This is a genomic window from Streptomyces sp. NPDC090088 (assembly GCF_044747345.1).
Classification (GTDB): Bacteria; Actinomycetota; Actinomycetes; order Streptomycetales; family Streptomycetaceae; genus Streptomyces.
The window spans coordinates 1,400,004-1,456,610 of sequence record NZ_JBIVDZ010000001.1 but is presented as its reverse complement, the minus strand read 5'-3'; the positions used below and the strand labels follow the sequence as shown (position 1 = coordinate 1,456,610).

Here is a 56,607-nt window from a genome sequence, read left to right as displayed (position 1 = left end):
CACTGGTGTCGATCCGGTCGACGCCCAGCAGGTACGACCCGTCGCTCGCCCGCGTGACGGACTTGACCCGCTCCAGGGTGTGGATGGTGACGTTGCCGGTGCCGAGGGCGGCGGCCAGGTAGGTCTTGTCGAGGCTCTTCTTTCCGTAGTTGTTGCCGTAGATGACCTCCTGGGCGAGCGCGGACTTGGTGGCGGTGCCGGCGGCCTCCTGCTGCATGTACCCGAAGTCGTAGACGTTGGGCACGAAGGTGGTCTTGAGCCCGGTGTTGGTGGCGGCCTTCCGGGACGTCCGGGTGAACTGGTACCACTCGGTCGACTCGAACCAGGTGGCGTCCACGGTGTTGACGCCGAGCATGGTGCGGGCGCGCGGGAAGTACGTGCTGTACATCGCGCTCGCGTCCACGGTCGGGAACTGCTCGGTGAAGTACGACTGGAGCGGGGTCACCGCCATCCCCCCGTTGACCAGGGACCCGCCCCCGACACCCCGTCCGACGTAGACGGACATGTTGTCGTAGTGCACGCGGTCGAGCACGCCCGCGTAGGAGGGGATGTCCTTGTTGACGACGTCCAGCCAGAGGAAGGTGGCGAGCGGGGCCTCCGTGCGGGTCTTGAACCACATGGATCGCTTGTCCGGGGCGGCGGTGGAACAGAAGATCTTGCCGTCGGAGCCGGCCGTGTTCCACAGCTGGCCCATCTCGATCATGAGGGTCCGTACGCCCGCCTGGCCGAGCCGGAGCGCGGCCACGGCCCCGCCGTACCCGGAGCCGACCACGATGGCCGGGGCGCTGTCGACGGCGGCGGCCTCCTCGGCGGCCTGCGCCGACTGGAGGCCGATACGGGTGAGACCGGCCGCGGCGGCGGTCTGGAGGGCGATCATGCCCAGTATGTGACGTCTCGTCAGCTGACGCTGCATCAGTTTTACTGTCATGCGCGCAGCATGTGCGGATTTTCGGGTTCCGCCTAGAGGTACGACGACGTTTGCCGCAAGCCCTTGAAACAGACTTTTACAGAAGCTCCCTCAGCCGCTCCGCGAGGAGATCCCACCGCCACCGCTCCTCGACCCACGACCGCCCCCGCTCCCCCATCCGCCGGCGCAGCTCGGCATCCCCCAGGAGCACGACGATCCGCTCGGCGGCCTCCTCCACCGAACCGCCCCGCACGACCCACCCGGTCTCCCCGTCGAGCACCGCGTCCGGCGCCCCGCCCGAGTCCCCCGCCACCACCGGCAGGCCCGTCGCCGAGGCCTCCAGATACACGATCCCGAGCCCCTCCACGTCCAGCCCGCCCCGCCGCGTCCGGCACGGCATCGCGAACACGTCCCCCGCACCGAAGTGGGCCGGCAGCTCGGCCCACGGCACGGCTCCCGTGAACCGCACCGACGCCTCGACCCCGGTCTCCCTCGCGAGGCGCCGCAGCTCACCCTCGTACGGCCCGCCCCCCACGATCAGCAGCACCGCGTCCGGCTCGGCGGCCAGGATCAGCGGCATCGCGAGGATCAGCGTGTCCTGCCCCTTGCGCGGCACCAGCCGTGACACGCAGACCACCACCGGCCGGTCGGTGAGCCCCAGCCGGGCCCGCACCGCCGCGCCCCCCGAGCCGGGATGGAAGACCTTCTCGTCCACCCCCGGCGGCAGCTGCACCATCCGCCCGGCCGCCGCCGGACTGAGCGCGCCCGCGATCCGGGACCGCGTGTACTCGCCGAGATAGGTGATCGTGTCCGTCGCCTCGCCGATCCGCCCGAGCAGCTGCCGCGCGGCGGGCAGCTGCGCCCACCCCGCCTCGTGCCCGTGGGTGGTGGCGACCAGCCGCCGCGCCCCGGCCTTCCGCAGCGCCGGCGCCATCAGCCCGAGCGGGGCCGCCGCCCCGAACCACACGGAGGTGCACCCGTGCTCCCGGAGCAGCCCGGCCGCCGTCCGGGTGGCCCCGGGCGTGGGCAGCAGCATCGTCGTACGATCGCGTACGACGGTGAAGGGCTGCTCCGCGTCGAACGCGCGGGTGGCCTCGACGCCCTCCCGGCTCCGCTTCCACGTGGACGCGTAGACCACCAGCCGCCCGGGGTCCAGGCGCAGCGCCATGTTGTGCAGGAAGGCCTGGATGCCTCCGGGCCGGGGCGGGAAGTCATTGGTCACGACGAGGGTCTTGTCCATCGGCGCCGACCCTACCCGCACAGGGTGTTCGGCCGTGCTTCATGGCCCCCGCACAGGCCGGCGGGGGATCATGTGGCGCACGCGCAGACAGGCGACGGACAGGGGACCGGGTGGACAGGACGGGCGTACGGCGTGCCCTCGCGTTGCTGCTGCTCACCTGGGGGGCCAGCCGTCTGGTGCTGCTGCTGTTCGTGCTGAAGGTGTTCGTCTTCCCGGGCGCGGACGTGACGACCGACGTGTCGGTGATCTACCAGGGCTGGTACGAGGTCCTGCGGCACGGAACGTTTCCCCTGGACGACGTCACCTGGCAGTACCCGCCCGCGGCCGCCCTGGCGATCCTCGCCCCCGCGCTGCTGCCCTTCCTGGACTACCCGACCGCCTTCTTCGTGCTGGCCTTCCTGGCCGACCTGGTGGTCCTCTCCCTCCTCCTCTACGCGGGCCTGCGCCCCGGCCGCACCCTGCGCGGTGCCTGGGTCTGGGTGATCGGCGTCCCGCTGCTCGGCCCGACCGTCTACTCCCGCTACGACCTGCTGGTCACCGCCGTCGCCGTGGCCGCGCTGCTCGCCGGGTCCCGGCACCCCCGGCTCATGGGCGCGCTGGCGGGCTTCGGGGCGATGGTGAAGGTGTGGCCGGCGCTGTTGCTGCTGGGAGCCGTACGGCGGCGGGCCTGGGCCGCGGCGGCGCTCACGGCGGCCGGGGTCGGCGCGCTGTTCGCGGTGGCCATGCCCGGCGCGTTCGCCTTCCTGACCTTCCAGCGGGACCGGGGCACAGAGGTGGAGTCGCTGGGCGCGCTGGTCCTCCATGTCGCCCGGCACTACGGCTGGCACGGCGAGGTGCTGCTCAACTACGGCTCGATCGAGTTCCTGGGCCCGCAGGTGAAGGCGGTGAGCACGGCGGCCCTGCTGCTGACCGCGCTCGCGTTCGGCTGGCTGCTGCTGTGGCGGCTGTCGGCGGTCCGTTTCCGGTCCCACACGCCGGCGGACGCCGCCTTCACCGCCGTCCTGATGTTCACGGTCACCAGCCGCGTGATCAGCCCGCAGTACCTGGTGTGGCTGGTGGGCCTGGCCGCGGTCTGCCTCTGCTTCCGGGCCGGCCGGATGACCTGGCCGGCGGTGCTGGTCCTGCTGGCGACCTTCGTGACGGTCCTGGAGTTCCCGGTCGGCTTCTCGCACGTCGTGGTGAGCGACTGGTACGGCATCACCCTGCTGGCGCTGCGCAACGGCCTCCTCGTCGCGGCGACGGTATGGGCGGCCCGGGTGCTGTGGCGCTCCACGGTGACCGAGGCCCCGGAGACCCGGCTGCCCGCCCAGGCCTCCCGCTCCGAGGAGACCCCGGTCTCCTCCTGACTCCGGCCCCGGGCGGCCGGGTCAGTCGCCGAGCTGCTCGCCCAGGTACGCCCGCCACCGCTCGGTGAAGGCCGGCAGGGTCGTGCCGAGTTCCTTCCGCAGCGCGTCCTCGACGGCGCCCTCGCGGCCCTGGTGCGCGCCCACGGCCCGGTAGAAGGCGCCCAGCCGCTCCTCGCCCCAGTGGGCGGCGATCATCCGGCAGGCCAGCCAGCCGCCCTCGTAGGCCTCGGCCAGCTTGGTGGGGTCGTCGGTGAAGCCGAAATCCTGGTCGGCGGGGAGGTCCTCGGGGACCTCGCCGGACTGGACGGCGCGGGTGAGTTCGGGGGCCGCCTCGGTGGGGGTACGGCCGGTGTCGAGATAGCCGATCCAGTCGGCGTAGCCCTCGGAGAGCCAGAGCGGGGTGGCGGCCGTGGTGTGGGCGCGGGTGGCGACGTGGGTGGTCTCGTGCGTCAGCACCACCTGTCTGCCGACCGAGCCGAGGACGGCGTACGCCTCCGGGTTGAGGATGACCCGGTCCGCCGGGGTCTTGCCGGAGCCTCCGGCCTCGCCCGTGGTGACGGCGGCGATGCCCCGGTAGTTGGCGGCGGGGGCGCCGAGCAGGCCCGCCATGCCGTTCAGCGACGCGGGTACGAGCAGGACCACCCGCTCGGTCCAGTCCGTGCCCCAGACCTTGGAGACCTCGGGGACGGCGGTGTCCGCGAGGCGCGCGTAGCCGTGCAAGGTGTCCTCGGACTGGCCGACGCCGAGGACCAGGCTGTGGGCGCCCTTGACGGCGGTCACCGTGCCCTGGTCCCAGAGTTGCTGGCCGGCCTTCTTGGCGGGCTTGTCGTATGTGACATACCACCGGCCGTCGGCGGTGCGGTCGAGCGTGAGGGTGCGGTCGGTCGTGACCGGCGCCTTGTCGTAGCCCTGGATCCGGTAGCGCAGTTGCGCCTGGGCGGTGGCCTCGGCGCCGTCGCGGTGCACGGCGGTGACCCGGTAGCCCCACTCCGCGAGCGGTACGGCCCGCAGAGCGGCGTAGGAGGCGCGGGTGCCGGTCTCGCCGTACGCCTGCTCGTCGTGGCCCAGTACGGCGGCCGCGCGCCGGTCGAGGACCTGCTGCACCTCGGCCCTCGCCGTGCCGGTCGCCGTCCGTCCGCCGCCGCATCCCGTCAGCGGCAGGAGCAGCAGGCAGAGCCCCACCGCTCCTGAGCGCCACGCCCGTCCGCCACCAGCCACTTTCCGATCGTACGGGGCGGGGCCCGGAAGTCAGGGCCTGGTGACGGAGGAGACCGGCATCATTCCGACCGGGTCGTAGCGGACCGGGGCGCCCGGGTAGGGGGCGTGGATGACCTGGCCGTGGCCGACGTACATGGCCACATGGCTGGCGTCGGAGCGGTAGACGACCAGGTCACCGGGTTGCGCCTGGGAGAGCGGGACCTGGTGGCCGGCGTAGCGCTGCTCCTGCGAGGTGCGCGGGAGGTGGATCCCGGCGTGCGCGTACGACCACTGCATCAGGCCCGAGCAGTCGAAGCCGGAGGGGCCGTTGGCGCCCCACACGTACGGCCTGCCGAGGGCGGCGCGGGCGGCGGCGATCGCGGCGGCGGCACGGCCGTTGGGTGCGGCGACGCCGGAGAGGTCGGCGCGGTCGTCGCCGCGGGAGGCGTGTTCGAAGGCGGCGCGGTCGGCGGCGGGCATCCCGTCGAGGATCTGCCGGGCCCTGGCGAGCTTCTTCTCCACGGTGGCCTTGTGGGAGGCGACGGCCTTGCGGCTGCGTTCCAGCTCGGCGAGTTTCCCGGCGGTCTCGGCGCGCTCCTGGGCGAGTTCGCGCATCGCCGCCTGGAGTTCCCTGAGCTGCCCTGCCTGGCGGACGTCGATGCGGTCGATCAGGGAAGCCCGGTCGAGGTAGTCCTGGGGGTCGTCGGAGAACAGCAGGGCCACGGTGGGGTCGATGCCGCCGGAGCGGTACTGGGCGCCGGCGAGCGAACCGAGCGCCTCCCGCATGGTGTTGATGCGCTGCTGCTGGCGGGCGATGCGGTCCTGGGAGTCGTTGACCTCGCGGCGCAGCGCGTCGGCCTTCTCGTCGGCCTTGTTGTAGGCCTCGGTCGCCTCCTCGGCCTGCTGGTACAGCCGGTCCACCTCGGCGCGGCCGTCCGGGTGCGGGGCGGCGCTCGCCGGTACGGCGCCGAGCGCGGCGGCCGCGGCCGACAGCACGCAGAGGGCGGCACCTGCGCCCCGGTTGAACCCGGACGACGATGCGAGACGGCGATGAAACCCCACAGGAAACGGCACCCCTTCCGTTTGTCGGACGCCGACGGTCTCCCCCGGGTACAGGGGGGAAACGCGCCAGACATTGACGCCCTCCCCCGCCCGAAGGCGGGGAATTCCGGTCCGCATCGCGCTGCGATGCCACCACGGGTTCCTGTTTCACAGGCCGCCGCCAACCCGGGTGGGCTGGTCCTACGCGGCCTCCGCAGGCGTGACTTTCCGCCCGTCCGGCGGTAGGTCCGACAACTCGGTCGCCGAACGCGGCGATGCTAGCCATACGACCGGCCCACGGCCAAAGACCTCCACGGCCACGCAAACGTCACGCCCCGCCGCTGACGCAGGTCACCGGCGGGGCGTGGAGTCAGTATGGGGTGCCGCGATTCGCCCGTTCGGGCGCAACGTGGAGTTGATCTTCGGCCGTACGGGTGTCCGCTTAACCGGATGGGGTCAGATCCGGACGCCGAACTCGAACGTCATGTTGCTGATCGCCTCGTAGCGGACCACTGCGCCGGTGTGCGGGGCGTGCAGCACCTGGCCGTTGCCGGCGTAGAGGCCGACGTGGTGGTAGTCGCCGTAGAAGATGACCAGGTCGCCGACCTTGAGGTCGCTCTGGCTGTAGATGCGGGTGCCGGCGTTGGCCTGGGCCTCGGAGGTGCGCGGGATGGTGACGCCGGCCTGGGCGTAGGCCCAGGAGGTCAGGCCCGAGCAGTCGAACGAGGAGGGTCCGGAGGCGCCGTAGACGTAGGGCGAGCCGATCACGGACTGGGCGGCGGCGAAGGCGGCGGCGGCCCGGCTGGAGGCGGAGCCGGTGTTGCCGAGGTCCACGCGGGAGGAGGCGCGGCTGGCGGCCTGGGCCTGCTCGGCGTCGAGCGCGGCCTTCTCCTTGGCCGTCAGGGTGTTGAGCAGCTTCTGCGCGTCGGCGAGCTTGGACTGGACGGCGCTCTTCTGCTTGGCCAGCTCGGTGCGGGTGGCGGAGAGGTCCTTGAGCTTGTCAGTGGCCTCTGCCCGCTCCTGGGCGAGTTCGCGCTGTTTGTCCTGAATCTTCTTGAGGGCCTCGACCTGCTGGCTGCTCAACTGGTCGAGCGTGGAGGCCTTGTCGAGGTAGTCGTCCGGGTCGGACGAGAGGAAGAGCTGGACGGACGGGTCTATGCCGCCCGAGCGGTACTGCGCGGTCGCCATCGAACCGAGGCTGTCCCGCAGCTTGTTGAGGTCCTCCTGACCACGGGCCACGTTGTCCTGGATCGTGGAGATCTCCTTCTGCAGCTTCTGCTGCTTCTCCTTGGCCCCGTCCAGCTTCTCGGTGGCCTGCTCGGCCTCCTCGTAGAGCTTGTCGACCTTGGCCTTGACCTCGCCCTTGCTCAGCTTCTCGCTGGGCGCCGCGTTGGCGGCGTTGGCGCTGAGGACTACGGCTGCGGCCGCCGCGGTGGTGAGCACGGTCACGCGCGCACGGCTCGGCTGCTTGGGTCGACGATGGGACGCCACGGAGACGGGCTCCTTCGTTTGAGTGATCACCCGTGTGGAGGTTCGAGCCCAGACCCTAGTGACCCTCCTGTGATCAGTTCAAATCCCAACAGCCAAAAATCTGGTCACGCAACACACTCTTTGCACATAACTAACGTCCCGTGATGCTCGATTGACCCTACGTTGCGTGACGATCCGGCCAATTCGGGCATTGCACATGCAGGTTGAATGTTCAGGACAGTCGCTTCAGAAGCATCGCAGAAGCCACCGGACGGGCACCGGCCCGCGCGACCCCGTCGGCGACCTCGCGGTCGGTCGAGGCGACGATCACCGGGCGGCCCGGCGGCTCGGCGCGCACCAGCTGGCGGATCAGCTCGTCCGCCGTGACCCCGGGCTTCGAGAAGAGCACCCTGACCCCGCGCGGCGGGGCGAGCAGCACCGGGGCGGCCAGTTCCGCGCCGTCGAAGACACAGGTGACCTCGGCGCCGGTCTGCGCGGCGAGCTGGGAGAGCTGGCCGAGCAGCCGCAGCCGCTGCTTCTCCAACGGCATCTGCGGATAGCCGGTCTTGGTCACGTTGTAGCCGTCGACGACCAGGTGCGCCTGCGGCAGGGCGAGCAGCTGGTCGAGGACGGCCGGGTCGTGCTCGGACAGCGCCCGGGCGGCGATGTCCTTCGGCGTCATCCGCCCCGGCTCGACCGCGTCCACCGTGTCGGCGGGACGCAGCGACACCGGCGGCAGGGCCAGCTCCCGGCGCAGCCCCTGGGCCGCGTCCAGGACGGTGTCGAGCAGCAGCCGCAGCCGCATGTCCTCGACGCTGCGTCCCTCGCGGGCGGCCCGGCGGCTGGCCTCCAGGGCGGCCTCCACCTCGCCGAGCCGGGCCTTCAGCCGCCGGCTCTCGCTCTCGGCGGCGGACACGTGCGCCTGCCCCTCGGCCCGCCCGGCCTCCATCTCGGCCTGCAGCTTGCGCAGGGCGGCCTCGCCCCGCTTGACGTCACTGAGGGCCGCCCGCAGCTTGCGGTGAAGCGATTCCGCTTCCTTCTTCGCCGTCTCCAGCTCCGTGCGCAGCCGCTCCGTCTCGCCACGGGTCTGCTCCCGGGCCCGGTCCAGCTCCTCGCGCAGCCGCTCCAGCTCGGCGCGGCTCTCCTCGTCGGCCCGCTCGGCGTCGGCCCGCAGGGCCTCCTCGCCGGCCGCCGTCACGAGCTTCACCCAGCCTGTGGGGCGCAGTACATAGGCCGCGGCCGCCACATCGAGCGGGTCCGCGGCCGGGGGCGGGGAGCCGGAGTCCAGGGCGCCGGCCAGTTCCGGCTGGGCCTCTCTCAGCTTCTCCCCGATCCGCTGCCGGAAGAGGGTGTCGGTCTCCAGCGCGGCCGCCATGGCGTTCCCGGCGAACTTGGCCCGCCGGTTGGGGGCGAACCGGGCGTACTGCCGCAGCTGTGCGGGCAGTTCGGCCATCGTCAGCCCGCCGAAGCCGTCCGACACGATCTGTACGACCCGCCGCCGCACGCCGTCGGGCAACGGACGGTCAAGCACCTCGGCGGTGCCGTCGCCCGGCCCCCCGCCTGTGGTCTCCACCATCCGTCACACCCCATCACCTGTTGGGGCCGCCTCCCGGTCTCAGGAGTCGGCACCCGGCCTGTCCACGAGTTCCACCTGGTCCACCGCGTTGCACCAGCGGCAGCGCACCGACTCGATGGTCTCACTGACCACCTCGCGCTCCTCGACCTTGGGCTCTCCGGCCAGGTCGAGGTGGAGGTACTCCACGACCTTCGACGAGCGGGTCACGTCGAAGCGCGTGAGGTTGCCGCAGAGGGTGCAGCGCCACCGCGTCGTGGCAGTCGGCAGGGGAACCGTCATCGTGGCTTGTTCGCTTCCTTCTAGTGTCCGTGACGCGCCGTCCTGACGCGTGTGGCTCGTTACCCTACGGCCTGGCGGGTACTCGACGCCGCCCTGTCCCCAGGGCCTGTCCGGCGGATCCTGTCGGAGACGCGGGGTACGGCACGCACATCTGCCGCGTTGTCGTCACTCGCCGACGTCCCCCAGCCTTCGGCCGGGAGGTGCCCCCACCGCGTCGACTCCCTCCTCCGCCTTGCAGCTGCACGCACCATACCCCGCTCACCTGCGCTAATAAGCTCCGCAGCTTTCCTCCGACCTGATCCGCCGGACAGGCCCTGGCGGCGAGGCGATCTGCACCACTGCGTCCCGTTACGCCATGCTCTATGTCCATGATCGGCAACCGGAACACGACGGCCGCCCGGACCCTGCGGAGCCTGAGGGGCACGTCGGCGCCCATGACGTACACGCTGATCGCGGTGTGCTGCCTGATCTTCCTGCTCGGCCCCGGCTCCGGCTTCACGCCGTCCTACGGCACCGGGGACGCCCTGGCGGCGGCGCAGCGGGCGTACTTCCGGCGCTGGGGCGTGGTCCCCGCCGACCTGTTCGACGGCCCGGCGCGGGAGGCGCTCACCCCGGCCACGGCGCTGTTCATCCACGGCAGCTGGGTGCACCTGCTCGGCAACATGCTCTTCCTCTTCGTCTTCGGGGCGATGACCGAGGAGCGGATGGGCCGCGTGGAGTTCACCCTCTTCTACCTCGGCTGCGGCTATCTCGCGCTGCTCGGCTACGCGGCCGCCAACGCCTCGTCCCAGCAGTCGCTGGTGGGGGCGTCCGGGGCGATCTCGGCGGTCCTCGGAGCGTTCCTGTACCTGTTCCCCAGCGCCCGCGTGACCAGTCTTCTCCCTTTCCTCTTGTTCCTGCCCCTGCGCTTCCCGGCCTGGGTGGTGCTCCCCTTCTGGGCGGCCCTGCAGTGGCTCGCCCTGGGCCAGGCCCCCGCCGGCCCCGGCGTCGCCTACCTCGCCCACCTGGTCGGCTTCGGACTCGGCTTCGGGTACGCGTGGGTCCGGTACGGCCGTACGACTAAAGTGAGGACCGCCCCAGCCCCGGCACCCGAGGGAGAGAACCAGCCGTGATCACCGCGATCGTCCTCATCAAGACCAGCGTGGACCGGATCCCCGAGATCGCGGAACAGATCGCCGCGCTGGAGAGCGTCAGCGAGGTCTTCTCCGTCACCGGCACGTACGACCTGATCGCCATGGTCCGGGTACAGCAGCACGAGGACCTCGCCGAGGTCATCCCCGGCCGCATCAGCAAGATCCCCGGCGTGGAGGGCACCGACACGCACGTCGCGTTCCGCACGTACTCCCAGCACGACCTGGAAGCGGCGTTCGCGATCGGCCTGGACAGCTGACCCCTCAGCCCTTCAGCCCCTCAGTCCTTCAGCGCCTCAGTCCTTCAGGGCGAGGACGGTGATGCCGTCGGCGGTCGCGACGTAGATGCGGCCGTCGCGGACGACCGGGCTCTGGGTCCCGGTGGACACCCCGCCCTCGACCCGCTTCCGCCAGGTCCGTCCCCCCTTGCGGTTCAGGCCGAAGAGCGTCGAGCCCTGGCGCACGTAGAGCGTGCCGGCCGCGACCACGGGGTCGCCGTACTGGTTGCCGTCGGCGGTGAACGCGGACGCCCACGCCTTCGATCCGTCCCCGGGGTCCAGGGCCAGGATCTCGTAGTCGCTCGCGGTGACGGCCAGGCCGCCGAACGCCACGCTCGTGAAGTAGCGGCTGCCGCTCGGCAGGTCGTTCCCCGACTTGTGCCACAGCGGCTTGCCCGCGCGGCTGATGCCGTGCAGCATCTGCTCGCCGCCCGACCCGACCACCAGGACGTCCCCGACCAGCGTCGGCCGCCCGGTGTCGCTGCCGGCGGCCGTCGCCCACAGCCGCCGCCCGCTTTTCGCGTCCAGGGCGAGGAGCTGGTCGCCGAAGGTGCCGCAGTAGACCACGCCGTCCGCGGCCAGCGGCTCGCTGGTGGGCGCGGGGCCGGTCGGCATGTCCCAGGCCTTGGTGCCGTCGGAGGCGTAGGCACGCACCCCGCCCTTGTCCGCGGAGCCGTACGACACCAGGACCAGGCCGCCCGCGGCCACCGGCACCTGGCTGTCGCCGGCGACCGGCCTGGTCCAGCGCACCTTGCCGTTCCGGCCGAGGGCGCAGAGCCGGGTGGACCCCTCCCCGTTGTCGTACAGCAGGCAGTACACACCGTCGGCGGTGGCGAGCGGGGACATCACCGGCCCGCCCAGCCGGGTCGCCCAGACGGCGCGGCCGTACGGGTCCACGGCGTGCAGCGAGCCGTCCGCGCCGCCGACGTACACCAGCTTCCCGTCCGGGGACAGTGCCGCGCAGGGGCCGCGCCGCCCGCCCAGCCCCTGGACCTGGTACTGCCAGCCCGTCAGGGGAGCGCCCGACGCGGTCGTGCCCTTCTCCTCCCCCGACCCCGGCCGGCCCGTGCTCCCCGAGGAGCCCCGCAGCCACAGCCAGCCGCCGGCGCCCGCGGCCGCCACGGCCGCCGAACCGCCCGCCAGGCCCGCCAGCAGGCGGCGCCGGGAGGGCGCGGCGGGGCCCGGGGCGGCGGCCGGGGTGTCCGTGACCGTCACGGGCGCCATGTACTCGACCCGGCTGTCCCGCTCCCCCGAGCCGTGCTCCGGCATCCAGCGGGTGCCGTCGTCCGCGGTCCCGGGCAGGGTCGGGGCGCCGCCGGTGTACCACCCGGCCCGCAGTCCCGCGCGCAGACTGTCCGCCGTGTGCCCCACCGCCGCGACCACGTCGGCGGGCGTCGGCCGGGCGTCGGGGTCGTCGCGCAGGCACGCCTCCACTAGCGCCAGACGGTCCTTCGGCACGGCGGACAGGTCGACGTCCCCGGTCAGGATCCGCAGCAGAACGACCGAATCCTGCCCCTCGCCGAAGGGCTCCCGGCCGCCCGCCGCGTAGGCGAGGACCGCGCCGAGCGAGAAGACGTCACTGGCCGGCCCGACCTGGGCGCCGTTGCGGATCTGCTCGGGCGAGACGTAGCCGACGGACCCGACGATCACTCCGGTCCGGGTCAGTGCCGTCCCCTCCAGGGCCCGGACGATGCCGAAGTCGATGACCCGGGGGCCGTCCGGCGCCAGCAGGATGTTGGAGGGCTTGAGGTCCCGGTGGACCAGGCCCCCCGCGTGGATCGCGGCCAGCGCCTCGCCGAGCGCGGCCGCGAGCAGTCGTACCGCGTCCCCGGTCAGCGGGCCGCCGTCGAGGATCGCGTCCCGCAGGTTGGGGCCGTCCACGTACTCGGTGGCCATCCACGGCCGGTCCGCCTCGGTGTCCGCGTCCACCACCCGTGCGGTGTACGTGCCCGCCCCGCCGACCGTCCCCGCGGCCCGCACCTCGTGCCGGAACCGGGCCCGGAAGGTGCGGTCCTCCGCATGCTCGGCCCGCACCACCTTGACCGCGAGCCGGGGGCCGCCCCGGGCCTCGGCGAGGTAGACCTCGCCCATGCCTCCGGACCCGAGCCGGCCCAGGACCTGGTAGGGACCGATGGTCCGCGGGTCAGTCTCCCGCAGCTCCTGCACTCCGCGCTCCCCCTGCTCTCCGTACAGCTGCCGAGGTGAGCGTATACGCGCGAGTGGACGTCAGTCCGTCACACGGCCGGTACGCAACGGCCGTCCTCCGTGCGGTAGTTCCACTTCGCGCCGTCCCGGACCAGTTCCCGTACGGCGCCCACGAACCGCTCCACGTGCTCGTCCGGCGTCCCCGCCCCGAAGCTCACGCGGATCGCGTTGAGGGACTTCTCGCCCGGTGCCGCCTCCGGCGCCCCGCACTCGCCCTGGGTCTGGGGGTCGGAGCCGAGGAGGGTCCTGACCAGCGGGTGGGCGCAGAAGAGGCCGTCGCGAACGCCGATGCCGTACTCGGCGGAGAGGGCGGCGGCGAAGTGGGAGCTGTTCCAGCCGTCCACCACGAAGCTGATCACGCCGACGCGCGGGGCGTCGTCGCCGAAGAGGGAGAGGACCCGGACCTCCGGAACCTCGGCAAGTCCAGAGCGCACCGTCTCGATCAGGTGCCGCTCACGGGCGACCAGCGTGTCGAAGCCGGCCTCGGTGAGCGCCTTGCAGGCGGCGGCGATGGAGTAGGCGCCGATGACGTTGGGCGAGCCGGCCTCGTGCCGCGCCGCGCTCTCGTGCCACTCCACGGCCACGCCCCCGTCCTCGCGCCGGGTGACCTTGCGGCTGGCGCCGCCGCCCGCGAGGTAGGGCTCGGCGGCCTGGAGCCAGTCGGCGCGGCCGGCGAGGACGCCGGAGCCGAAGGGGGCGTACAGCTTGTGGCCGGAGAAGGCGACCCAGTCGACGTCCAGGTCCTGGACGGAGACGGGGTGGTGCGGGGCCAGCTGGGCGGCGTCCAGGACGATCCGGGCGCCGTGGGCGTGCGCGGCGGCCGCGAGCTCCCGTACCGGCCACAGCTCGCCGGTGACGTTGGACGCGCCGGTGACGCAGACCAGGGCCGGGCCGTGGGGGTCGCGGTCGGCGAGGGCGCGCTCCAGGGTCTCGACTGCCTGGCGCGGGGTGCGGGGGGCGTTGAGGTAGGTGACGCGGGCGTCCTGCCACGGCAGCAGGGAGGCGTGGTGCTCGGTCTCGAAGACGAAGACCTGGCAGTCGGCGGGGAGGGCGCGGGCCAGCAGGTTCAGGGAGTCCGTGGTGGAGCGGGTGAAGACCAGCTGGTCGTCGGGGCGGCAGTCGAGGAACTCGGCGACGGTCCGGCGGGCGTTCTCGAAGAGGTCCGTGGAGAGCTGCGAGAGGTAGCCGGCGCCGCGGTGGACGCTGCCGTAGTAGGGCGCGTACGCCGCGACGTCGTCCCAGACCCGCTGGAGGGCGGGGGCGCTGGCCGCGTAGTCGAGGGCGGCGTAGGTGACCTCGCCGCCGGTGACCAGCGGGACGGCGACATCCCGGCCCAGAACGGGCAGTGGGGCACAAACGGACTGGGCGGAGGCAGCGGTGGAGACAGACATGGCGGAACTCCTGTGAGGGTAAGCGGAACCGCCGTGCCGGACGGTGTGTCGACGGCACGGGGAAAGCTGAAAAGGGGTACGCGGAGGCGGGGCTCGACGCCCTATCGCATTCGCTTGCTCACAGAAGGCTCCCTCGTACGACCAGGACCCCTGGTGTGTCGAGGGGTCCGCGCTTGCCGTAGACCTCGCTGCCTACGACCTGGTCTTCACCCGGGGCACCCCGCCACGGACGGAGGGTTGCCGGACAGTCGGCCGGGGCCTCATGACTGTCACTCATGACCTGGGAAGAAACGTAAGGGAAGTGATCGCCGCCGCGCAACCTCTGTCCGGATGACGGAACGAGGGCCTGGCCGGCCGGGCACCGCCGACAACGCCGCGCGGGGCTGCGCGCCGCCGCGACGGCGGGACCCGGCGGTGCCGGACCTCCGCGCCGCCGCTACTTGTTCGTCGCCGCCGCCCAGCGCTCAAGGGCCCTCTTGGCCGCGCCCGAGTCGATCGACTCCGTCGCCCTGTCCATGCCCGCGCGGAGCTGTTCGGGCAGCGTGCCCGGGCCCGGGTCCAGGGCGACCAGGGCGGCCGCCGAGTTCAGCAGGACCGCGTCCCGTACCGGGCCCTGGTCGCCGTCCAGGAGCCTGCGGGCGACCTCCGCGTTGTACGACGGGTCGCCGCCCCGCAGGGCCTCCACCGGGACCAGGTCGATGCCGACGTCACGGGGGTCGAAGGTCTGCTCGGTGACCTTGCCGTCGCGGACGACCCAGACGTGGGACGTGGCGGTCGTGGTGAGTTCGTCGAGGCCGTCGTCGCCGCGGAAGACCAGGGAGGAGTTGCCGCGCTCGGCGAAGACGCCCGCGACGACGGGGGCCATGCGCGGGTCCGCGACGCCGACGGCCTGGGCCCGCACCCGCGCGGGGTTGGTCAGCGGGCCGAGGATGTTGAAGACCGTGCGGATGCCCAACTGGCCGCGCGCGGCACCCGCGTGACGCAGCGCCGGGTGGAACTTGACGGCGAAGCAGAAGGTGATGCCGGCCTCCTCGGCTACCTCGGCGACCCGCTGCGGGGTCAGGTCGAGGTTGACGCCGAGCTTCTCCAGGACGTCCGAGGCGCCGGACGCGGAGGAGGCGGCGCGGTTGCCGTGCTTGACGACCTTCGCGCCGGTGCCGGCCACCACCAGCGCCGACATCGTGGAGATGTTCACCGTCTTCGCGCCGTCACCGCCGGTCCCGACGATGTCGACCGTGCGGCCCGGCACCTCGATGAGGTTGGCGTGCTCGTACATCGTGCGGACCAGGCCGTTGATCTCCTCGACCGTCTCGCCCTTGGCCCGCAGCGCGACCACGAAGCCGGCGATCTGGGCGTCGGTCGCCTGGCCGCGCATAATCTGGTCCATCGCCCAGGCCGTGGCCTCGGCGCTCTGGTCCTGGCCGTACAGCAGCGCGTTCAGTACCTCGGGCCAGGAACGGCCCGCCGCGGTGTCGCCTCCAGCGGGGGTCACAGCGCTCATAAGGCCGCTCCTGATCGTCGTACCGGGAAATGGTGCCTGTGAGGCCTACCCTATCCAGCCCCGGGCACCGCGAAGGGCCCCCGTCCGGTGTACGGACGGGGGCCCTTCGGCTGTGGCGTGGCGACGCCGTCGATCAGTGGTGGCCGTGGCCGCTCGTGATCTCCTTGTACTCCTCGACGGACGGCTTCGGGATCTGGTTGTCCTCGCCGTAGTAGGCGTTGCTCAGCTTGGCGCGGAGCTTCTCGGACCCCTTGATCTTGCGCTCGACACCGTTCTCGTCGACCGCCGGGCCGATCTGGGCCGGCTCGTACTGGTGGTGGGCGGTGAGGGTGTGCAGCTGCTCCTGGGAGAGCGGCTCGTGGATCTCGACGAACTCACCGTGCGGCAGCCGCTTGATGATGCCGGTCTCGCGGCCGTGCAGCACCTTCTCCTTGTCGCGGCGCTGCAGACCGAGGCAGATCCGCTTGGTGACGAGGAACGCGATCACCGGTCCGGCGAAGAAGAAGATCCGGACGAACCAGGTCACGTCGTTGATCGACAGGTGGAAGTGGGTGGCGATGAGGTCGTTGCCACCACCGATCAGGCCCACCATGTACACGGTGATCCAGGCGACACCGAAACCGGTACGGGTCGGGGCGTTGCGCGGGCGGTCCAGGATGTGGTGCTCGCTCTTGTCGCCGGTGACCCAGGACTCGATGAACGGGTAGAGCGCGATCGCACCCAGGACCAGACCGAACAGGACCAGCGGGATGAACACGCCCAGGACCAGGGTGTGGCCCCAGAAGTTGATCTCCCAGCCCGGCATGTAGCGGATCAGACCCTCGGCGAAGCCCATGTACCAGTCGGGCTGGGCGCCGGTGGACACCTGGTCCGGGCGGTAGGGGCCCATGGCCCAGATCGGGTTGATCTGGGTGGTCGCCGCGATGGCCGCGATGACACCGAAGACCAGGAAGAAGAAGCCTCCGGCCTTGGCCATGTAGACCGGCAGCAGCGGCATGCCGACGACGTTCTTCTCGGTCTTTCCGGGACCCGCGAACTGCGTGTGCTTGTGGTAGAAGACCAGGATCAGGTGGCCCACCATCAGGCCGAGCATGATGCCCGGCAGCAGCAGGATGTGGATCGAGTAGAACCGCGCCACGAAGTCGTGGCCGGGGAACTCGCCGCCGAAGAGGAAGTACGAGATGTACGTGCCGACGATCGGCATCGACAGGATGGCGCCCTCGGTGAAGCGGACACCGGTGCCGGAGAGCAGGTCGTCCGGGAGCGAGTAACCGGTGAAACCGGTGAACATGCCCAGGACGAACAGCAGGAAGCCGAACAGCCAGTTGATCTCACGCGGCTTGCGGAACGCGCCCGTGAAGAACACGCGCATCATGTGCACGAACATGCCGGCGAGGAAGATCAGCGCGGCCCAGTGGTGGATCTGCCGGATGAGCAGACCACCGCGCACGTCGAAGGAGATGTGCAGGGTCGAGTTGAACGCCTCGGACATCAGCTGTCCCTGGAGCGGGACGTAGCTGCCGTGGTACACCACCTCGTTCATCGACGGGTGGAAGAACAGCGTCAGATACACACCCGTCAGGATGATGATGATGAAGCTGTACATGCACACTTCGCCCAGCATGAACGACCAGTGGTCGGGGAAGATCTTGCGCATGTTGGACTTGGCCAGGGAGTAGATCCCGAGCCGTCCGTCGGCCCAGTCGGCGACACGCTCGCCGGCCGGTGCCTTCCCGCGCTCGCGGGACTCTGAGTTCTCGTTGGTGCTCATCCGCGCTCCCAGAAGGCAGGACCGACGGGCTCGTCGAAGTCGCCGAGCGCCTGGAGGTAGCCCTCCTCGCTCACGCCGATGCGCAGCTGCGGCAGGGCGTGGCCGGCCGGGCCGAAGATCACTCGGGCTCCGTCGGAGAGGTCGAAGGTGGACTGGTGGCACGGGCAGAGCACGTGGTGGGTCTGCTGCTCGTACAGCGAGATCGGGCAGCCCACGTGGGTGCAGATCTTCGAGTAGGCGACGATGCCCTCGTGCGACCACTCGAGCTCGCGCTTGTCCTTGATGTTGTCCGGCTGCAGCCGGATGATCATCAGGGCCGCCTTCGCCATGACGTTCTGGAAGTCCTCCTGGTCTTCCTCGACGCCCTCGGGCTTGGCGAACGTCAGGGAGCCGACGGCGACGTCGGAGGGACGCAGCGGCTCGTTGGTGTTCATGTTGACGAGCAGCTTGCCCTTCGACCACGCCGTGTGGCGCAGCGAGGTGCCGGGCAGCGGGCCGAGGTCGCGCAGCAGCACGACGCCGGAGAGCGGGACCAGGGTCAGCGCGCCGAACATCGTGTTGCGGATCAGCTTGCGCCGGCCGATCGCCGACTCCTTGGCGCCCTGCTTGAAGTCGGCCAGGACCTTGGCCTTGACCTCGGGCTCGGCCGAGATGGCGTGCCGCTCGTCGGCGACCTCCACGTCGGACATCAGGGTGCGGGCCCAGTGGACCGCGCCCGCGCCGATGCAGAACAGGGCCGCACCGAGCGTCAGGCCCAGGGCGAAGTTCAGCGCGCTGATGTGACCGAGGGGGAAGACGAAGATCGCCTTGTCCTTCGGGATGGTCACATAGGACGCGATGAAGCCGACCGTGGCCAGCATCGACACCGTGAACAGCAGGGCGACGACGCGCTCGGACCGCTTGGCGGCCCGCTCGTCGATGTCCTGGATCCGGTGCTCGTGGGGCGGCAGACCCGGGTCCGCGAACGGGTTCTTCTCGTCCGCGACGCTCACGGCGCCGTGCGCGTGATCCTGCTCAGCGGGCAGGTTCTCTTCTGGAATGTCTTGGCTACTCATGACTTCTTGGCCTTTGCGGTCCGAGCGGCGACCCAGACGGCGACCGCGATCAGCAGGCCGAGACCGAAGATCCACGCGAACAGGCCCTCGCTGACCGGCCCGAGGCCGCCCAGGTTGAGACCGCCGGGGTTCACCGTCTTGCTGCTGTTGACCGAGTCGAGGTACGCGATGATGTCCTTCTTGTTCTTCTCCGACAGCGTCGTGTCAGGGAAGGACGGCATGTTCTGCGGGCCCGTCTGCATGGCCTCGTAGATGTGCTTCGGGTCGACGCCCTGCAGGTCCGGCGCGAACTTGCCCTTGGTCAGCGCGCCACCCGAGCCGACGAAGTTGTGGCACTGCGCGCAGTTGGTGCGGAAGAGCTCGCCACCCGCGGCGATGTCGGCACCGTCCGGACCGTACTGGTCCTTGGTCGGCACCGAGGGACCGGCGCCCAGCGAGGCGATGTACGCCGCGAGCTGGTCGATCTGGGCCTGGGTGTAGATGTTCTTCTTCGCGACGACCTGCGGGCCCTGCGAGGTCGCGGCCGGCATACGGCCGGTGCCGACCTGGAAGTCGACGGCCGCGGCGCCCACGCCCACCAGGCTGGGGCCGTCGGACGAACCCTGACCGCCGGTGCCGTGGCAGCTGGCGCAGCCGACCGAGTAGAGCTTCTTGCCCTCCTCGATGGTCAGGGACTGGGATGTTTCATCGGCCTGCGCCTTGCTCGCGGGCGCGAGAGCGGCGTAGGCCCCCCCAGTGCCCACCAGCGCAAGGAGTAGGACGACGAGCGCCGCCAGCGGATGGCGTCGTCGTGCGGAGAGCTTTTTCACGGATTACTCCGGTGTCAGGATCTTCTGCGTCGATGCTTCTGGAAAGTGCGCTTCTGCGGCGCGCGTGCCGGCCTGGCTACTTGATCAGGTAGATCGTGGCGAAGAGGCCGATCCAGACGACATCGACGAAGTGCCAGTAGTAGGACACGACGATGGCCGCGGTCGCCTGCTCGTGCGTGAACCTCTTCGCCGCGTAGGTGCGCCCCAGGACGAACAGGAAGGCGATGAGGCCGCCCGTCACGTGCATGCCGTGGAAGCCGGTGGTCAGGTAGAACACCGAGCCGTACGGGTCGGAGGAGAGCGAGAGCCCGTCCTTCTTGACCAGTTCGGTGTACTCGTAGATCTGACCGCCGATGAAGATCGCACCCATGATGAAGGTGACGATGAACCATCCCCGGAGCTTCTTCACGTCCCCGCGCTCGGCGGCGAACACGCCGAGCTGGCAGGTGAGGGAGGAGAGCACCAGGATCGTGGTGTTGGTCGCGGAGAACGGAAGGTTGAGATGGCTCGCCATCTCCTTCCAGTGCGCCGGACCGGTCACCGATCGCAGGGTGAAGTACATCGCGAAGAGGGCCGCGAAGAACATCAGCTCGGAACTCAGCCAAATGATGGTTCCGACGCTGGTGAGGTTCGGCCGGTTGACCGACGGGTGCGCGTGCCCGGTTTCTACTGTCGTTGCTGTCGCCACGACCGACATTATGTCGGTCGCTTATCTCGCGCTCACTCCGGGGGGTGCCGTTCGGAGTGTTCGCAGCGTGTGGACTGCCCGGATGGCCCATCGAAGCGGTGTTCCAACAGGTGTTGACGAGGTGTTCGGGGGAGTAGCATCCGGGCCATCGGTCCTGTCCGTACGACGCTGACGTCTCGGAGGAACAATGCAGCCGACCGCCACGGTGCTGGTCTACAGCGACGACTCCAACACCCGCGAGCAGGTACGGCTCGCCGCCGGCCGGCGACCGGCCCCCGATGTGCCGTTCGTGGAGTTCCTGGAGTGCGCCACGCCCGCGGCGGTCGTCGCCGAGCTGGACAAGGGCGGGATCGACGTGTGCGTGCTGGACGGCGAGGCCGTGCCGATGGGCGGCATGGGGATGTGCCGGCAGATCAAGGACGAGGTCTTCAACTGCCCGCCGGTGCTGCTGCTGATCGGGCGGCCGCAGGACGCGTGGCTGGCCACGTGGAGCCGTGCGGACGCGGCTGTGACGCTGCCGGTGGAGCCGGTGGAGTTCGCGGGCGCGCTGGCGTCGCTGTTGCGGCAGAGGAAGCTTCAGAGCGCCTGAGAGGCGGTGGGGCGCGGTGAGTGCGCGGCTACCGGTCGTGGGTGGCTGGTCGCGCCCACGCGGCGGTAGCCGCAGATCGGCTACCGCCCCGCGCCCCTGACGGGGCGCTTTCCCTTGAGGGCGACTCAAAGGGCGACCGGCTGGACCCTCACCGCGTCCTGCGGCTTGGGGCCGTCCGGGGTGCCGTTGATGAGGGCGCTGCCGTTGCGCCAGTCCTTCCAGGCGAGGTTCCAGTCGCCGAAGCCGTTGCCGAAGTTCTCCATCTCCTTGCCGTTGGAGTTGACGACCTTCACCAGGTCACCCGGGTGGAAGGTGTCGAAGAACCACTCGGCGTTGGAGGTGTTCATGCCGGTGCAGCCGTGGCTGACGTTCTCGTAGCCCTGGGAGCCGACCGACCAGGGCGCGGCGTGGACGTACTCACCCGACCAGGTGACCCGGGTGGCGTAGTAGACCGGCAGGTCGTACGAGTCCGAGGTGCCCTCGGCGATGCCGACCGTGGTGCCGCGCATGCGTACGAAGTACTGCTTCTCCAGGACGACCTTGACGCCGTTGCGGGTCTCGTAGCCGGGTTTTCCCGTGGTGATCGGAATGGTGTTGATCACCTTGTCGTTCTTGTAGATCGTCATCTGGTGGGCGCCGGCGTCCGTGACGGCGAGGAGCTTGTCACCGGTGGTGATCTTCAGGGGCTTGGCCGTGCCGCCCCAGAGGCGGTCGCTGATCTTGACGCCGTCCAGGTTGCTGTGCACCTGGATGGTGGCGTGCGTGGGCCAGTACTCCTTGGGCCGGTAGTGGAGCTCCTTGTCGCTCACCCAGTACCAGGCGCCGTCCACGGCGGGGATGGAGTCGACCCTCAGGCCGCGCTCGACGACGGCGCGCTGGGCCTTGTCCTTGACCTCGTGGTCGAGTTGGGCGGTGATGGGCTGGCCGACGCCGTACTGGCCCGACTGGGGGCCGAAGGTGACCTTCAGCCGCTGTTTGGTGGTGGGCATGCTGGTGTCGAAGGTGAGGACCTTGCGGCCGGGGACGCCGTCCTCGTCCTCGGTGCTCACCTGGACCGTGTAGTGGGCGTTGGCGGCCAGCGGGGAGGTGCTGTGCCAGCGGCTGCCGTCGGCGTCCAGTTCGCCCGCCACATAGCGACCGGTGGCGTCCTGGGCCGTGACGTCCGTGATCCGGTCGTCGTCGCTCTTGGCGACGACCTCCAGGGGCTTGTCCGGATCGACACGCTTCCCCTTGCCGGTGGGGGTGTTAAAGGAGAGCTGGTCCGCCGCGTCGTACGGCTTGCCCGCCAGCGGGTTGCCGTCCGAACCGCAGGCGGTGACGCCCGCGCCGAGGGCGATCACCAGCAGGGTGCAGCTGACGACGGTACGGGCGCACGGAGAGTGACTCATATGATCACGCTATGAGATGTTTTACGTACCGGCACGACAGGTAGTCCGGACGGGGGACGGACACCGCTCCGGGGACGGGAAACCGGCCGTGACGACGGGAGCCCGGACCCTCCTGACGGAGGGTCCGGGCTCCCGGTGTACTGCTTGCCTACTGGGTGCGGTTCTCACCGTGGTAGTACTCGAACACCCAGCCGAAGAGGCCGATCAGGATGATGGGCACCGAGAAGTACAGCAGCCACCAGCCGACGGCGACACCGAGGAAGGCCAGCGCGCCACCGACGCCGAGCGCGAGCGGCTGCCAGCTGTGCGGGCTGAAGAAGCCCAGCTCACCGGCGTCGTCCGCGACATCGGCCTCCTTGTTGTCCTGGGCACCGGCGTCCACCCGCGAGGCCGTGAAGCCCAGGTAGAAGCCGATCATGATGCACAGGCCGAAGGCCAGGAAGAGCGCCGTGGTACCGGCCGGCTCCTTCGACCACACGCCATAGACGATCGCGATGGCGAGGACGAAGACGCTCAGCCACACGAACATGCGGCCCTGGATCTTCACTTGCCGGCCTCCTTGCTGCCCGTGACAGCGGCGGCGGCGTGACCGTGCTCCAGCTGCTCCAGGGCGGCGATCTCAGGGTGGTGCAGGTCGAAGGCCGGCGATTCGCTGCGGATCCGCGGCAGGGTGAGGAAGTTGTGCCGCGGCGGCGGGCAGGAGGTCGCCCACTCCAGCGAACGGCCGTAGCCCCACGGGTCGTCGACCTCGACCTTCTTGCCGTACTTCGCCGTCTTCCAGACGTTGTAGAGGAACGGCAGGATCGACAGGCCGAGCAGGAAGGAGCTGATCGACGAGATCGTGTTCAGCGTGGTGAAGCCGTCGGCCGCCAGGTAGTCGGCGTAACGACGCGGCATGCCCTCCGCGCCCAGCCAGTGCTGGACCAGGAAGGTGCCGTGGAAGCCGATGAACAGCGTCCAGAAGGTGATCTTCCCGAGCCGCTCGTCGAGCATCTTGCCCGTCATCTTCGGCCACCAGAAGTGGAAGCCGGAGAACATCGCGAAGACGACCGTACCGAAGACCACGTAGTGGAAGTGGGCCACCACGAAGTACGAGTCGGAGACGTGGAAGTCCATCGGGGGCGAGGCCAGGATGACACCGGTCAGACCACCGAAGGTGAAGGTGATCAGGAAGCCGGTGGCCCAGAGCATCGGTGTCTCGAAGGACAGCGAGCCCTTCCACATGGTGCCGATCCAGTTGAAGAACTTCACACCGGTCGGGACCGCGATCAGGAACGTCATGAAGGAGAAGAACGGCAGCAGCACACCGCCGGTGACGTACATGTGGTGCGCCCACACCGTCACGGACAGACCCGCGATCGAGATCGTGGCGGCGATCAGGCCCATGTAGCCGAACATCGGCTTACGGGAGAAGACCGGGATGACCTCGGAGATGATGCCGAAGAACGGCAACGCGATGATGTACACCTCTGGATGGCCGAAGAACCAGAAGAGGTGTTGCCAGAGCAGTGCTCCGCCGTTCGCCGCGTCGAAGACATGTGCCCCGAATTTCCGATCCGCCTCCAGCGCGAACAGCGCGGCGGCGAGGACGGGGAAGGCGAGCAGGACCAGGACGGCGGTCAGCAGCACGTTCCACACGAAGATCGGCATGCGGAACATGGTCATGCCCGGTGCGCGCATGCAGATGATCGTGGTGATGAAGTTGACCGCGCCGAGGATCGTGCCGAAGCCGGAGAAGGCCAGACCCATGATCCACATGTCGGCGCCGATGCCCGGCGAGCGGACCGCGTCCGACAGCGGGGAGTAGGCGAACCAGCCGAAGTCGGCCGCACCCTGCGGGGTGAGGAAGCCGCCGACGGCGATGGTCGAGCCGAACAGGTACAGCCAGTAGGCGAACATGTTCAGTCGCGGGAAGGCGACGTCCGGCGCACCGATCTGCAGCGGCATGATCCAGTTCGTGAAGCCGGCGAACAGCGGCGTCGCGAACATCAGCAGCATGATCGTGCCGTGCATCGTGAACGCCTGGTTGAACTGCTCGTTCGACATGATCTGCAGACCGGGGCGAGCGAGCTCGGCGCGCATGAGCAGCGCCATCACTCCACCGATCAGGAAGAACGCGAACGACGTGACCAGATACAGCGTTCCGATGGTCTTGTGGTCGGTGGTGGTGAGCCACTTGACGACCACGTTGCCGGGCTGCTTGCGCCTGACCGGCAGCTCATCTGCGTAAGAGCCTTCAGCTGCCGCGGCACCCTGGGGTTCGTTGAGGATGCTCACAGGTTGTTCGTCTCCCGGTTCTTCTCGTGGCTCGTCTGCGCGATGCCGGCGGGAATGTAACCGGTCTGCCCCTTCTTGGCGAGGTCCTTGAGGTGCTGCTGGTACCGCTCGGGGGAGACGACCTTCACGTTGAACAGCATCCGGGAGTGGTCGACGCCGCAGAGCTCGGCACACTTGCCGAGGAAGGTGCCCTCCTGGTTGGGAGTCACCTGGAACGCGTTGGTGTGCCCCGGGATGACGTCCATCTTCATCAGGAACGGCACCACCCAGAAGGAGTGGATGACGTCACGCGAGGTGAGGACGAAGCGGACGGTCTCGCCCTTGGGGAGCCAGAGCGTCGGACCGGGGTTGCCGGTCTGCGGGTTCTTCGTGCCCGGCGTACCGACGTCGTAGACACCACCGGCGGCGGCCGGGAATTCCTTCTTGAACCGGTCCGGGATGGCGGCCAGGTTCTCGTCGGTCTTCGCGTCGCCGGTGACACCGTCGACGGGCGTGATGTAGTTGAAGCCCCAGCTCCACTGGAAGCCGACCACGTTGACCGTGACGTCCGGCTTCTTGTCGGTGAGGCTGAGGAGCTTCGTCTCGTCCCGCGCGGTGAAGTAGAACAACACCGAGACGATGATGAGCGGGACCACCGTGTACAGCGCCTCGATCGGCATGTTGTACCGGGTCTGTGCCGGGACCTCGATCTTCGTGCGGCTGCGCCGGTGGAAGATGGCGCTCCAGATGATCAGACCCCACACCAGCACGCCGACGGCGAGCGCGGCGGCCCAGGAGCCCTGCCACAGGGAGAGGATCCGCGGAGCCTCTTCCGTGGTCGGGGTGGGCATACCAAGGCGGGGGAAGTCCTTGTATGTGCAACCGGTAGCGGTCGCAAGGACCAGGCCCGCGGTCATTGCCTGCAGCAGCTTCCGCCGCATCGGGCGCCGCGGCGAGCGGTCGGAGCCGTTGGGACTCACGTAGCGCCTTCCCGAGAGTCTCGCCCGGCGGTTCGGCTGCGGCCTTCTCGCTGGTCGGTCGCCGCCCTGCGTCGGGCAGGGGTTTGGATGTTTATGCGGACCAAACCCTAGCCGACGCGATTCGGGGGTTCGCGGGGAGGGGGGCATACGCGTCGCCTGTCACTCGGTTGGGGTGGGAATGGGCGCCCAATAGCTCGGGTTGGTGGGGTTTCGTGTGCTGGTGCGGGTGGGTGGGGGCTGGTCGCGCCCACGCGGCGGAGCGCATATCGGCACAGCCCCGCGCCCCTGGGTTGGCTGCCCCTGGAGACGTTTTAACGTTGCTGCGTGTCCTACTTTGACGCTGCGTCCGCTGCTCCCCTTCATCCTGTTGCTCGTCAGGCGCTCTTGGCCGCCCTCGACGACGGGTGGGCCGATCCCTCCCGCCTCTACCGGGAGGGGCGGAAGGCGCGGATGTTGTTGGATGCCGCGCGGGAGGCGGCTGCCGAGGCGGTCGGCTGCCGGGCCGACGAACTGTCCTTCACCCCATCGGGGACGCGGGCCGTCCACACGGGCATCGCGGGGGCGCTGGCCGGTCGGCGGCGGACGGGACGTCACCTGATCGTGTCTGCCGTCGAACACTCCTCGGTACTCCATTCGGCGGAGGCGTGGGAGGCCGACGGCGGACAGGTGACCCGGGTGCCGGTGCGGCGGACGGGTGCGGTGGACGTCGGGTCGTACGAGGCCGCGCTCCGCCCCGACACCGCGCTCGCCTGTCTCCAGTCGGCCAACCACGAGGTGGGTACGGAGCAGCCGGTGGCGGCCGTCGCCGAGGTGTGCCGGGCGGCCGGGGTGCCGTTGCTGGTGGACGCGGCGCAGTCGCTGGGGTGGGGGCGGGTCGAGGGCGGCTGGTCGCTGCTGACGGCGAGTGCGCACAAATGGGGCGGACCGAGCGGGGTCGGGCTGCTGGTGGTGCGCAAGGGGGTGCGGTTCGCCGCCCAAGGGGCCTCGGACGAGCGGGAGTCGGGGCGGGCACCCGGCTTCGAGAACCTGCCGGCGATCGTCGCGGCGGCCGCCTCGCTGCGGGCCGTGCGGGCGGAGGCCGAGCGGGAGGCCGTACGACTGCGGGAGCTGACGGCGCGGATCCGGGCGCGGGTACCGGAGTTGGTACCGGACGTGGAGGTGGTGGGGGACCCGGAGCGCCGGCTGCCCGGGATCGTCACCTTCTCCTGTCTCTATGTCGACGGAGAGACACTGCTCCACGAGTTGGACCGGGAGGGCTTCTCGGTCTCGTCCGGATCGTCCTGCACCAGCAGCACGCTGACGCCGAGCCATGTGCTCAAGGCGATGGGTGTGCTCAGCGAGGGGAACGTCCGGGTGTCGCTGCCGACGGGCGCGGCAGAGGCGGATGTGGAACGGTTCCTGGAGGTGCTGCCGGGGGTGGTGGCGGGGGTGCGGGAGAAGCTGGGCGCCCCGACGCCGACGGCTGTCGTGCGGCAGGCGGAGGAAGTCGTCGTCGACTCGCTCGGCAAGCGCTGCCCGATCCCCGTCATCGAACTGGCGAAGGTCATCGGCACCGTGCCGGTGGGCGGCAGGGTCCGGGTCCTGTCCGACGACGAGGCCGCACGACTCGACATCCCGGCGTGGTGCGAGATGCGGGGCCAGGAGTACGAGGGTGAGGAGAAGGCAGAAAGAGGAACGGCTTACTTGGTGCGCCGGACCAGCTGAGGCGCCCCGTCAGGGGCGCGGGGCTGAGTCGATTTGCGGCTGCCGCCGCGTGAGCGCGACCAGCCCCCACGCACCCGCACCCGCACCTCAGACCAGATAACCCCGGACCTCTTCGGCGGCCTCGTCCCCGTACGCCTTCGTGAACCGCTCCATGAAGTGCCCCCGACGCAGCTGGTACTCCTGCGTCCCCACCGTCTCGATGACGAGCGTCGCCAGCATGCAGCCCACCTGGGCCGCCCGCTCCAGCGAGACCCCCCACGCGAGCCCGGACAGGAACCCGGCGCGGAACGCGTCGCCGACGCCCGTCGGGTCGGCCTTGCGCTCCTCGTCGGGGCAGCCGACCTCGATCGGGTCCTCCCCCGCCCGCTCGATGCGCACGCCCCGCGCGCCCAGCGTCGTGACCCGGTGGCCGACCTTCGCGAGGATCTCCTCGTCGGTCCAGCCGGTCTTCGTCTCGATCAGGCCCTTCTCGTACTCGTTGGAGAAGAGGTACGTCGCGCCCTCCAGCAGTATCCGGATCTCGTCGCCGTTCATCCGGGCGATCTGCTGGGAGAAGTCGGCGGCGAAGGGGATCGCCCGGGCCCGGCACTCCTCCGTGTGGCGGAGCATGCCCTCGGGGTCGTCCGCGCCGATCAGGACCAGGTCGAGTCCGCCGACCCGGTCGGCCACCGTCTTGAGCTCGATCAGGCGGGCCTCGCTCATCGCGCCCGTGTAGAAGGAGCCGATCTGGTTGTGGTCGGCGTCGGTCGTGCACACGAAGCGCGCGGTGTGCAGGGTCTCGGAGATACGGACGGACTCCGTGTCGACGCCGTGCCGGTCGAGCCAGGCACGGTACTCGTCGAAGTCGAAGCCCGCCGCGCCGACCAGGACCGGCCGGGTGCCGAGCTGTCCCATGCCGAACGCGATGTTCGCGCCGACGCCGCCCCGGCGCACGTCCAGGTTGTCGACCAGGAAGGACAGCGAGACCGTGTGCAGCTGGTCCGCGACGAGCTGGTCGGCGAAGCGGCCGGGGAAGGTCATGAGGTGGTCGGTGGCGATGGAGCCGGTGACTGCGATGCGCACGGCTGGGACTCTCCTGAGGGGGAGGCGTAATTGACAGTTAACGCTACCGGGTCGGCGTGGGCACCCTGAAGGTGCCAAAACTACCCGATAGTAGATCTTTCTTCGCGGCCCTCGACGTGCTTACGGTTCCGTCATGACGAACCTCAAGGTCCACGCCCCCGCTCCGGCCGACCTCGACGGCGACCTGGCGTCGCTGCGCGGTGACTGCGCGCGGATGGCCCCGCACTGGGCGGTTCCTGATCACAGCGATGCCCGTCCGGTGCCGCCGTCACTCATCCACGGGGTGACCGTGCCGAAGAAGTCCGCCAGACTCCTGGACGCGATGTCCGACTACGGCGACTGAGTCCCGCCCGGCGCGTTTCCCAGGGAACCGCGCGCTCCCCTCCCGCGTCCCATCGCCGTCCCCCGTGAAGGGGAGGCGGGATACGACACGGCAAGGAGCGATGCGGTGAAGAGCGAGCGACCCGACAACGACGAGGACGCGGCCGCCGGTACCACCGGGGAGCCCCCCGAGGCCCGGCAGTCCACGGGGTCGCCGGAGGCTGCCGAGGCCGACGCGCAGGCCACCGCCGAGGCCGCCGAGAACGCCGTGGAAGAGGTTCCGGAACCGGCCGAGCCGACTGAGCCGACCGAGCCGGAGAAGGCCCCCGCGCCGGGTGCGGACGTGCCCGAACCGAGCATGGCCCCGGAGCCGGAAGAGATCCCCGGCCCCGCGGTGGCGCCTGCCGCCGAGGCCGCATCTGCGCCCGCACCGGCACCCGAGCCGGAAGCTGCCTCTCACGCCGACACGCCGGGTACCCCCGATCTCACCGCCGCGCCCGACGGCCCGGACGCCCTCGATGCGCCCGGCACCCCCGAGGCGACCGGGACGACCGGTACACCCACGGCGGCCGAGTCACCTGAGACATCCGAGGCGCCCGAACCGTCCGCGACGCCCGCGGCTCCCGCGGCTCCCGCGGCTTTCGAGCCCCCCGGCGCCGGTGACCACCCCGCCCGGCGCCGCTCCCCCGCCCTCGTCATCGCCTCGGTGGCCGCCGCCGTACTCCTGATAGGCGGCGGTGGCGCCTACCTCACGTCGAACGGCGGCAGCGGCGGCAACGGTTCCGGCGGCGGGACGGCCCCGGGTGCCTCCGGTGGCTCCACTCCCCCGCCCCTGGCCCTGGACGGCTACTCCTCCTCCGGCGGCGGCAACGGCATCGCCCCCGGTGAGCCCAATCCCTACGGCGTGAGCTACACGGCGAGCGGGACGCTCCCCGGCGGTCCCGGCTCGGCCGCGGTGTACCAGCCGTCCGGCGCGGTCTCCGAGGACCGGGTCGCGGCGCTGGCGAAGGCGCTGGGGGTCGACGGGACCCCGGTCGCCGAGGGCACGGTGTGGAAGGTCGGTACGGACAACGACGGCTCCGGCGGGAGTCTCCAGGTGAACCGGGCCGCACCGGGCATCTGGACGTACAACCGCTATGCCCCCGGCACCGACAACTGCAAGAGCGCCCTGGTGTGCGCGCAGGACCCGGCTGCGCCGGCCGGTGACCCGGTGAGCGTCGCCGACGCCGAGAAGGCCGCGGCGCCGGTGCTGAAGGCGCTCGGGCAGGACGACGCGAAGCTCGACGCGAGCCAGGTCATGGGTGCGCAGCGGGTGGTGAACGCCGCTCCGGTGGTCGGCGGACTGCCGACGTACGGCTGGACGACCGGGCTGACCGTCAGCAAGCAGGGCGAGGTGGTCGGCGGCAACGGGATGCTGGCGACGCCGGCCGAGGGCGCCACGTATCCGGTGCTGAGCGCCGCGAAGACGCTGGACCTGATGAACGCGGCGCCGCGCTCCGACCACCGGATGGGCATCGGCGGCTGCGCCAGTCCCGTACCGCTGAAGGACCGCCTGGAGCAGCCGTGCGCCGCGTCGACGGCGTCGACCGGATCGTCGCCGTCCGCGTCCTCGGCGGTGATCGAGAAGGCGGTGTTCGGGCTGGCGGCCCAGTCCGTCGCAGGGCAGCAGGCGCTGGTGCCGTCCTGGCTGTTCCAGGTGCGCGGGGCCGCGGACTCGTACACCGTCACCTATCCGGCGGTGGACCCGAAGTACCTGGCGTCCGCCTCGACGCCCGCGTCGACGCCCTCGGCGAGCGCCAGTGCCACGCAGAAGGACGTGAAGGTGGACGGGTACACGGCCGAGGGCCGTGATCTGACGGTCGCCTTCACCGGCGGGGTGTGCGCCGACTACAAGGCGACGGTGGACGAGGGTTCGGAGCAGGTGGTGGTCAAGGTCACCGAGACGCCCTGGCCGGACAAGATCTGCATCCTGATCGCCAAGCAGTACCACCAGACGGTGCGTCTCGACGCGCCGCTGGACGGCCGGAAGGTGGTCGGCACGGACGGTGGCGCGGTCCCGAAGGAGAAGGCCACGACGCTCACCCCGCAGGACGGCTGAGCGCGGACAGCACGAAGGCGGCGGCCCCTCGTTGCGAGGGGCCGCCGCCTTCGTGTCGGTCAGCCGCTGGGCTCAGCTGAAGGAGTCGCCGCAGGCGCAGGAGCCGGTCGCGTTCGGGTTGTCGATCGTGAAGCCCTGCTTCTCGATGGTGTCGACGAAGTCGACCGACGCGCCGCCCAGGTACGGGGCGCTCATGCGGTCGGTGACGACCTTGACCCCGCCGAAGTCCTTGACGACGTCGCCGTCGAGGGACCGCTCGTCGAAGAAGAGCTGGTAACGCAGGCCGGAGCAGCCACCGGGCTGGACGGCGACGCGCAGGGCGAGGTCGTCACGGCCTTCCTGCTCGAGCAGGGCCTTGACCTTGGCCGCGGCGGCGTCGCTCAGGATGATGCCGTCGGTGGCGGTGCTGGTCTCGTCCGATACGGACATCTACATCTCTCCCGGGTTGTACGGAGACTGCTTGCCGACGAGTGCAACCGGCGGGTCCGCTGTTTCATTCCGGCCCGGCATTCGCGTTCTCGCGTTTTCTACTTCTTCATGCTCGCACACGCCCGAAGTCACGCACAGCGGCGCCGGGATTCATGTCACATCGACGCAATGGCCATCGTCAAAGTGACGTGAAGCAGTTATGATAGATAACGTCAGATCGACGAAAAGTAGAAAGGGTGCGTGTCGTGACCACCGCCCAGACCCCGAAACTCGACGTACAGCCGACTCCGCTCGCCCTGCTGCTGCTCGGCCGTGAGGCCGACCCGAGGAGCGAGCGGGGCGTCGAGTGTCCCGGCGACCTGCCCTCGCCGTCCGACCCGGATCTGGTCGCGCGCGCCCGCGCGGCCAAGGAGAAGCTCGGCGACAAGGTGTTCGTGCTCGGCCACCACTACCAGCGCGACGAGGTCATCCAGTTCGCCGATGTCACGGGCGACTCCTTCAAGCTGGCCCGGGACGCGGCCGCCCGTCCGGAGGCCGAGTACATCGTGTTCTGCGGTGTGCACTTCATGGCCGAGTCCGCCGACATCCTGACCTCGGACGACCAGAAGGTGGTCCTGCCGGACCTGGCGGCCGGGTGCTCGATGGCGGACATGGCCACCGCCGAGCAGGTCGCCGAGTGCTGGGACGTGCTGACCGAGGCCGGCGTGGCCGAGCAGGTCGTACCCGTCTCGTACATGAACTCGTCCGCGGACATCAAGGCGTTCACGGGCAAGCACGGCGGCACGATCTGCACCTCGTCGAACGCGCAGCGGGCCCTGGAGTGGGCCTTCGAGCAGGGCGAGAAGGTCCTTTTCCTCCCCGACCAGCACCTGGGCCGCAACACCGCCGTCCGGGACATGGGCATGTCCCTGGAGGACTGTGTCCTCTACAACCCGCACAAGCCGAACGGCGGGCTCACGGCGGAGCAGCTGCGGGACGCGAAGATGATCCTGTGGCGCGGCCACTGCTCGGTCCACGGCCGTTTCAGCCTGGACTCCGTCAACGACGTACGCGAGCGCATCCCCGGCGTGAACGTCCTCGTCCACCCGGAGTGCCGGCACGAGGTCGTGGCCGCCGCGGACTACGTCGGCTCGACCGAGTACATCATCAAGGCCCTGGAGGCGGCCCCGGCCGGCTCCAAGTGGGCGATCGGCACCGAGCTGAACCTGGTCCGCCGTCTCGCGAACCGTTTCGCCCCCGAGGGCAAGGAGATCGTCTTCCTCGACAAGACGGTCTGCTTCTGCTCGACCATGAACCGCATCGACCTCCCCCACCTGGTCTGGACCCTGGAGTCGCTGGCCGAGGGCAACCTGGTCAACCGCATCGAGGTCGACCAGGAGACCGAGGCCTTCGCCAAGCTGGCCCTGGAGCGGATGCTGGCGCTGCCGTAGCCGTACGCCCCCTGTGTCACCCCGGGCCGGACTTCCGCCCGGGGTGCGCGGGGTCGAGGCTGAAGAGGGTGCCGTCGGGGGTCATGACGGTCACCACGCCCCCGTAGAGCAGTGCCTTGGGATCGGACGCCCCGTCCGTCGAGGCCGTGCCGACGCGTGGGGACGTCTGCCAGAGGAGAGTGCCCTTGCGGGTGTCCAGGGCTGCCACCCGGCCGCTGGGACTGGCCAGGTAGAGGGTGTGGGTGCGGGAGTCGTACGTCGGGGAGCCGGAGTTCTCCACGCTGGTGCGGGTGTGCCACAGCTCCTTGCCGGTCAGCGGGGACACCGCCGCCACCTCGCCGTTCGCGCCCGTGATCCAGAGGGTGTCCGAGGCGAGCGTCACCGAGCCCTCGTAGGTCTTCGCGAGCTTCGTCGTCGTCCGGCCGCCGGTCGTCGGGTCCGTCAGGAGGATCCTGGTGAACCTGGAGTCCTGCAGGGACGTCGAGCCGCTCTCCTCGTCGGCCAGGACCAGGGCCGGATGGCCGTCGACGACACCGAGGAAGCCGCTCTCGAAGGGGATCTGCCGACGCGCGAGGACCGTTCCGTCGCCGCGGTCCAGCTGCAGGAGCGAGGAGTACTTGGCGTTCTGCTCGGTGGGGAAGCACTGCGCGTACACGTCGGTTCCGGCCGGCAGGAACGTGCAGTAGGTGTGGGCCGGCAGTGTCATGGCCCAGCGCGCCTTGCCCGTGCGCGGGGAGCGGGCCGTCACCGTACGGCCGTCGCTCTCGGCGGTGAGCACGACGTCACCGGCCATGACCAGGTCGACGTTCTCGTCGTTGACCTTGCGGATCCACAGTTGCGAGCCGCTCGTCGCGTCGAGGGCGACGACGAAGGTCGGGTTGTTCTCGGCACCTTCCTCGGTGAGGGTCTCCCGGACGAGGACCGTGCCGTCGTACACCCCGAGGACCCAGGAGTCGTACCGGCTGGGATCGTCGCCCGGCGCCGCGAGCGCGGCGCGCCAGAGGGTCCTGCCGGTCCGGCCGTCCAGCCGTACCGGCAGGACGCCGTGGCCTCCGCAGTAGACGCTGCCGCCCTGGCTCAGGCAGTCCGCCTGGCCGTCCGCCGGTGTGCCGAGCGCCTTGACCTCGCCCCGGTCCGCCGGCTTGTACACCGTCGTCTGCCAGGGCTGCCAGCCGGTGGGCACCGCGGCCCAGCGGGAGGCCGAGGAGGAGCCCGCCGCTCCGGGGCCGTCCGCGAAACCCGGTCCGAACCGGACGTACCACAGCAGTCCCAGCGTCAGCGCGCCCACCGTGCCGACCGCCGCCCAGAGGGTACGGCGGCCCCGGATCCGGCGGCGGCCGGAGCGGGTGCCGGTCGTGCGGTCGCCGTCGGCCCCCGGACCGGACGTCGCGTCGGTCGGCGCGGTGGCGGCGTCGAGGGGCCGGGCCGACGGCAGCCGCAGGGTCATCGTCTCCGGTTCGCCGGGGGCCGGCTCCGGCAGGGCCGCCGCGAACTCCCGGGAGAGGTCGTCGAGTCCGGGGCGGTCGGCGGGGTCCTTGGCCAGGCAGCGCTCCAGGACCGTGCGCAGCGGGCCGGTGACGCCGTCCAGGACGGGTTCGTTGTGGACCACCCGGTAGCCGGTGAGGTAGGGGCTGTCGGCGTCGAAGGGGCCGCGTCCGGTGACGCAGTACACCAGCAGCGCGCCGAGCGAGAAGACGTCCGAGGCGGGGCCGACCGTACGGGCGTCGGTGAACTGCTCCGGGGACATGAACGGCGGGGTGCCGACCATCTGCCCGGTCTCGGTGAGGGTGTTGTGGTTCTCGGCGGCCCGGGAGATGCCGAAGTCGATGACCCGGGGGCCGTCGCCGGCCATCAGGACATTGGCCGGCTTCAGGTCGCGGTGCACCATCCCGGTCCGGTGGATGTCCCGCAGCGCCTCCACCAGGCCGAGGGCCAGCGGGCGCAACTCGGCGACACGGAGGGCGCCATGGGCGCGGATGCGGGCGGCGAGGGACTGGCCGGGTACGTACTGGGTGGCCATCCAGGGCGCCCGGGCGTCCGGATCGGCGTCCAGGACGGGCGCGGTGAAGGCGCCGCTGACCCGGCGGGCGGCCTCGATCTCCTGCCGGAACCGGGCCCGGAAGACGGGGTCCTCGGCGTACTGGGCGTGCACCACCTTGACGGCGACCTCGCGCCCGGAGCGCGACCGGCCCCGGTAGACGATGCCCATGCCGCCGGCCCCCAGCCGGTCGACCAGCTTGTAGCCGCCCAGGGACCGTGGATCGTCCTTGTGCAGCGGCATACGTCGATTCCCCTTCCACGACCGGCAGTTCGCGGCGCCAGCATACGGAACGCCGGTGTCGGACGATCGGTGGCCGGGTCGGCGGCCGAGGCCCGGGGCCGGTGGCCGGGGCCGATGGCCAGGCGTGCAGGGACGGCGGCCGGTTCCCGGTGGTGTGCCGGGAACCGGCCGCCGTCGGCGGGGACCGTCAGACGGCCGCGGGCTGCGGCTCCTCGGACGCGGGGGCGGACTCCGCGGCCCCCTGGCCCTTCTTCGCGGCCCGCTTCCCGGCCCGGCGCTCCTTGCGGAGCTCGACCATCGCGTAGAGCGTCGGCACGAGCAGCAGGGTGAGCAGGGTGGAGGTGATCAGACCGCCGATCACGACCACCGCCAGCGGCTGGGCGATGAACCCGCCCTCGCCGGTGACGCCGAGCGCCATCGGGAGCAGGGCGAAGATGGTCGCCAGGGCCGTCATGAGGATGGGCCGCAGCCGGTGCCGGCCGCCCTCGATCACGGCCTCGACGACGCCGTATCCCTGCGTCCGGTACTGGTTGACGAGGTCGATCAGGACGATCGCGTTGGTCACCACGATGCCGATCAGCATCAGCATGCCGATCATCGCGGGGACGCCCATCGGGGTGCCGGTGACGATCAGCAGGCCGAGCGCGCCGGTCGCCGCGAACGGGATGGAGACCAGCAGGATCAGCGGCTGGACCAGCGAGCGGAAGGTCGCGACCAGCAGCATGAAGACGATCGCGATCGCCGCCAGCATCGCCAGGCCCAGGTTCTTGAACGCGCTGTCCTGGTCCGAGGTGACCCCGCCGATCGAGGCCGTCGCGCCCGCCGGGAGCTTCAACGCCTTTATCTTGGACTGGAGTTGGGTGCTGACCGCGCCGGTGTTGTCACCGGTGGGCTTCGCGCTGATGGTCGCGGCCCGCTGGCCGTCGATCCGGGTCATCGACACCGGGGCGTCCACCAGCTTCACGGTGGCGATGTCGCCGAGCTTGACCGGGCCGAGCTTGAGCGCGCGCAGTTGCGCGAGGGTCTCGGCCGGCTTGGCGGACTTCACGACGACGTCCCGCTCGGTGTCGTCCAGGGTCGCCTTCGCGGCCGTCGTGCCCTTCACGGCCTGGGTGACGGCGGCGCCCAGCGTCTGGTCGTCGAACCCGGCGGCCGCGGCCTTGGAGTTGGCCTTCACGGAGATGCGCGGCACGCTCTGCGCCAGGTCGCTGGTGACGTCGGTGACGTCGTCCAGCTTGGCGACCGTCGCCCGGACCTGCTCGGAGGCCGTGCGCAGCACATCGCCGTCGGCCGCCTTCACGACGACGCTCAGGTCCTGGCTGCCGAAGCCGTCACCGGCCGACACGGTGGTCGTACCGATGCCGGAGAGCTTGTGCAGGCCGTCCTCGATGGCGTTCTGCACCTTGTCGTACGACTTCGCGTCGTCCAGCATCACCGAGTACGACGCCTGGTTGGTGTCGGTGCCGCCGCCGAAGGCCGCCATGAAGCCGGAGGAGCCGACGGTGACCTGGTAGTCCTTGACGCCGTCGACGGAGGCGAGGAGCTTCTCGACCTTCTTCGCCTGGGCGTCGGTCGCGGCCAGGCTGGTGCCGGGCTTCAGCTCCTGCTTGACGGTGAGGACCTCCTGGTCGCCCTGGTCGAAGAAGTTCGTCTTCAGCAGTCCGGACATGCCGAACGTGACGACCAGGACGACGATCGCGATCAGCACGCTGGTGAGGCGGCGCCGGGTCGCGAAGCGCAGGACGGGGACGTACGCGCGCTGCAGGCGGCTGTTCGCCTCCTTCTCCTCGGCCTTGCGGCGGGCCTCCTCGGTGTCCTCGGAGGTGCCCTTGGGGGCCCGCAGGAACCAGTACGCGAGGACCGGTACGACGGTCAGGGAGACCAGGAGGGACGCCAGCAGGGCCGCGGTGACGGTGAGGCTGAAGGGGCCGAACAGCTGGCCCACCATGCCGCCGACCAGGCCGATCGGCAGGAAGACGGCGACCGTGGTGAGGGTGGAGGAGGTGACCGCGCCGGCCACCTCACGGACCGCCGTGATGATGGCGGACTGGCGCTCCTCGCCGTAGCCGAGGTGGCGCTTGATGTTCTCCAGGACCACGATCGAGTCGTCGACGACCCGGCCGATGGCGATGGTGAGCGCGCCGAGGGTGAGCATGTTGAGCGAGAGGCCGCGGGTCCACAGCACGAGCAGCGCGAGGACGACGGACAGCGGGATGGACACCGCCGTCACCAGGGTCGAGCGGACCGAGGCCAGGAAGACCAGGATGACCAGGACCGCGAAGACCAGGCCGAGGGCGCCCTCGGTGGTGAGGCCCTTGATGGACTTGGAGACCGCCGGGCCCTGGTCGCTGACGACCGTGAGGGTGGCGCCGGAGCCGAGGTCCTGGCGCAGCTTCGGCAGCTTGTCCTTGACCGCGTTCGAGATGGAGACGGCGCTGCCGTCGTGGTCCATGGTGACGTTCACGGCGAGGCTGGGGCGGCCGTCGGTGCGGGTGATCGAGTCGGCCGGGGCCTCCTGCTCCTTCACCGTGGCCACGTCGCCGAGGCGCACGGGCTTCTGCACGCCCTGCCCGGTGACCATCAGGTCCTCGATCTGCCGCAGCGAGGTGAGGCCGCCGCCGACCTGGACGGTGCGGTTGGCGCCGTCCTCGTCGAAGGAGCCCGCCGGCACGGTCGCGCCGGCCGCCTGGAGCGACTGGGCGAGGGCGGCGGAGGTGAGCCCGGCCCGCGCGAGCCTCGCGTCCTGCGGGGTGACGGTGACCTGGAGGTCGCGGACGCCGGTGACCTGGACGCGGCCGACGCCGTCGATGTTCTTCAGGTCCGGGACGACCGTCCTGTCCAGCTGGTCGGCGAGAGCCTGCTGGTCCTTGCCGGAGGTGACGGCGAGGACCACGGTCGGCATGTCGTCGGTGGAGCCGGAGATGACCTGCGGGTCGACGGAGTCCGGGAGCTGGGCGCGGTTGACGGCCAGCTGGACGTCGGCCGCCAGCTGCTTGGTGTCGTTGCCGTAGTCGAAGGACGCCATGATGACGGCGTTGCCCTCGCTCGCGGTGGAGGTGACGCCGGTGACGCCGTCGACGCCTTCGAGGTTGTTCTCGATCGGCTCGATGACCTGCTTCTCGACGACGTCGGGCGCCGCCCCCTGGTACGGGGCGATGACCGACACCACGGGCAGGGAGATGGTCGGCAGCAGCTGCTGCTTGATCTGGGGGATGGCGATCGCCCCGAAGACGAGCGCGATCAGGGACATGAGGCCTATCAGGGCCCGCTGCGCGAGGCTGAATCTGGACAGCCAGGACATGGGTCAGGGTCTCTTTTCGGTGAGCTGCTGTGAGCGGCAGATGAGCGGCACAGGGGGCACCTGTGAGCGCCCACCCCACCACCCTCACCCATGCGGGACCCTGCTCACGTAGGCCCTGGGTCCCGTTCCCTTATCCGGTTCCTACTCCGGCCGCAGTACGCCCGGGTGGAGATCAGTCCATCCTCGGGCGGACCAGACCCGACTCGTACGCGATCACCACGAGCTGCGCCCGGTCCCGGGCGCCCAGCTTGGCCATGGCCCGGTTGACGTGCGTCTTCACGGTCAGCGGACTGACCTCCAGGCGCTCGGCGATCTCGTCGTTGGAGTGCCCGCCGGCGACCTGGACGAGGACCTCGCGCTCGCGGGAGGTGAGCGCGTCGAGCCGCTCGGTGCGGGCCGGGTCGCGGCCGGCGTCGCCGGCGTCGCCCTGGGCGAGGAAGCGGGCGATCAGGCCCTTGGTGGCGGTCGGGGAGAGCAGTGCCTCGCCGCCGGCGGCGACCCGGATGGCGCTCAGGAGTTCCTCGGGTTCGCTGCCCTTGCCGAGGAAGCCGGAGGCGCCGGCGCGCAGTGCCTGGACGACGTAGTCGTCGACCTCGAAGGTGGTCAGGATGACCACCCGGACCCGGTCGAGGGACGGGTCCTCGCTGATGAGCCGGGTCGCGGCCAGCCCGTCGGTGCCCGGCATCCGGATGTCCATCAGGACGACGTCGACCTGCTGCTCCCGGGTCAGCCGGACCGCCTCGGCGCCGTCGGAGGCCTCGCCGACCACCTCCATGTCGGGCTCGGAGTCGACAAGCACGCGGAACGCGCTGCGCAGCAGTGCCTGGTCGTCGGCGAGCAGGACACGGATCGTCATACGGAATCCCCCAGGGCGGCCGTACGGTCGTTCGTACGGCCGTCGGTGTCGGTCTTGACCGGCAGGATCGCATGGACGCGGAAGCCGCCGCCGTAGCGGGGGCCGGTGGTGAGGGTGCCGCGCAGGGCGGTGACGCGCTCGCGCATGCCGAGCAGGCCGTGGCCGCCGCCGGCCTCGGGGGCGGTGTCCTCGCCGGAGCCGTTGTCGAGGACGGTGACCTCGATGTGCGGTCCGACGCGTACGACGCTGACCTCGGCCTTGGCCTCGGATCCGGCGTGCTTCTGCACGTTGGTCAGGGCCTCCTGGACGATCCGGTAGGCGGCCAGGTCGACGGCGGCGGGCAGGGTGGTGCCGTGGTCGGCGCGGGCGACCTCGACCTGGAGTCCCGCGTTGCGGAAGGTGTCGGCGAGCTCTTCCAGGACGTGCAGGCCGGGGGCGGGCTCGGTGGGTGCCTCGGGGTCGCCGGTCTGGCGGAGCAGGCCGACGGTGGCGCGGAGTTCGTTGAGCGCGGAGCGGCTGGCCTCGCGGACGTGGGCGAGGGCCTCCTTGGCCTGGTCGGGCCGCTTGTCCATGACGTGCGCGGCGACCCCGGCCTGCACGTTGACCAGGGCGATGTGGTGGGCGACGACGTCGTGCAGGTCGCGGGCGATCCGCAGCCGCTCCTCGGCGACCCGGCGCCGGGCCTCCTCCTCGCGGGTGCGTTCGGCCCGCTCGGCGCGCTCCCGGATGGCCTGGACGACGGCGCGCCGGCTGCGGACCGCGTCCCCGGCGGTGGCGCCGATGCCGGTCCAGGCGAAGATCGCGAGGTTCTCCTGGGCGTACCAGGGGAGCGGTCCGGCGGCCATCGCGGCGGTGGTCAGCACGATCATGGTGAGCAGGCCGGCCCGCAGGGTGGTGCGGCGGTCGGTGGTGGCGGCGACGGTGAAGAGGGCGACCACGGCCGCCATCGCGACGGGGGCGCGGGGGTCGCCGGTGACGCACTCGACGACGGCGGCGGCGCCGGTGACGGCCAGCACGGTCTTCGGGGCGAACCGGCGGAACACCAGGGCCGCGGCGGCCAGGGTCATCAGGGCGAGGCTGAGCGGGGCCGGGGTCCGGATGCCCCAGGCGACGCCGTGCGCACCGTGCGGCACCGCGAACGAGCTGACGACCATGCACCCCAGGACGCCGGCGGCGATGACCGCGTCCACGGCGAGGGGATGGGCGCCGGCCGTACACCGGGCTCTTTCGAAGGTGCTCACGATCTGAACAGTACGGCCGGTTCGCGCCGACCGGAACTGTGCGCTCGGGCCGCTCCAGGCACCGCCGGGTTTCCCACCCACCCACCCACCCGACTCGGTCGGCCAGGAGGCTCGGTCCGAGGCGGGGGCGAACCGGGACCAAGCTCGCCCGGGAGCCGAGGGAATCAGCCTGGGATCAGGCCGTCGTCCCTCAGCAGGGCCCGGACCTCCTCCAGGGTCGCGTCCGGGGACGGGAGGATGAGGTCCGAGGGCTCCAGGGCGTCGTCGGGCAGCGGCGTGCCCAGTTCTCGGACCTTGTCCAGGAGGGCGGTGAGGGTGCGGCGGAAGGCCGTCTCGTCACCGGACTCGGTCTCCGCGAGGAGTTCGTCGTCCAGCTTGTTCAGTTCGGTGAGGTGGCTGTCGGCCAGCCTCACCTGGCCCTCCCCCATGATCCTTACGACCATGTCGGCCATGTCGCCCTCCAGGCGTCGGCTACTGCCCGTCGAAGCTACTGCTTGTCGAAGCGCGGGGTGTCCTGCGGCTGCTGCGCCTGCTGGCCCTGGCCGGTGCCGCCCTCGATCGCCTGCTGGGGCGAACCGCCCGCGAGCTCGGCCTTCATGCGCTGCAGTTCCAGCTCCACATCCGTACCACCGGAGAGGCGGTCCAGCTCGGCGGCGATGTCGTCCTTGGCCATGCCCGTCGGGTCGTCCAGGGCGCCGGAGGCGAGGAGTTCGTCGATGGCGCCGGCCCGGGCCTGGAGCTGCTGCGTCTTGTCCTCGGCGCGCTGGATGGCGAGGCCGACGTCGCCCATCTCCTCGGAGATGCCGGAGAAGGCCTCGCCGATGCGGGTCTGGGCCTGGGCGGCGGTGTAGGTGGCCTTGATGGTCTCCTTCTTCGTACGGAAGGCGTCGACCTTGGCCTGGAGGCGCTGTGCCGCGAGGGTGAGCTTCTCCTCCTCGCCCTGGAGGGTGGCGTGCTGCGTCTCCAGGTCGGTGACCTGCTGCTGGAGGGCGGCGCGGCGGGACAGCGCCTCACGGGCGAGGTCCTCACGGCCGAGCGCGAGCGCCTTGCGGCCCTGGTCCTCCAGCTTGGAGGACTGCTGCTGGAGCTGGTTCAGCTGGAGTTCGAGCCGCTTGCGGCTGGTCGCCACGTCGGCGACGCCCCGGCGGACCTTCTGCAGCAGTTCGAGCTGCTTCTGGTACGAGTAGTCGAGGGTCTCGCGCGGGTCCTCGGCCCTGTCCAGGGCCTTGTTCGCCTTCGCGCGGAAGATCATCCCCATACGCTTCATGACACCGCTCATGGGCTTCGCGCGCCCCCTTCTGACGGACTCCAGCTCACCGATCCTGCGACAGAACCCACAGTACGGGCCCTGCCTCCATTACCGCACTGTTCGGGGACCGATGCGCTCATCCCCAAGGACGACTGCGGACAGTCCCGCTCCGGCACAGGTAGTAGGTGACTCCCCGAGCCGAACGCCTGCAACATCCCCTCTGTCCCCCATGGAGACGACTGGCGTTGCGGGATCGTTCCCCGCCCGACTAGGGCCCACACCCCGCCACCCCGTACCCTTGGGTTTTGTGTTCCGTAGCCGTGCCAAGGATGAGAAGGCCCCCGCCGACAAGGCGGCGGTGACCGACTCCAAGCAGACCCGTGACCCGCAGGCCCCGAAGGGCAGGCCCACGCCCAAGCGCAGTGAGGCCCAGACCCAGCGGCGCAGCGTGGCCAACACGCCGACGACCCGCAAGGACGCCGCCAAGCGCCAGCGCGACGACCGGCGCGCCGCCATGGAGCGGCAGCGCCAGGCGCTGGCCACCGGCGACGAGCGGTACCTGCCCGCCCGTGACAAGGGCCCGGTCCGCAGGTTCGCCCGCGACTGGGTCGACTCGCGCTTCAACGTGGCGGAGTTCTTCCTGCCGCTGGCCGTGGTCATCCTGGTCATGAGCGTGATCAACAACACGGCGATCAAGAACATCGCGCTGCTGCTGTGGCTGATCGTGATCGTGCTGATCGTGCTCGACGCGGCCGTCAGCGGCTTCCGGCTGCGCAAGCGCCTGGCCGAGCGCTTCCCCGACCAGAACAAGAAGGGCGCCGTCGCCTACGGGCTGATGCGCTCCCTCCAGGTGCGCCGGCTCCGGCTGCCCAAGCCGCAGGTCAAGCGCGGAGAGCGGCCCTGAGCACAGAGCCGTTCTCCGGGGGTGCGGCGAAGGTCTGGCTGACCAGGCTGGGCGGGCTGCGTGATGTCGTACGACAGGAGCTGGTGGCCCGTCAGCTCGACGAGCAGATAGCCGGGCGGTTCCCGGTGGGGCAGCGGCTGCGGGTGCTCGACGTCGGGATGGGCCAGGGCACCCAGGCGCTGCGGCTGGCCCGGGCCGGGCACCAGGTGACCGGGGTCGAGCAGGAACCGGCGATGGTCGCGGCCGCGCGTCAGGCCCTGGCCGGTGAGCCGGAGGGCATCCGCGAGCGGGTGCGGATCGTCGAGGGGGACGGCCGGGACACCGGCGTCCACTTCCTGCCGGGCAGTTTCGACCTGGTGCTCTGCCACGGTGTGCTGATGTACGTCGAGGAGCCCGACGCGCTGCTGGCCGGACTGGCCCGGATGCTCGCGCCGGGCGGACTGCTCTCGCTGCTGGTGCGCAACGCGGACGCGCTGGCCATGCGGCCGGGGCTGAGCGGGGACTGGGCGGGGGCGTTCGGCGCCTTCGACTCGGTCTCCTACCGCAACCGGCTCGGACTGGACGTCCGGGCCGACCGGCTGGGCACGCTCACCGACGCCCTCGCCGGGATCGGCGCGCCCCTGCACTCCTGGTACGGCGTACGGGTGTTCACGGACACGGCCGCGGACGACGCGGAGATACCCGACGACGTGGAGACCCTCCTCGCGGCGGAGGAGCGGGCCGGGCGGACCGATCCGTACCGGGCCGTCGCGGCGTTGCTGCATCTGTGCGGGGTCCGCGGCTGACCTCCGCGGGCGCCGCTCGTTCGGATCAGCAGCACGCGCCGGACCGTCAGCGGCGCGACGAGACTCGGGACATGGACGCTTCCCCCGCCCGCCGGACGACCCTTCGTACGGCCGCCGCGCTCGGTTCCTGCTGCCTCGTCCTCGTCTCCGGGTGCTCCGCCCTCGGCGGCGGCGCGGCAGAGGACGCCTCGACCGGGGCGGCCCGGGCGGCGGCCGTCCCGATGTCGGCGACCGATCTGCAGAACCAGTACCAGAAGGTGATCAAGGACGTCCTGCCGTCGGTCGTGCAGATCCAGGCCAGCAGCGACCTGGGCTCGGGCGTGGTCTACGACGGCGACGGACACATCGTCACCAACGCGCATGTCGTCGGGAACGAGAAGACGTTCCGGGTGACGACCGCCAACAACGAGGAACCGCTCACCGCGACGCTCGTCTACTCCTATCCCGAGCAGGACCTGGCGGTCATCCGGCTCGACAAGGTCCCGGACGGGCTGAAGGCGGCCTCCTTCGGGGACACCGAGAAAGTCCAGGTCGGGCAGATCACGCTGGCCATGGGCTCGCCGCTCGGGCTGTCGTCCAGCGTGACCGAGGGCATCGTCTCGGCGACCGGACGGACCGTCAGCGAGAACCGCGAGGGCGGCGGTACGGGCGCCACCATCCCCAACATGGTGCAGACCTCGGCGGCCATCAACCCCGGCAACAGCGGCGGTGCGCTGGTCGACCTGGACGGCAGGGTCGTCGGCATCCCCACCCTCGCCGCGAGCGACCCCGACCTCGGCGGCAGCGCGGCGCCCGGGATCGGGTTCGCCATCCCGGCGTCGATGGTGAGGACGGTCGCCGACCAGATCATCAAGCAGGGCAAGGTCACCGACTCGGGGCGGGCCGCGCTCGGCATCACCGGGCGCACCGTCGTCGACGAGAACTACCAGCCCGCCGGGGTGGCCGTGGTGACCGTGCGGCCGGGGGGCGCGGCCGACAAGGCGGGCATCCGGGCCGGGGACGTCATCACCAAGGTGGGTGAGGACGACATCACCACCATCACCTCACTGGCCGTGTCGCTCGCGTCGGACCGGCCGGGGCAGCGGACGACGGTGACGTACAGCCGGGACGGCGTCCGGCGGACGGTGGATGTGACGCTGAGCGAGCAGTAGCGAGCAGTGACGGCGGGGCGGCCCTGTGCGGGCCGCCCCGGACCGGCACGTCTCAGGACTCGTCCGCGTGCAGGCTCATCGGGCCGTAGATCTCGGTGGCGTCCTCGTAGAGCCGTACCTGGTCGGCGCCGCCGGCCAGCAGGGCCTTCCACTGTTCACCGATCCAGGACTCGGCGTCGCCCTGGGTGGTGAACTCCTCGGGCTCCACCGCGGGCTGGACCTCCGTCCCGTCGGCCTTCTCGAACCGCCACGTCCATGCCGCCATGTAGGCCTCCTTTGATCCAACTGGTGCATCGTATAAGGGCGCCGGGAAAAACTCCGCTGGTTGTGGGCTTGTGTGCGGGCTCGGTGGGGGCTGAGCGCGCCACGCGGCGGAGCCGCATATCAATACAGCCCCCGCCCCTTCGGGGCGCGCTGTTCGGGGCGTCCGCTGAAGCGAGAACCGTCGGGACGGGTGAAAATCATGGCGTGGAAGTGACTTTGCTCGGTACCGGTGCTCCTGAGGGGCTGCCTCGTCCTGGTTGTCCGTGTGCGGTGTGTGCCCGTGCCGTCGGGGCGGAGGCGCGGGCCGCGACCTCGGTGCTGGTGGACGGGACGCTGCTGCTGGATCTGACGCCGGGTGCGGCGTTCGCGGCGGCGCGGGCCGGACGGTCGCTCGGTGCGGTGCGGCAGGCGCTGCTGTCGCATCCGCACGACGGGCCGGCCGTCGAGGTGCCGTCCGGGCTGCCGCAGCCGGTGCGGGTGCCGGACGGGCGGGAGCTGGCGCTGCTGACGGGGCATCGGGTGCGGGCGGTGGCGATGGACGCGGGCGGCACCGGGTACGCGGTGACCGGTCCCGACGGGCAGCGGCTGCTGTACCTGCCGCCGGGCGGGGCGCCGGCCGGGCTGGAGAACGGGAGCGCGGACTCGTACGACCTGGTGCTCCTCGACGTCGTGGGACGCCCGGACGCGCTGGCGCGGCTGCGGGCGGTGGGTGCGGTGGGGCCGGCCACGGATGTCGTCGCCGTCCATCTGGACCACGACGTGCCGCCCGGCGCGGAGTCCCGGCGACGGCTGGCGGCGGCCGGGGCCCGGGCGGTGCCGGACGGGACGACGCTGACGGTCGGGGTGTACGAGGACGTGCCCGACGTACCGCGCCGGACGCTGGTGCTGGGCGGGGCGCGGTCCGGGAAGTCCGTGGAGGCCGAGCGGCGGCTGGAGTCCTTCCCGGACGTGCTGTACGTCGCCACGGGCGGGACGCGCGGCGGGGACACCGAGTGGGCGGCGCGGGTGGCCCTGCACCGGGACCGGCGGCCGGGGTCCTGGCGTACGACGGAGACCTGCGACCTGGTGCCGCTGCTGGCGGAGGACGGGCCGCCGTTGCTGGTCGACTGTCTGTCGCTGTGGCTGACCGACGCCATGGACTCCGTCGGGGCGTGGGACGACACGGAGTGGGCGTCGGGCGGGGAGAAGGCGCTGCGGGAGCGGGTGCGGGAGCTGACGGACGCGGTGCGGGCGACCCGGCGGACGGTGGTGGCCGTGTCCAACGAGGTCGGGTCGGGGATCGTGCCGGCGACGGCGTCGGGGCGGCGGTACCGGGACGAACTGGGGCGGCTGAACGCGGCGTTCGCGGGTGAGTGCGAGAGCGTGCTGCTGGTGGTGGCGGGGCAGGCGGTGGTGCTGAGGTAGCCGCGCGGCCGCCCTCCAACGCCCGCTTTCAGCACCCCCCTCGGTGTCCCTTCACGACCCCCTCAGCGCCCCTTTCTCGCGATGATCCGGTAGGTGTTCGAGAAGCGGGTGCGGCGCAGGACGGGGGCCAGGGCGTGGTCGACCGCCGCCACCGTCGCCACGAGTGGGGCCTTCGCGCGCGGCCACCGCTTCGGCAGGAGCCGGCCGAACAGCAGGGCGACCGCCGCCGAGAGGTCGTACGGGAGGTGCGGGGCCCGGTGGTCGGTGGCCAGGATCTCGCAGCCCTGGGCTTCCAGTTCCGCCCGGAGGTTGGCGGGCGGCAGCAGGTGCAGCTGGCGCGGCTGGCCGTGCGGGAACCACCACTTGCCCAGCAGCCGGGCGAACGGGCTGCGCGGGTCGGGGGTCTCGACGAGCAGGAGGCCGCCGGGGCGCAGCGCGGTGAGGGCGGCGCGGAGTTCGGCCCGGGGGTCGGGGGCGTGTTCCAGGTGGTGGAACATGCTGACGACGTCGTAGCGGGCGCGCAGCCGGGTCAGGACCTCCGGGGTGGTCAGATGGCCCAGGTGGGCCTCCTCGACCCGGCCCGCCGCCTGGGCCCGCACGATGCGCAGGGTCGGGTCGAGGCCGTCGAAGGCGGTGTAGGGCAGCAGTTGCTTCGCCGTGTGCGGGAAGTGGGCGTGGCCGGTGCCGATGTCCAGCCAGCTTTCCGGCTCCGGCAGTGCTCGCGTGGCGCGGACGGCGGCGCGGTGCCGGCGGCGGCCGGCGCGGGTGGTGTGGCCGCGTTCGGCGTAGTCCGCCAGCCGGCCCTCGTAGAAGTCCCGGTGATAGAGGCCGAATCCCTCCCAGGTCAGCCGGGGGTTCTGGAAGGTGTGCGCGCAGTCCCGGCACTCGTCGAGGACGAAGGTGCCGGGGCGGTGGTGGAGGAGGTCGGGGGTGCGCAGCCGGGTGCGCAGGCGTCTGGAGCCGCACCAGGGGCAGTCCTGGCGGCGCGGCTCGTGGAACCGGTCGGTGCCCGGGTGGAGTTCGGGTCTGGGCGGCATGGGCGGCTCCCTGTGCTCCCGGTACGCGTCCCTGTACGCAATCCACTGCAAACCGGAACGTATGGGATACCGATCTTGCCTGCCAAGACGCCGTGCGGGTGTGGTGGCGATCTGGCACCGAACCGTTGGTTCCGTGCCGGTACTGTTCGGCGAATGAGCTCGCTTAATCTCGACGACTTCACCGATCTGATCGAGCGCCCCGACGGCGGTGTACGCCGGGACGCCGAGGCGCGCCGGGAGCGGCTGGTCGTGCCGCCCGGGGCGCTGGGCCGCCTCGACGACCTGGGCGAGTGGCTGGCCGCCGCGCAGGGTTCCGTACCGGTACGGCCGGTGGAACGGCCGCGGGTCCTGCTCTTCGCCGGCGACCACGGCGTCGCCGAACTGGGCGTCTCCGCGCGGCCCGCGGGCACTGCCGAGCTGCTGGTGCGGGCGGTCCTGGAGGGCGCCAGCCCGGTGGCGGTGCTCGCCCGGCGGCTCGGGGTGCCGGTGCGGATCGTGGACATGGCGCTGGACTGCGACCCGGACGCGCTGCCCGAGGAGGTCGTACGGCACCGGGTGCGGCGGGGCAGCGGCCGGATCGACATCGAGGACGCGCTGACGGCGGAGGAGGCCGAGGCGGCCTTCCGGGCGGGCGTCGGGCTGGCCGACGAGGAGGCCGACTCGGGGACGGACCTGGTGGTGCTCGGCGACATCAGCGTCGGCGGGACCACGGCGGCCTCCGTGCTGGTGGCCGCGTTGTGCGGGACGGACGCGTCCGTGGTGACCGGGCGGGGCGGGCTCGCCATCGACGACCTCGCGTGGATGCGGAAGTGCGCGGCGATCCGGGACGCGTTGCGGCGGGCGCGGCCGGTGCTCGGGGACCAGTTGCAGTTGCTGGCGGCGGTCGGCGGGGCCGACCTCACGGCGATGACCGGGTTCCTGCTGCAGGCCGCGGTGCGGAAGCTGCCGGTGGTGCTCGACGGGGTCGTGGTGGCCGCGTGCGCGCTGGTCGCCCAGCGGATCGCCTTCCGGGCACCCGACTGGTGGCTGGCCGGCCACGACAGCGGCGAGCCGGGCCAGGCGAAGGCGCTCGACCGGATGGCCCTGGAACCCCTCCTGCAACAGGGCGTGACCGTGGGCGAGGGCGCGGGCGCCCTACTCGCCCTGCCCCTGGTCCAGGCCGCAGCGGCCCTGTCAGCAGAACTGCCCGAGAAGCCGGAACCCGAGGAGAAGCCGGAGGAGTAGGCACCGGCGGGGACATGGGGCCCGGTGGGTCACGGCCGGGACGGCACCGCCGGGTTGCGGCGTCCCGGCCGATCGCCGTCGCGGCGGACAGAGAGGACCGGCGGAGGAGAGCGACCGGCAGAAGAGGGAAACCGGCGGGGCACGGAGCCGACGGGCGGGGCATGGGGCCTGGCGGGTCACGGCCGGGACGGCACCGCCGGGTTGCGGCGTCCCGGCCGATCGCCGTCGCGGCGGACAGAGAGGACCGGCGGAGGAGAGCGACCGGCAGAAGAGGGAAACCGGCGGGGCACGGAGCCGACGGGCGGGGCATGGGGCCTGGCGGGTCACGGCCGGGACGGCACCGCCGGGTTGCGGCGTCCCGGCCGATCGCCGTCGCGGCGGACAGAGAGGACCGGCGGAGGAGAGCGACCGGCAGAAGAGGGAAACCGGCGAGGCGCGGAGCCGACGGGCGGGGCATGGGGCCTGGCGGGTCACGGCCGGGACGGCACCGCCGGGTTGCGGCGTCCCGGCCGATCGCCGTCGCGGCGGACAGAAGAGATGGGCGGGGACGGGAGGCCGGCGGAAGAGGGAGGTCGGCGGGTGGGGGTTGGTGCATTGCGAGGGCGTGGTGGGTGGGAGGGGGTCTCGGGGGCGAACGGGCGGCGTTGCTGGCCCGGATGGCGCGGTTCGTCACGGGAGCGCCCATATGATCGCTCTCCATGGGAGATGCCCGAATTGCCGTTGAGCGGTGTGGTGGTCGTGAGCGGGGGCGGTGGGGCGTCGGGGTTTCGCAGCGGGCCGCCGGGTTTGCCGTGTGGTACTTGCGGGGTGTCGCGTTCGTCAACTTCCTCAGCGCGGTGTGGGTGTCGTTGGGGCAGGACGTACGGCGGCACAACCAGGAGAACTTCTTCACGCCGTACCTGCTGACCGCCGGCTTCGCCTCCGGTGTGTTCACCGCGTTCCTCGCGATCACGATGCGGCGGCGCAAGCGGGCCGCGTGGATCCTGAACCTGGTGCTGAGCGGGCTCTTCCTCGCGCTGTTCGCGTTCGCCATGGCGTTCCCGGAGATCCGGCGGTACCCGCAGAACTGGATCTCGATCGTGCTGACCGCCGCCTTCGTGGGGGCGCTGCTCGTCGGGCGGCGGGAGTTCTACGCGAAGGGCGACCGGGCCAACCCGCGGCTCGCCGCGACCGTCGCCGTCGGCGGCGGACTGGCCGCCTCGCTGCTCGCCGCCCTGCTCGTCACCGTCACCGACCAGGCCCCGCACGCCGCGCGTTCGACGTTCCTGGAGCGCTGGCACTACGGCACCCTGCGCCTGGTGTCGGTCGCCGCCGACCCCTCCCGGTTCCCGTACATCGCCCCGCCCACCTGGGTGAACGTCGTCATCAACGTGCTCAGCACCGTCCTCGTGCTCGCCGTCTTCTACGCCGCCTTCCGCTCCCGCCGCGCCGTCGACCCGCTCACCGAGGACGACGAGAAGCGGCTGCGGGCGCTGCTGGAGCGGCACGGGGAGCGGGACTCGCTCGGGTACTTCGCGCTGCGGCGGGAGAAGAGCGTGGTGTGGTCGCCGACCGGGAAGGCGGCGGTGGCCTATCGGGTGCTGGGCGGGGTCAGCCTCGCCTCCGGGGATCCGCTCGGCGATCCGGAGGCCTGGCCGGGCGCGATCGTGCCGTGGCTGGACGAGGCGCGGGCGCACGGGTGGATCCCGGCGGTGATGGGGGCGGGCGAGGAAGCCGGGACGGTGTACGCACGGCACGGGCTGGACGCCCTTGAGCTCGGGGACGAGGCGATCGTGGAGGTCGCCGAGTTCACGCTGGAGGGACGGGCCATGCGGACCGTCCGGCAGGCCTACAACCGGGTGAAGCGGGCCGGGTACACGGTGCGGATCCGCCGGCACGAGGACATCCCGGCGGACGAGATGTCGTATCTGGTCCGGCGCGCCGACGACTGGCGGGACGGGGCCACCGAGCGCGGGTTCAGCATGGCGCTGGGGCGGCTCGGCGACGGCCGGGACGGGCAGTGCGTGATGCTGGAGTGCACGGACGGGGCGGGTGAGCTGCGGGCGTTGCTGTCCTTCGTGCCGTGGGGGCCGGGCGGGCTGTCGCTCGATCTGATGCGCCGGGACCGGGACTCCGACAACGGGCTGATGGAGTTCATGGTCATCGAGCTGCTGCGGCGCGCCGGAGAGATCCGGATCACGCAGGTTTCGCTCAACTTCGCCATGTTCCGATCGGTCTTCGAACGTGGTGCGCGTCTCGGCGCGGGGCCGGTGCTGCGGCTGTGGAGGTCCCTGCTGAGCTTCTTCTCCCGGTGGTGGCAGATCGAGTCCCTGTACCGGGCGAACGCCAAGTACCGGCCCATCTGGGAGCCCCGTTTCCTGCTCTTCGAGAAGAGCGCGGACCTGCCGCGCATCGGCCTGGCGTCGGCGCGCGCGGAGGGGTTCCTGGAGGTTCCGGGACTGCCGGGGTGGGTGAACCGCGAGCACCTCGACACGCGATGAGGCACGCGGGGCAACCGGCCGCGCGACACGCACAGATGAGGACCGCCGTATGACGCCGCTCGCCCGCTGGGCCCGCGCCGAGTGGGGGCTGCTGTACGCCACGGTGCGCGGCCCGCTGGCGAAGCGGCGGTTGCGGGCGGTGCCGATGACGGTGGCGGCGGTGTGTCTGACCGCGCTGCTGCAGTTCGCCCAGAACCAGCCGTGGGGTTTCCGGTTCGTGCAGGATCTCGGGGCGGTGCGCGCCGAGGACCCGCTCTGGCAGGCCCTGCTGCGCACTCCCCTGTCGCTGTTCGTGCCGGCGCTGGATCTGCCGGTGTGGGGCGCGCTGGCGCAGATCCTGGTGGTGTTCGGCATCGCCGAGGTGTGCCTGGGCTGGTGGCGGACGCTGGCCATCGCCTATGTGGCGACCCTCGCCGGGACGCTGTACGCCCGGTTCGGCATCGCGATCGGTCCGCACGGCCCGCTGGGCCTGCCGGCCTCGGACGCGCTGGTGGTGGACACCGGTCCGTCGGCCGCCGTGGTCGGTCTCGCGGTGTATCTGGGCTGGCGCTACGGCGCGTACACCACCGCGGGCGCGGTGGTGGCCGCGATGGTGGTCGAGGTCGCGGTGAAGGAGAACCTCGCCGGCAAGGAACACCTCGCGGCGATCGCGGGCGTGACGGCGCTGTGCGCGGTGGCGGTGGCGCTACGACGGCTGCGGCACCGGCGGCGGCGCCGCGGGGGTCAGCGGCGGCCGGGCAGCCGGAGCGGCTCGGGGCGGTCGGGCTTGCCGCCGATCCAGTCCTGAAGGGTCCGGCTCAGCCGGGACCAGCGGCGGTCGTGGTGGTAGGCGCGCAGTCCGGCTCTGGCCCGGGCGCGCGGCCGGTCGCGGTAGAAGCGGCGGGACCAGGCGGAGCCGGGGCGGGCCAGCCGGACCGCGCCGACGATCCCGACCAGCGGGACGATCACGCCGAAGATCGCGGTGCGGGTCTTGCCCTTGCTCAGGGCGACGAGCGAGAAGAGGAAGTTCGCCCCGATGTTGGCGATGGCGGTGCCGCGGTCCTGGAGTTCGTCGGCGGACAGGTCGTTGACGCCGAGCGGGGAGAACCCGGCGAGCAGCAGCCCGACCAGCGCGGCGGTGATGACGACGACCTCGACGCTCTTGCGGCCGTCCTCGGTCCAGTAGACGTCGTTGAGGTGCAGGATCAGCGCGAACTCGTCGAGGACGAGGCCGGCGCCGATCCCGAAGACGATCGCGGCGAGGGCCGCGCCGGGTCCGTGGCGGCCGCTGCCGACCGCGCCGAACCCGCCGACGACGATCAGGACGACCCCGGGGACCACGTGGTGGATGTGCAGCCCGCCCGCCTTCACATTGCCGAACGGGCCCTTTCCGGCGCGGATCAGCCGGGTGATGGTCCGGGTGATCGCGAAGGTCAGGACGAAGGCGGTCAGGGCGAGCAGCAGCGGGAGTTTGCCCGGCTCGATGATGTTCCGCTCCAGCCAATGTCCCATGTGCGCACTTTATCCCCGGCGCGGTTCGGCCCGAAGTCCGGCGGCAGGCAGCCGGAGCCCGGCCCGAAGTCCGGCCGAAGCACGGTGAGGCTCGGCCCGAAGTCCGGCCGGAGGCACCGCCGGAGTGCGGCCGGAGGCACCGCCGGAGGCACCGCCGAAGTCCGGCCGGAGGCACCGCCGAAGTCCGGCCGGAGGCACCGCCGGAGCATGGCCGAAGCACGGCCGGAGCCCAGCCGGGGCAATCGCCTTCCTGACCACCGGGTAACCTGCGCCGGTGGCTGCGACACCTGCGACTCCCTGGCTTGACGGCCTCCGCTTCGCCTTCGGCACGCTCACCGTCTTCCCCGTGAAGGTCACCCGCTGGGACCGTGACGCGGCCCGCGGCGGCATGCTGTCCGCCCCGCTGGCCGGCCTCGCGGTCGGGCTCTGCGCGGGTGCGGCCGGCGCGCTGCTGCTGCTGGCCGGCGCGAGCGCGTTGGTGGCCGCGGTGGCCGCGGTGGCCGTACCGGCCGTGCTGACCCGGGGCCTGCACCTGGACGGCCTCGCCGACACGGCCGACGGCCTGGGCAGCGGCAAGCCCGCCGAGGACGCCCTGCGGATCATGAAGCAGTCGGACATCGGGCCGTTCGGCGTGATCACCCTGGTGTTCGTGCTGCTCGCCCAGGTGGCCGCGCTGGCCCAGGCGTACGGGGACGGCTGGCGGCGCGGGGCGCTGGCCGCCGTCGTCGCCGCGGTGGTGGCCCGGCTGGCGCTGACCCTGGCCGCCGTGGACGGGGTGCCCGCCGCCCGGCCCGAGGGGCTGGGGGCGGCGGTGGCGGGGGTGGTGCCGAAGGTGGGCGCGTCGGTGGTCACGGTCGCCGTGATGGTGGCGGCGGCGGGTGCCGGGGCGCTGGTGGGGTCGGACTACAGCCTGCAGGCGCTGCTCGCGGTGGTGGGCGCGGAGATGGTGACCGACGGGCTGCTGCGACACTGCAGGCGCCGCTTCGGCGGGGTGACCGGGGATGTCTTCGGGGCGCTCGCGGAGACGGCCGCGACGACCGCCCTGATCGTCCTCTGCCTGTGGTGACCGGTGCCCGAGGTGACCGGCCTCAGCAGGTCTTCCGCCACACCCCCAGTTCGTACTTCTTCTCCAGCGAGCTGAGCCCCAACTTCCGTGACTGCGCGCAGAACTTGCCCGTCGGCAGTTCGTACTCGACGTGGAAGACCGCCTTGTCCGCCTTGACGAAGGGCACCAGGTCCGCGCACTCGCCGTACTGGGCGCACTGCTCGTTCACCGCGAAGTCGAAGTCCCCCACCAGCTGCGGTATCTGGTCCAGGTCGTTCTTCAGGCCCACCGCCATGCCCCGGTCGTGGGCGAGCCGCGCGATGAGCCGGTTGTAGCGGAGCTGGTCGGCGGCCTTGAGCGGGAAGCCGGTGCGGTTCTTGTAGCCGTCCATGTTGTCGGGCTCCACCGCGTCGAAGCCCTTCTCCTTGCACATGTCGAGGCGGGCCGCCATCAACGGCTTCAGTACGTCGGTGCGGCGGATGTCGAGCCAGCGCTCGCCCTCCCAGCCGTTGCCGCGCCCCAGCACCGACTTGGGGAACTTCTTCGCGTCGGGGCGCCAGTCCTCGTAGGCGCCGGTGGAGAGGTAGCAGATGACCTTGCGGCCCGCGTCGTGCAGCTTGCCGACGGTCGCCTCGGACTGGTCGAAGCCGTCGATGTCGTAGACCGACGCCTTGACGGAGGTGTCGACACGGCCGCTGAGCTGCCACTGCCAGCTGACCCCGGGTCTCGGCTGCCAGCGCCCGGCGTCGTCCGAGGCCCGGGTGCAGCCGGCGAGCAGGGCAGGCAGGGCGAGCAGGGCCAACAGCGATGCGGGGCGGGGTTTCACCGGTCGGGCTCCAGGGTGTGCGGCAAGGTACCCCAGGGATGATCTCCCACCCCGGGGACCACGCGGTACACCGAGGCCCCGCGCTCCCGACTCGCGGAGCCCGGCGGCGACTTCGGCGAACGCCGGGCCGGGGTGCTGGCCGGGACCGCCGCGGGCGGCCGGAGTCGTCGGGATCGACGGTCGTGTACGGGATGCCCTCGCACCTCCCGTGGGCCGTGACGGCCACGACAGGGCTGCCCGGTACACCTTGATATAGGGCGGATTGGAGCGGGATCAGCGGAAATCACGCGAAGCGGCGGGCAAGTCGTCCGCCGGATCCCGGCGAGTGTGTCCCACGTGGCCCCTGGGGAGGGGCGGGAAATGGCGACGACGCCACCGCCAGGTGAACGACCGCAGGAATGAGCGAACGCATACACACGCGTAGGCTCGTCCCGGGTGTTCGCCGACAGGGTGAAGGCCCCGGTCGCAACGCGCCCCGCGAAGGCTTCTAGGGTCGCTTCCCGGGCCCGGTCGACCCACCCACTCGGCCACAGCAACTCAACATCGGAAGCGAGATTCCACCACCGTGACTGCTCTCACTCTCAGCACCTCAGCGGCGCCCGGCCTCCGGGCCGACGCGATCGTGATCGGTGTCGCCAAGGGCACAGGTTCCAAGTCCGGGGGCCTGCTCGTAGCACCGGGCGCGGAGGCCGTGAACGAGGCCTACGACGGCAAGCTCGCCGACGTCCTGGAGACCCTCGGTGCCTCGGGTGCCGAGGGCGAACTGACGAAGCTGCCCTCCCCGGCCGGCTTCAAGGCCCCGCTCGTCATCGCGGTGGGCCTGGGCGCCGCGCCCGGAAAGGACGCCGAGTACACCGCCGAGGCGCTGCGCCGGGCGGCCGGTGTCGCCGCCCGCGCGCTGAACGGGGCGAAGAAGGCGGCCTTCGCGCTGCCGGTCGAGGACGCGGCCGCCGTGGGCGCGATCGGCGAGGGCGTGCTGCTCGGCGCGTACTCCTTCGACACGTACAAGGAGAACGGCCGGCAGGCCGCGGGCGCCGCCAAGGCCAAGAACGGCAAGGCGCCGCTCGCCGAGGCCGCGCTGCTCGGCGGCAAGCCGCGGGACGCGGCCCACAAGGCGGCCCTGGCCCGCGCCACCGCCGTCTCCGAGGAGCTCAACCGCGCCCGTGACCTGATCAACACCCCGCCGAACGACCTCACGCCGGCCGCGTTCGCCGCGATCGTGCAGGGCGCGGGCAAGGAGCACGGCTTCAAGGTGCAGGTGCTCGACGACAAGGCGCTCGCCAAGGACGGCTACGGCGGCATCCTCGGCGTCGGCGGCGGCTCGGCGGCGACCCCGCGGCTGGTGAAGCTGTCGTACACGCACCCCGAGGCGGAGAAGCACCTCGCCTACGTCGGCAAGGGCATCACCTACGACTCGGGCGGCATCTCCCTCAAGCCGGCCGGCCACAACGAGACGATGAAGTGCGACATGAGCGGGGCGGCCGCGGTCTTCGCCGCCGTCGTCTCGGCGGCGCGGCTCGGTCTCCAGGTCAATGTGACCGGGTGGCTGGCGCTGGCCGAGAACATGCCGTCCGGGTCCGCCGTGCGGCCGGGTGACGTGCTGCGCATGTACAGCGGCAAGACGGTCGAGGTGCTGAACACGGACGCGGAGGGGCGGCTGGTCCTCGCCGACGCGCTGTGGGCGGCGTCGGCGGAGCAGCCGGACGCGATCGTGGACGTGGCGACGCTGACCGGGGCGATGATGCTGGCGCTGGGCAGCCGGACGTTCGGGGTCATGGCCAACGACGACGCGTTCCGCTCCACGGTGCACGAGGCGGCGGAGGAGGTCGGCGAGCCGGCCTGGCCGATGCCGCTGCCGGAGCACCTGCGCAAGGGGATGGAGTCCTCGACCGCCGACATCGCGAACATGGGCGAGCGGATGGGCGGCGGGCTGGTCGCGGGGCTCTTCCTGCGCGAGTTCGTGGGCGAGGGCATCACCTGGGCGCACCTCGACATCGCCGGTCCCGCCTTCAACGAGGGCGGACCGTTCGGGTACACGCCGAAGGGCGGCACGGGGTCGGCGGTGCGGACGCTGGTGCGGCTGGCGGAGCTGACGGCCGAGGGTGACCTGGGCTGATGTCGCCGACGGGACCTCGCGCGCGGGTAGGGCGGGGTCCCGTCGCCTCTTGGCTCGGTCCATTCCGTCGTACGGCGACCGCGGGCGGTGGGGGTTTCTCGCGCAGTTCCCCGCGTCCCTGAGTGGGACCACGTCCCCTTTCTCACAAGTGAGCGTGTGGTGTCTCACACCCCGGCCCCGCGTCTCGTTCACCTCCGACAAGTGCGAAGATGGGGCTCGGCAGGACAGGGCCCCACCCACAGGGCCGAAGAAGAGCGGCCGGACACCAGCCGCCGACCGGTCGCCGTTGACCGGCGTACGGCGCACATGCATGGAGGACGTGACGTGGCGAACGACGCCAGCACCGTTTTCGACCTAGTGATCCTCGGCGGTGGTAGTGGCGGTTACGCCGCGGCCCTGCGCGGGGCGCAGCTGGGCCTGGACGTCGCCCTGATCGAGAAGGACAAGGTCGGCGGTACCTGCCTGCACCGGGGTTGCATCCCCACCAAGGCCCTGCTGCACGCGGGCGAGATCGCCGACCAGGCCCGCGAGAGCGAGCAGTTCGGCGTCAAGGCCACGTTCGAGGGCATCGACGTCCCCGCCGTCCACAAGTACAAGGACGGTGTCATCTCCGGCCTGTACAAGGGCCTGCAGGGTCTGATCGCCTCGCGCAAGGTGACGTACATCGAGGGGACGGGGCGGCTGTCCTCCCCCACCTCCGTGGATGTCAACGGCCAGCGGATCCAGGGGCGCCACGTGCTCCTCGCCACCGGCTCCGTGCCGAAGTCGCTGCCGGGTCTGGAGATCGACGGCAACCGCATCATCTCCTCCG

At 71.3% G+C, this 56,607-nt stretch carries 48 protein-coding genes and 1 riboswitch (2 of these 49 running past the window's edge); of the genes, 18 read left to right on the top strand and 30 right to left on the bottom strand.

The window, feature by feature from the left end; translation table 11 throughout:
* Both ACIPSJ_RS06405 and ACIPSJ_RS06400 read right to left on the bottom strand, forming a co-directional pair.
* Positions 1 to 877: the 5' portion of a GMC oxidoreductase gene (locus tag ACIPSJ_RS06405; protein WP_365681021.1), read on the bottom strand. It extends 707 nt beyond the left edge of the window; 877 of the gene's 1,584 nt are visible here — the first part of the coding sequence; it begins with the start codon at positions 875 to 877; its stop codon lies off the left edge, out of view.
* A gap of 127 nt (positions 878 to 1,004) precedes the next feature.
* A complete protein-coding gene (locus ACIPSJ_RS06400; RefSeq protein ID WP_401344001.1) occupies positions 1,005 to 2,147 on the bottom strand; it encodes a glycosyltransferase family 4 protein in 1,143 nt (380 codons plus the stop codon).
* Between the two features lie 110 nt (positions 2,148 to 2,257).
* Here ACIPSJ_RS06400 and ACIPSJ_RS06395 point away from each other — a divergent pair, with 110 nt between their 5' ends.
* Complete coding sequence (locus ACIPSJ_RS06395; protein ID WP_401343998.1) at positions 2,258 to 3,493, top strand: glycosyltransferase 87 family protein; 1,236 nt, start codon at positions 2,258 to 2,260, stop codon at positions 3,491 to 3,493.
* Between the two features lie 21 nt (positions 3,494 to 3,514).
* On the opposite strand, the gene ACIPSJ_RS06390 is transcribed toward ACIPSJ_RS06395, so the two are convergent.
* From ACIPSJ_RS06390 to ACIPSJ_RS06370, 5 genes are all read right to left on the bottom strand, one after another.
* Positions 3,515 to 4,711 carry a hypothetical protein gene (locus ACIPSJ_RS06390; protein ID WP_359209501.1) on the bottom strand — a complete coding sequence of 399 codons (1,197 nt, stop codon included), beginning with the start codon at positions 4,709 to 4,711 and terminating at the stop codon, positions 3,515 to 3,517.
* Positions 4,712 to 4,741: 30 nt separating this feature from the next.
* Positions 4,742 to 5,752: an NlpC/P60 family protein gene (locus ACIPSJ_RS06385; protein ID WP_401343995.1), complete on the bottom strand. Its 1,011-nt coding sequence runs from the start codon at positions 5,750 to 5,752 to the stop codon at positions 4,742 to 4,744.
* Between the two features lie 435 nt (positions 5,753 to 6,187).
* Positions 6,188 to 7,222, bottom strand: a complete 1,035-nt coding sequence (locus ACIPSJ_RS06380; protein WP_401343992.1) for an NlpC/P60 family protein — start codon at positions 7,220 to 7,222, stop codon at positions 6,188 to 6,190.
* A gap of 211 nt (positions 7,223 to 7,433) precedes the next feature.
* Positions 7,434 to 8,777, bottom strand: coding sequence for an NYN domain-containing protein (locus tag ACIPSJ_RS06375; protein ID WP_359209493.1), 1,344 nt, complete (start codon positions 8,775 to 8,777; stop codon positions 7,434 to 7,436).
* A 39-nt stretch (positions 8,778 to 8,816) separates the two neighbouring features.
* Complete coding sequence (locus tag ACIPSJ_RS06370; RefSeq protein WP_207821641.1) at positions 8,817 to 9,056, bottom strand: hypothetical protein; 240 nt, start codon at positions 9,054 to 9,056, stop codon at positions 8,817 to 8,819.
* A gap of 368 nt (positions 9,057 to 9,424) precedes the next feature.
* Here ACIPSJ_RS06370 and ACIPSJ_RS06365 point away from each other — a divergent pair, with 368 nt between their 5' ends.
* Complete coding sequence (locus ACIPSJ_RS06365; protein WP_359209490.1) at positions 9,425 to 10,168, top strand: rhomboid family intramembrane serine protease; 744 nt, start codon at positions 9,425 to 9,427, stop codon at positions 10,166 to 10,168.
* Complete coding sequence (locus ACIPSJ_RS06360; protein WP_355723363.1) at positions 10,165 to 10,446, top strand: Lrp/AsnC ligand binding domain-containing protein; 282 nt, start codon at positions 10,165 to 10,167, stop codon at positions 10,444 to 10,446. The genes ACIPSJ_RS06365 and ACIPSJ_RS06360 overlap by 4 nt, the downstream gene beginning before the upstream one ends.
* A 36-nt stretch (positions 10,447 to 10,482) precedes the next feature.
* On the opposite strand, the gene ACIPSJ_RS06355 is transcribed toward ACIPSJ_RS06360, so the two are convergent.
* From ACIPSJ_RS06355 to ACIPSJ_RS06325, 7 genes are all read right to left on the bottom strand, one after another.
* Positions 10,483 to 12,630, bottom strand: coding sequence for a PQQ-binding-like beta-propeller repeat protein (locus ACIPSJ_RS06355; RefSeq protein WP_401343986.1), 2,148 nt, complete (start codon positions 12,628 to 12,630; stop codon positions 10,483 to 10,485).
* A 68-nt stretch (positions 12,631 to 12,698) separates the two neighbouring features.
* Positions 12,699 to 14,060 carry an aminotransferase class V-fold PLP-dependent enzyme gene (locus tag ACIPSJ_RS06350; protein WP_401343983.1) on the bottom strand — a complete coding sequence of 454 codons (1,362 nt, stop codon included), beginning with the start codon at positions 14,058 to 14,060 and terminating at the stop codon, positions 12,699 to 12,701.
* Positions 14,061 to 14,224: 164 nt separating this feature from the next.
* Positions 14,225 to 14,341, bottom strand: a riboswitch (SAM riboswitch).
* Positions 14,342 to 14,496: 155 nt separating this feature from the next.
* On the bottom strand, positions 14,497 to 15,561 hold the full coding sequence (gene trpD / locus ACIPSJ_RS06345; protein ID WP_359209480.1) for an anthranilate phosphoribosyltransferase: 1,065 nt from the start codon (positions 15,559 to 15,561) through the stop codon (positions 14,497 to 14,499).
* A 133-nt stretch (positions 15,562 to 15,694) separates the two neighbouring features.
* Complete coding sequence (locus ACIPSJ_RS06340) at positions 15,695 to 17,332, bottom strand: cytochrome bc complex cytochrome b subunit (RefSeq protein ID WP_359209478.1); 1,638 nt, start codon at positions 17,330 to 17,332, stop codon at positions 15,695 to 15,697.
* On the bottom strand, positions 17,329 to 18,387 hold the full coding sequence (locus ACIPSJ_RS06335) for a Rieske 2Fe-2S domain-containing protein (protein ID WP_359209475.1): 1,059 nt from the start codon (positions 18,385 to 18,387) through the stop codon (positions 17,329 to 17,331). The genes ACIPSJ_RS06340 and ACIPSJ_RS06335 overlap by 4 nt, the downstream gene beginning before the upstream one ends.
* A complete protein-coding gene (locus tag ACIPSJ_RS06330; RefSeq protein ID WP_359209472.1) occupies positions 18,384 to 19,196 on the bottom strand; it encodes a cytochrome c in 813 nt (270 codons plus the stop codon). Before ACIPSJ_RS06330 ends, ACIPSJ_RS06335 begins: the two co-directional genes overlap by 4 nt.
* Before the next feature lie 76 nt (positions 19,197 to 19,272).
* Positions 19,273 to 19,893 (bottom strand): heme-copper oxidase subunit III, encoded by a 621-nt coding sequence (locus ACIPSJ_RS06325; RefSeq protein WP_355723383.1) that lies wholly within the window; start codon positions 19,891 to 19,893, stop codon positions 19,273 to 19,275.
* A gap of 178 nt (positions 19,894 to 20,071) precedes the next feature.
* Here ACIPSJ_RS06325 and ACIPSJ_RS06320 point away from each other — a divergent pair, with 178 nt between their 5' ends.
* Entirely contained in the window at positions 20,072 to 20,473 is a 402-nt protein-coding gene (locus tag ACIPSJ_RS06320) for a hypothetical protein (protein ID WP_359209468.1), read from the top strand.
* 125 nt (positions 20,474 to 20,598) lie between these two features.
* Here ACIPSJ_RS06320 and ACIPSJ_RS06315 read toward each other — a convergent pair whose 3' ends face one another.
* The 4 genes from ACIPSJ_RS06315 to coxB form a co-directional block, all read right to left on the bottom strand.
* Positions 20,599 to 21,861 carry an Ig-like domain-containing protein gene (locus ACIPSJ_RS06315; RefSeq protein ID WP_359209465.1) on the bottom strand — a complete coding sequence of 421 codons (1,263 nt, stop codon included), beginning with the start codon at positions 21,859 to 21,861 and terminating at the stop codon, positions 20,599 to 20,601.
* A 148-nt stretch (positions 21,862 to 22,009) separates the two neighbouring features.
* Positions 22,010 to 22,408, bottom strand: coding sequence for a cytochrome c oxidase subunit 4 (locus tag ACIPSJ_RS06310; RefSeq protein ID WP_355723390.1), 399 nt, complete (start codon positions 22,406 to 22,408; stop codon positions 22,010 to 22,012).
* A complete protein-coding gene (gene ctaD, locus ACIPSJ_RS06305) occupies positions 22,405 to 24,138 on the bottom strand; it encodes a cytochrome c oxidase subunit I (RefSeq protein ID WP_355723393.1) in 1,734 nt (577 codons plus the stop codon). The genes ACIPSJ_RS06310 and ctaD overlap by 4 nt, the downstream gene beginning before the upstream one ends.
* Positions 24,135 to 25,097 carry a cytochrome c oxidase subunit II gene (gene coxB / locus ACIPSJ_RS06300; protein WP_355723396.1) on the bottom strand — a complete coding sequence of 321 codons (963 nt, stop codon included), beginning with the start codon at positions 25,095 to 25,097 and terminating at the stop codon, positions 24,135 to 24,137. The genes ctaD and coxB overlap by 4 nt, the downstream gene beginning before the upstream one ends.
* Before the next feature lie 324 nt (positions 25,098 to 25,421).
* Between coxB and ACIPSJ_RS06295 the strand changes: the two genes are divergently transcribed.
* On the top strand, positions 25,422 to 26,801 hold the full coding sequence (locus tag ACIPSJ_RS06295; RefSeq protein ID WP_401343974.1) for a cysteine desulfurase/sulfurtransferase TusA family protein: 1,380 nt from the start codon (positions 25,422 to 25,424) through the stop codon (positions 26,799 to 26,801).
* A gap of 87 nt (positions 26,802 to 26,888) precedes the next feature.
* Here ACIPSJ_RS06295 and ACIPSJ_RS06290 read toward each other — a convergent pair whose 3' ends face one another.
* Complete coding sequence (locus ACIPSJ_RS06290) at positions 26,889 to 27,863, bottom strand: carbohydrate kinase family protein (protein WP_355723402.1); 975 nt, start codon at positions 27,861 to 27,863, stop codon at positions 26,889 to 26,891.
* 133 nt (positions 27,864 to 27,996) lie between these two features.
* Between ACIPSJ_RS06290 and ACIPSJ_RS06285 the strand changes: the two genes are divergently transcribed.
* Together ACIPSJ_RS06285 and ACIPSJ_RS06280 are read left to right on the top strand one after the other, a co-directional pair.
* A complete protein-coding gene (locus ACIPSJ_RS06285; protein ID WP_093503947.1) occupies positions 27,997 to 28,206 on the top strand; it encodes a hypothetical protein in 210 nt (69 codons plus the stop codon).
* A 105-nt stretch (positions 28,207 to 28,311) separates the two neighbouring features.
* A complete protein-coding gene (locus ACIPSJ_RS06280; protein WP_401343970.1) occupies positions 28,312 to 30,282 on the top strand; it encodes a hypothetical protein in 1,971 nt (656 codons plus the stop codon).
* 72 nt (positions 30,283 to 30,354) lie between these two features.
* Here ACIPSJ_RS06280 and ACIPSJ_RS06275 read toward each other — a convergent pair whose 3' ends face one another.
* Positions 30,355 to 30,711 (bottom strand): iron-sulfur cluster assembly accessory protein, encoded by a 357-nt coding sequence (locus ACIPSJ_RS06275; protein WP_355726892.1) that lies wholly within the window; start codon positions 30,709 to 30,711, stop codon positions 30,355 to 30,357.
* Positions 30,712 to 30,956: 245 nt separating this feature from the next.
* Between ACIPSJ_RS06275 and nadA the strand changes: the two genes are divergently transcribed.
* Positions 30,957 to 32,141 (top strand): quinolinate synthase NadA, encoded by a 1,185-nt coding sequence (gene nadA, locus ACIPSJ_RS06270; protein WP_401343967.1) that lies wholly within the window; start codon positions 30,957 to 30,959, stop codon positions 32,139 to 32,141.
* A gap of 16 nt (positions 32,142 to 32,157) precedes the next feature.
* On the opposite strand, the gene ACIPSJ_RS06265 is transcribed toward nadA, so the two are convergent.
* The 6 genes from ACIPSJ_RS06265 to ACIPSJ_RS06240 all read right to left on the bottom strand — a co-directional run bounded on the left by ACIPSJ_RS06265 (position 32,158) and on the right by ACIPSJ_RS06240 (position 41,099).
* Entirely contained in the window at positions 32,158 to 34,422 is a 2,265-nt protein-coding gene (locus ACIPSJ_RS06265; protein WP_359209447.1) for a serine/threonine-protein kinase, read from the bottom strand.
* A 187-nt stretch (positions 34,423 to 34,609) separates the two neighbouring features.
* Positions 34,610 to 37,723: an efflux RND transporter permease subunit gene (locus tag ACIPSJ_RS06260; RefSeq protein WP_401343948.1), complete on the bottom strand. Its 3,114-nt coding sequence runs from the start codon at positions 37,721 to 37,723 to the stop codon at positions 34,610 to 34,612.
* A gap of 172 nt (positions 37,724 to 37,895) precedes the next feature.
* Positions 37,896 to 38,579, bottom strand: coding sequence for a response regulator (locus tag ACIPSJ_RS06255; protein WP_401343945.1), 684 nt, complete (start codon positions 38,577 to 38,579; stop codon positions 37,896 to 37,898).
* Positions 38,576 to 39,820, bottom strand: a complete 1,245-nt coding sequence (locus ACIPSJ_RS06250; RefSeq protein ID WP_359209439.1) for a sensor histidine kinase — start codon at positions 39,818 to 39,820, stop codon at positions 38,576 to 38,578. The genes ACIPSJ_RS06255 and ACIPSJ_RS06250 overlap by 4 nt, the downstream gene beginning before the upstream one ends.
* Positions 39,821 to 39,984: 164 nt before the next feature.
* Positions 39,985 to 40,263 carry a hypothetical protein gene (locus ACIPSJ_RS06245; RefSeq protein WP_355726893.1) on the bottom strand — a complete coding sequence of 93 codons (279 nt, stop codon included), beginning with the start codon at positions 40,261 to 40,263 and terminating at the stop codon, positions 39,985 to 39,987.
* A 44-nt stretch (positions 40,264 to 40,307) separates the two neighbouring features.
* On the bottom strand, positions 40,308 to 41,099 hold the full coding sequence (locus ACIPSJ_RS06240) for a PspA/IM30 family protein (protein ID WP_401343941.1): 792 nt from the start codon (positions 41,097 to 41,099) through the stop codon (positions 40,308 to 40,310).
* 199 nt (positions 41,100 to 41,298) lie between these two features.
* Here ACIPSJ_RS06240 and ACIPSJ_RS06235 point away from each other — a divergent pair, with 199 nt between their 5' ends.
* The 3 genes from ACIPSJ_RS06235 to ACIPSJ_RS06225 all read left to right on the top strand — a co-directional run bounded on the left by ACIPSJ_RS06235 (position 41,299) and on the right by ACIPSJ_RS06225 (position 43,909).
* On the top strand, positions 41,299 to 41,973 hold the full coding sequence (locus ACIPSJ_RS06235; RefSeq protein ID WP_401343938.1) for a DUF3043 domain-containing protein: 675 nt from the start codon (positions 41,299 to 41,301) through the stop codon (positions 41,971 to 41,973).
* Positions 41,974 to 42,056: 83 nt separating this feature from the next.
* Positions 42,057 to 42,758 carry a methyltransferase domain-containing protein gene (locus ACIPSJ_RS06230; protein ID WP_365680232.1) on the top strand — a complete coding sequence of 234 codons (702 nt, stop codon included), beginning with the start codon at positions 42,057 to 42,059 and terminating at the stop codon, positions 42,756 to 42,758.
* Positions 42,759 to 42,829: 71 nt separating this feature from the next.
* Positions 42,830 to 43,909: a S1C family serine protease gene (locus ACIPSJ_RS06225; RefSeq protein ID WP_401343935.1), complete on the top strand. Its 1,080-nt coding sequence runs from the start codon at positions 42,830 to 42,832 to the stop codon at positions 43,907 to 43,909.
* Positions 43,910 to 43,961: 52 nt separating this feature from the next.
* On the opposite strand, the gene ACIPSJ_RS06220 is transcribed toward ACIPSJ_RS06225, so the two are convergent.
* On the bottom strand, positions 43,962 to 44,174 hold the full coding sequence (locus ACIPSJ_RS06220; protein ID WP_234542644.1) for a hypothetical protein: 213 nt from the start codon (positions 44,172 to 44,174) through the stop codon (positions 43,962 to 43,964).
* Between the two features lie 203 nt (positions 44,175 to 44,377).
* Here ACIPSJ_RS06220 and ACIPSJ_RS06215 point away from each other — a divergent pair, with 203 nt between their 5' ends.
* Positions 44,378 to 45,577: a bifunctional adenosylcobinamide kinase/adenosylcobinamide-phosphate guanylyltransferase gene (locus ACIPSJ_RS06215; protein ID WP_359209427.1), complete on the top strand. Its 1,200-nt coding sequence runs from the start codon at positions 44,378 to 44,380 to the stop codon at positions 45,575 to 45,577.
* Positions 45,578 to 45,639: 62 nt separating this feature from the next.
* On the opposite strand, the gene ACIPSJ_RS06210 is transcribed toward ACIPSJ_RS06215, so the two are convergent.
* Positions 45,640 to 46,614, bottom strand: coding sequence for a class I SAM-dependent methyltransferase (locus ACIPSJ_RS06210; protein ID WP_359209424.1), 975 nt, complete (start codon positions 46,612 to 46,614; stop codon positions 45,640 to 45,642).
* A gap of 153 nt (positions 46,615 to 46,767) precedes the next feature.
* Between ACIPSJ_RS06210 and cobT the strand changes: the two genes are divergently transcribed.
* The 3 genes from cobT to ACIPSJ_RS06195 all read left to right on the top strand — a co-directional run bounded on the left by cobT (position 46,768) and on the right by ACIPSJ_RS06195 (position 51,105).
* Positions 46,768 to 47,838, top strand: coding sequence for a nicotinate-nucleotide--dimethylbenzimidazole phosphoribosyltransferase (gene cobT / locus ACIPSJ_RS06205; RefSeq protein WP_359209421.1), 1,071 nt, complete (start codon positions 46,768 to 46,770; stop codon positions 47,836 to 47,838).
* A gap of 698 nt (positions 47,839 to 48,536) precedes the next feature.
* A complete protein-coding gene (locus tag ACIPSJ_RS06200; protein WP_401343930.1) occupies positions 48,537 to 50,318 on the top strand; it encodes a phosphatidylglycerol lysyltransferase domain-containing protein in 1,782 nt (593 codons plus the stop codon).
* Positions 50,319 to 50,367: 49 nt separating this feature from the next.
* Positions 50,368 to 51,105, top strand: a complete 738-nt coding sequence (locus tag ACIPSJ_RS06195; protein WP_401343927.1) for a hypothetical protein — start codon at positions 50,368 to 50,370, stop codon at positions 51,103 to 51,105.
* Here ACIPSJ_RS06195 and ACIPSJ_RS06190 read toward each other — a convergent pair.
* Entirely contained in the window at positions 51,042 to 51,809 is a 768-nt protein-coding gene (locus tag ACIPSJ_RS06190; protein ID WP_401343924.1) for a hypothetical protein, read from the bottom strand. The two genes, ACIPSJ_RS06195 and ACIPSJ_RS06190, sit on opposite strands and share 64 nt — an antisense overlap.
* Before the next feature lie 274 nt (positions 51,810 to 52,083).
* Between ACIPSJ_RS06190 and ACIPSJ_RS06185 the strand changes: the two genes are divergently transcribed.
* Positions 52,084 to 52,875: an adenosylcobinamide-GDP ribazoletransferase gene (locus ACIPSJ_RS06185; protein ID WP_401343921.1), complete on the top strand. Its 792-nt coding sequence runs from the start codon at positions 52,084 to 52,086 to the stop codon at positions 52,873 to 52,875.
* A gap of 22 nt (positions 52,876 to 52,897) precedes the next feature.
* On the opposite strand, the gene ACIPSJ_RS06180 is transcribed toward ACIPSJ_RS06185, so the two are convergent.
* Entirely contained in the window at positions 52,898 to 53,680 is a 783-nt protein-coding gene (locus ACIPSJ_RS06180; protein WP_401343918.1) for an endo alpha-1,4 polygalactosaminidase, read from the bottom strand.
* 565 nt (positions 53,681 to 54,245) lie between these two features.
* Here ACIPSJ_RS06180 and ACIPSJ_RS06175 point away from each other — a divergent pair.
* Positions 54,246 to 55,796 (top strand): leucyl aminopeptidase, encoded by a 1,551-nt coding sequence (locus ACIPSJ_RS06175; RefSeq protein WP_359209407.1) that lies wholly within the window; start codon positions 54,246 to 54,248, stop codon positions 55,794 to 55,796.
* 324 nt (positions 55,797 to 56,120) lie between these two features.
* On the top strand, positions 56,121 to 56,607 hold the 5' portion of the coding sequence (gene lpdA / locus ACIPSJ_RS06170; RefSeq protein WP_355726858.1) for a dihydrolipoyl dehydrogenase. Its footprint extends 902 nt past the window's final position; the window shows 487 of its 1,389 coding nt (coding positions 1-487); its start codon is at positions 56,121 to 56,123; its stop codon lies off the right edge, out of view.

Coding starts and splice junctions, on each gene's coding strand:
- ACIPSJ_RS06220 (WP_234542644.1), bottom strand. CDS start 44,174: ATGGCGGCATGGACGTGGCGGTTCGAGAAGGCCGACGGGACGGAGGTC.
- ACIPSJ_RS06200 (WP_401343930.1), top strand. CDS start 48,537: ATGGGAGATGCCCGAATTGCCGTTGAGCGGTGTGGTGGTCGTGAGCGG.
- ACIPSJ_RS06375 (WP_359209493.1), bottom strand. CDS start 8,777: ATGGTGGAGACCACAGGCGGGGGGCCGGGCGACGGCACCGCCGAGGTG.
- trpD (WP_359209480.1), bottom strand. CDS start 15,561: ATGAGCGCTGTGACCCCCGCTGGAGGCGACACCGCGGCGGGCCGTTCC.
- ACIPSJ_RS06370 (WP_207821641.1), bottom strand. CDS start 9,056: ATGACGGTTCCCCTGCCGACTGCCACGACGCGGTGGCGCTGCACCCTC.
- ACIPSJ_RS06325 (WP_355723383.1), bottom strand. CDS start 19,893: ATGTCGGTCGTGGCGACAGCAACGACAGTAGAAACCGGGCACGCGCAC.
- ACIPSJ_RS06195 (WP_401343927.1), top strand. CDS start 50,368: ATGACGCCGCTCGCCCGCTGGGCCCGCGCCGAGTGGGGGCTGCTGTAC.
- ACIPSJ_RS06365 (WP_359209490.1), top strand. CDS start 9,425: ATGATCGGCAACCGGAACACGACGGCCGCCCGGACCCTGCGGAGCCTG.
- ACIPSJ_RS06285 (WP_093503947.1), top strand. CDS start 27,997: ATGACGAACCTCAAGGTCCACGCCCCCGCTCCGGCCGACCTCGACGGC.
- ACIPSJ_RS06265 (WP_359209447.1), bottom strand. CDS start 34,422: ATGCCGCTGCACAAGGACGATCCACGGTCCCTGGGCGGCTACAAGCTG.
- ACIPSJ_RS06245 (WP_355726893.1), bottom strand. CDS start 40,263: ATGGTCGTAAGGATCATGGGGGAGGGCCAGGTGAGGCTGGCCGACAGC.
- ACIPSJ_RS06235 (WP_401343938.1), top strand. CDS start 41,299: ATGGAGACGACTGGCGTTGCGGGATCGTTCCCCGCCCGACTAGGGCCC.
- ACIPSJ_RS06315 (WP_359209465.1), bottom strand. CDS start 21,861: ATGAGTCACTCTCCGTGCGCCCGTACCGTCGTCAGCTGCACCCTGCTG.
- ACIPSJ_RS06350 (WP_401343983.1), bottom strand. CDS start 14,060: ATGTCTGTCTCCACCGCTGCCTCCGCCCAGTCCGTTTGTGCCCCACTG.
- ACIPSJ_RS06225 (WP_401343935.1), top strand. CDS start 42,830: ATGGACGCTTCCCCCGCCCGCCGGACGACCCTTCGTACGGCCGCCGCG.
- cobT (WP_359209421.1), top strand. CDS start 46,768: ATGAGCTCGCTTAATCTCGACGACTTCACCGATCTGATCGAGCGCCCC.
- ACIPSJ_RS06320 (WP_359209468.1), top strand. CDS start 20,072: ATGCAGCCGACCGCCACGGTGCTGGTCTACAGCGACGACTCCAACACC.
- ACIPSJ_RS06340 (WP_359209478.1), bottom strand. CDS start 17,332: ATGAGCACCAACGAGAACTCAGAGTCCCGCGAGCGCGGGAAGGCACCG.
- ACIPSJ_RS06275 (WP_355726892.1), bottom strand. CDS start 30,711: ATGTCCGTATCGGACGAGACCAGCACCGCCACCGACGGCATCATCCTG.
- ACIPSJ_RS06400 (WP_401344001.1), bottom strand. CDS start 2,147: ATGGACAAGACCCTCGTCGTGACCAATGACTTCCCGCCCCGGCCCGGA.
- ACIPSJ_RS06190 (WP_401343924.1), bottom strand. CDS start 51,809: ATGGGACATTGGCTGGAGCGGAACATCATCGAGCCGGGCAAACTCCCG.
- ACIPSJ_RS06240 (WP_401343941.1), bottom strand. CDS start 41,099: ATGAGCGGTGTCATGAAGCGTATGGGGATGATCTTCCGCGCGAAGGCG.
- ACIPSJ_RS06260 (WP_401343948.1), bottom strand. CDS start 37,723: ATGTCCTGGCTGTCCAGATTCAGCCTCGCGCAGCGGGCCCTGATAGGC.
- ACIPSJ_RS06210 (WP_359209424.1), bottom strand. CDS start 46,614: ATGCCGCCCAGACCCGAACTCCACCCGGGCACCGACCGGTTCCACGAG.
- ACIPSJ_RS06255 (WP_401343945.1), bottom strand. CDS start 38,579: ATGACGATCCGTGTCCTGCTCGCCGACGACCAGGCACTGCTGCGCAGC.
- ACIPSJ_RS06335 (WP_359209475.1), bottom strand. CDS start 18,387: ATGAGTAGCCAAGACATTCCAGAAGAGAACCTGCCCGCTGAGCAGGAT.